Source organism: Streptomyces sp. NPDC030991 (genome assembly GCF_055571235.1).
Genome location: NZ_JBVIFR010000002.1, coordinates 465,486 through 522,678 on the forward strand (window position 1 = coordinate 465,486; position 57,193 = coordinate 522,678).

The following is a 57,193-nucleotide window of genomic DNA, read 5'->3' on the forward strand; positions in this document are numbered from 1 at the left end:
CCAACGCCAAGTAGGTGGTCGATGACGTTGCGCGTGACCTCGACTCCTCCCAAGCGGCGTTCGAGGAGCGCTTGCTCGATGACGAAGCTGAAGGCTGTGTTCGGCCGCTGAGTGAGGAGTTGCTGACGGTCCAGGCGAGCGGCGACCTCGCGTTCCAACTGCTCTTCGGTGACAGGCGGGAGCCTGCGGTCGAACACCGCCCTGATGTATCCCTCCGGCTGCAACAGCCCCGGAATCCCCCGGCACTCATACGCGTACAGCGTGATCGCCTCTTCCTCGATCCCCGCCCATTGCAGGAACCAGGACGCCAGCCCTGCCTTCCTCCGCAAGCTCTTCGCCGCTGCCGCGAGGACCTTGCCAGCGACCGGCCCCAGCACTTCGGCTGTCCGGTCCGGAAGGTTCTCCGGAGGGAACCGCTTGCCCTGCTCGATCTTCGCCACGTACGCCGCCGAGTAGCGCACGCGCGGCGCGAACTCCTCCTGGGTGAGGCCGTCAGCCTCCCGCAGCGCCTTCAAAACGGCCCCGAACGTCTTGAGGCTGTCCGACAATTCGGGTTCGCCGCTCGCCGCCGTACCGCCGCCGTCCTGATCCGCCATCATCGCCGCCCCGCTTCCGTGCCCCTGCGCCCCGCGCCCCGCGTCGCCCAACCTGCCCATGGTTACGGGGAGTTATCCGCCCAGTCCAGGGCGTGAACCAGTACAGATGGATCTGTATGGGTGGCGTTCCTGTCAGCGAGCCGGGCACGGCCGGAAGGCTGGCTCCATGACGACATCGCAGGTCCAACCACCCCTGGCCATCCGCGAGTTCACGCACACCTACCCCACCACCCACCTCGGCGCGAGCCTCGCCCGCAAGGCCGCCATGGCCCGGCTCGACGACTGGGGCGTCCCGCCCGGCAGCCCGCTCTCCGACACCGTCGCCCTCCTCGTCGCCGAGCTCTCGGCGAACGCAGCCCGCCACGGCCGCGTACCGGGACGCGACTTCGAGCTCCGCCTCCTCCACAAGTACGCGAACACGCACACGCACACGCACACGCACACAACCGAGGTCGTGCGCGTCGAGGTGTCCGATACCCACCCGCAACGCCCCGACCCCACGACGGTCACCATGGCCGCCGCGAACGCCGACGGCGGCCGGGGACTCGCTCTCGTGGCCGCCATCGCCGACGGCTGGGGCGTCGAGGACCGCACCGGCCCCGGCAAGACCGTATGGGCGCAGACCAGTCAGGCCGACCACCCGGACCCGAGCGGACCGGGCCGCCCCTGACACCGGCATCCGGCATCATTCGCCGACGCTCGGCCGAAACCGATCGGCTCAGAGCAACACGCGCTTGCCCGCAAGGAATCCCGCCAGCTCAGGCACCGGCAGGATCCGCACGCCCGTGCCGCCCTGATCCAGAGCGTCCCGATAGGCGCACAGATCCCGCGGGTCGGACGTGACCACGACCGCCTCCGGGTGACGTGCAGCGACGACGACCGCGAGCGCGTCTACCGCGTCGGGGCGCTTCTCGTCCGGCAGACCGGCCAGCGCGAGCAGCTGCCCGGCGCGCTTGGCGTCATCGGTGACATGTCCGCCCTGGCACACGCCGCACGGCGGCGGCTCCGCGCTCCGGGCTCCGAAGACCACGCACTCCGGGATCAGCCGGGTCAGCGGCGTCCACCTCCCGGGCCGCCATGCCTGCGCAAGGACGGGCAGCGGGATCACCGGCGGGTGGCCAGGGCCGAGCAACGCACGGTGCAGGAGGTGGGCCGGGCGGTCCTGCCGGTCGACGGCGATGAGCATTCCCGCGTCGTAGACGAACACCGGATGGTTCACGCGGCGTGATCCTCCGACGCCGCCAACGCCTGGGCCATGCCGGCCCGTGCGGCCGCGACGTCCTCATCCGTGATGTCCACGGTCGCGCCGGACGGCACGGGAGCGGTGTCCGTGGCTGCGATCGCGGCGTCTATGCCCGCGAACCGGCGCACCACGACCTCGTCTTCCGCCATCTGCCGCCGCACCGCGGCCGTGACGTACGCCGAGACATCGAGGCCCAGCGCCTCGGAGGACTTCTTGACCGCCGCATGCAGCACGGGGTCCATGCTGATACTGAAACGCGTCTTCGTAGCCATACCTCAAATCGTAACACGCCGTGTTACGCAGTTCTCGCGCATCGCACGGCCCGCTATCAGTACCACCCCCTACGATTGTTCGCACAGCTCAGTTCCTGATCGAGCTGAAGGATCCGCAGGGTGAGGAGCCACAGACAGACCATGGCGTTCATGAGCAGGAACACCCCTCGCCCCGAGGACCGGCCCCTCCTCCGCGAGCTGATCGACATCCCGGAGCGGGTGTCGACGTCCGACTTCGTACTGAAGCTCGGTGAAGCCGTCACGCCCAAGGGCGCCGAGGCGGCCCTGCGGGACTACGTCGTCACCGACCGCCTGCGCGGCAACTTCGACGAGGCCCTTGACCTGATCAAGTCCGCCCTCGACAGCCACTCCTCCAAGGCTGCCTACCTCCACGGCTCGTTCGGTTCCGGTAAGTCGCACTTCATGGCGGTGCTCTACGCCCTGCTCTCCGGCCACCAGGCCGCCCGCGCCAAGAAAGACCTGGACCCCGTCCGTGGCAAGCACCCCTGGCTGGACGCGGGAGATCGCAAGTTCCTTCTCGTCCCGTACCACATGCTCGGCGCCAAGTCCCTTGAGCAGCGCATTCTCGGCAAGTACGTGGAGCACGTACGCAAGGTGCACCCCGGCTGCGATCTGCCGCAGGTCTACCTGACCGACGGCCTCTTCGAGGACTTCGCCGCCCATCGCCGTGGCAGCGGCGACGACCGTGTGATCGCGCAGCTCGCCGAGGCCGACAGCGGCGAAGGCGACGAGTGGGGCGAGGCATTCGCCTGGACCACCGAACTGCTCGACCAGGCCGTCGCTGCGCAGGAGGAGCACGAGAACACCAAGGGCTTCGACCTGGACAACCCGACCACCCCGCAGGAGCTGCGGGCCCGGCTCGTCCAGGACCTGACCAAGACCCTCTTCCCGTCCTTCGCCCGCAACGCCTCGGAGAACGCCGACGGTTTCGTCTCCCTGGACAAGGGCCTCGGCATCATCGCCGCGCACGCCAAGTCCCTCGGCTACGACGGCCTCGTCCTCTTCATGGACGAGCTCATCCTGTGGCTGGCCACCCTCATCCACGACCAGAAGGCGCTCGGCCGCGAGGCGGGCAAGGTCACCAACTTCGTGGAGGGCGCCGACGAGCGCCGCGCCATCCCCATCGTCTCGTTCATCGCCCGCCAGCGTGACCTGCGCGAGCTGGTCGGCGAGGAGATGTCCGGCGCCGCCGAGGCCGCCGTGCAGGACACACTGAAGCTCAACGGCGGCCGATACGACTCGATCGTCCTTGAGGACCGCAACCTGCCGACGATCGCAAAGGCCCGTCTGCTGAGTGCCGTCGACGACGAGGCCGAGGCGAAGGTCGCGGCGGCCTTCGACGAGGCCAAGAAGCTCGGCCCGGACGTCTGGCAGACCCTGCTCGGCCACAAGGACTCCACCACCGGCTCGGACGAGGACGCCTTCCGGCGTACGTATCCCTTCCCTCCGGCGTTCATGGACACCTTGGTGCACATTTCCGGGGCGCTGCAGCGCTCACGCACCGGCCTGAAGCTGATGAGCCAGCTCCTGGTCGACCACCGGGACGACTGGCGACTCGGCCAGCTCGTACCGCTCGGCGATCTGTACCCGGCGATCGTCGGCGGCGGCGACAAGGCGTTCAGCGGAGAGACCAGCGTCCACTTCGAGGCGGCGGACAAGCTGTACCGCGAGAAGCTGCGCCCGTACCTGCTGAAGACCAACCAGGTGACCGAGGACGACGTGGAGACGTACAGGCGCCGTCCGGAGACGATCGACGACCCGCAGCTGAAGGCCCGTTGCCGGGACTTCACCGGTGACAGCCGACTGATCCAGACGCTGCTCCTGTCCGCGCTCGCGCCGAGCGTCCCCGCCCTGTCCGACCTGACTCTGGCCCGGCTCAACGCGCTCAACCACGGGTCCATCACCACCCGGATCGCCGGAACCGAGATCGGCCGCCTGGAGCAGAAGGCGAAGGAATGGGCGGCGACCTTCCCTGAGATCAAGGTCGCCGGCACCGGCCCCGGCGCGGTCGTCCGCCTCGAACTGACCGGTGTCGACCTCGACGCGGTGCTCGCCAACGCCCAGGTCCACAACAACCTGGGCAACCGCCGGACCAAGATGCGCACCCTGCTCAAGGAGGCGATCGGCGTCACCGACGGGACCGGCGGGTTCGACCCGTACGACACACTTGACCTGGTGTGGAAGGGCACCGAGCGGCAGGTCGAGGTGGTCTTCGGGAACGTCGCCGATGTCGACTCGCTGTCGGATGCGGCGCTGCGGCCCAATCAGGAAGACGCCTGGCGACTCGTCGTCGACTTCCCTTACGACGAGGGCGAGTTCGGGCCGATGGACGACCTCCAGCGGCTGCGTACGCTGCGGGAGAAGACGGGCGGCGACTCGCGCACCCTGGCCTGGCTGCCCACTCATCTCACCGACGCCACCCGCGGCGACTTCGAGCGTCTCGTCGTCATCGACAAGGCACTGTCCGACGAGGCCCGCTTCGACTCCGAGTTCGCGCGCAGTCTGAACGCCGACGACAAAGCCCGCGCCAAGGGGATGCTGCAGTCGCAGCGGGAGGTCCTCACCGAGCGGGTCCTGGGCGCGCTGAAGCAAGCGTACGGACTCTCGCAAAAGCAGGAAGGCGTCGTCGACCTCAGCTTCAGTAACCATCTGGAGGCCCAGCAGCAGGTGGCAGACCTGCTGCCGCCGATCGGCGCGCAGATGGACGACGCCGCACGTCAGCTAGCCCGGAAGCTGCTCGCCCACCAGTTTCCCGCTCACCCCGAGCTGGATCCGGAAGGCACCGGGAAGCCGCTGCGGGCCGCCGAAATCAAGACCGTCTTCGAGTACGTGCGCAGGGCCGCCGAGGACCGTGACGGGCAGGTGGAGGTCGAGGCGAAGGACCGCAAGGTCATGGCGCGGATCGCGGGCGGCCTGGGGCTCGGCGTGATGCAGGAGGCGTTCTACCGGCAGTCCACCGCCTGGCTCGACCACTTCAACGCGCAGGCCCGCCGGGCCGGGGTCGCCGAGCCGACCCTGGTCAAGCTCGCCGACTGGAGCGACCAGCCCGACCCGCGCGGCCTGCCCGACCCGCTGCGTCGGCTGCTCGCCGCCGCGTACGCGGAAATGTCCGACCGCGTGTGGGTGCGCGGCGGGGTCGCGGTCGAGCCCGCACCGCTGCCGAGCGATCTGAAGCGGGACTACGCGCTGCGGGAGCAGCCGCTGCCCACCGAGGAGGACTGGGCGGAGGCCCGGAAGCGGTACGAGACGGTGTTCGGCACGCCCGCCCCGCAATTGCGGCGCGGGCGGATCGTGAACCAGTTCGCCGGGGAGATCCGCAGGGCTGCGAACGCGTTCGCCACCGACGCGGGGCGACTCGTCACGGAGCTGGAGAAGCACCGGCGGTTCCTGCACCTGGACGATTCTTCACCCCGCCTCGTGCTCGCCCGGCGGGCGAAGGAGCTGGTGGAATCGGTGGGGGCGGAGGGCCTCGGCGCCAAGGCTGTGGTGGACCGGCTGGCGGGCTTCGACCTCGGCGCCTTCACCGCACACCGGTACGGCATGTCGCTGACCAGTGCCAAGGCCGTGGCCGACGCGCTGCAGAACACCAGCTGGGGTGAGCAGCTGGAGCTGGCCGACACGCTCGGCCGGGACGGTGCAGCGATCCTGGAGCGAGTGCGCGACGCCGCAGCCGGCGACCCCGGCGACTACCCCGACCTGCCGGCCGTACTGAAGAAGGGCAGCCGGGAGGTGATGACGCTGCTGCGGTCCCGGCAGAGTCCGCCGGTGGCGCCGCAGCAGCCCGCCGACTCGACGCCCAGCTCCGACACGGTGCCCCTGGACGGCGGCTCCGCCCATCCGCAGGTGCTGCCGACGCCGCCGCCCGCACCGCGTGATCCGGCGCGCCCGGTGGCTCGCTCCGGTGGCGGCCGGACGACGGCCGCCCGGGCGGCTGCGGAGCTGCAGGCCGAGATCGCGGCACTCGCCGCGGCACACCCCCACGCCACCGTCGAGGTCACCTGGAAGGTCGTCGACTGATGTCCGGTCCAGAAGCCACGATGTCCGCCTCGACACGCCCCGGTCCCGTCGTCGACGCCGCCTGGAAGGTCGCCCACTGATGTCCGGCACGATCACCACCGCGCCCGCCGCCGGGCCGGGGCCCACAGCTGCTGGTCCCGCCCGGCTGTCCGTGAGCACAGTCCGTCAGTTCGTCGCCGCGCGCAGCAAGCTCTTGGACGGCGCTGTCCGCGTCATGCTGCTGCGGGCCGCCCCGCAGTGGGACGGGGCTGCCCAGCAGCCGACGGTCGGCGGGACGCAGGTGCGGGTGACTGTCGCGCCGTCCGTCCTCGCGGTGCACGAGCAGATCCTGGACCACCTGGAGGCGCAGGTCCCGCCGGAGCCGCGCGTCCTGGTCGTCCTCACCGACCGGGAGAACACCGAGCTCGACCCCGGTCTGCTCGCCCGCGTCTACAGCCGCCGCATCAGGTCCGTCGACAACTGGGAGGTCGTACAGGAGGCGTTCGGCGCGAACGGCCTCGACACCCGCCTGCGCAGCGAGACCTGGGCGGCCGAGGCGCTCCTGGACGCGGCCGGCACCCGGGGCTGGCGCTCGATCGGCAGAGGCGTGCTCTCCCGCGACGAGGCCCTCACCCGACTGACCCGGCGGCGACTGCGCCTCGACGACGGCAACGGCGACACACCGGCGGGACGCGTCCTCCCGGGAGAGACGGACCGGGTCGACCCCGTCGCCCTGTTCCGGTGGACCCTCACCCCCGACGGCCCGGACCTCCTGCGCGAGCTGCGCGGACCGGAGAAGTCCGGCCTCGTCCATTTCCTCGCCGCACCCGAGCAGGGTGGCTCCACGGGCAGGGTGATCACCGCCCTGGTCGATGCCGAGCACGGCCCCGACGCGGCTGCGTACGCGCTGGTCTGCGCCACTCTGTGGGGACACGCGGAGGCCGACCACGATCTGTACCGCGCACGCGGCCGGGCCGAACGGTGGCTCGGCGAGCAGCCGCCCGCCCAGGGCGACGAACTCGACCGTCTCCTGGCCTCCTTCGCCCGCAGCGGTGAGGCGTACGTACGCGATCTCATCAACCGGGGTGAGCACCGTCTCGCCGACCCGGTCCTGGCCCGGGCCGCACAGCTGGTCGCCCAGTTCGGGGCGCAGGCAGCCGCCACCGCCAGTCCGCTCCTGCCCGCCGGGCTCGACGCCCGGTTCACCGCGGCCGGTCACGCGCTGGCCAGTGGCTCCACCGAGGCAATCACGGACACCGTCACCACCCTCCGCGCGCACGCCCTTGCCACCGTCGACGGCGAGACCCGGGCCCGGACCGAGCGTGCCCGGATGGCCGTACGGCTGCAGAGGTGGCTGGCCGGGAACCCGTCGGACAAGATCGAGTCGGTGTCCGACGGGACGGACCGCCAGATCCGCGAACTCGGCTGGGTCGACCGTGCCCTGGAACACTTGGAGGCGGGCGGCGACCCCGACGCCGTACTCGCCGCCGCGTACAACCGGATCGGCGACCAGGTGCGGCGGACCCGTCGCGCGCTCGACCACACCTTCAGCGAACTGCTCGCAGTATGGACGGCGGACGGCAGCTCCCCCCGTTCGTTGCTCACCGTCGAGTCCCTCCTGACGCGAGTCGTCGCGCCGGTCGTCGCGGAGCCGGGGCGCCGGGTCCTGCTGCTGCTCCTGGACGGGATGAGCGCAGCCATAGCGGCCGAGCTGGGGCAGGAACTGCGCCAGCAGTGGGCCGAGTTCGACCCGCTTCCCGGGGCTCACGGTGCACCGGTGCGGCGTGCCGTGGCCGCAGCGCTGCCCACACTCACCGCTGTCTCGCGCACTTCGCTCTTCACCGGAACCCTGATGAAGGGCGACCAGAACGACGAGAAGCGGCTGTTCCCTCAGCACTCCTGCTGGCAGGGCGCCCCGGCGGCCGTCTTCCACAAGGACGACCTGCGCGGCCCCGACACCGGCTCGCCTTTCTCCGCCGCCCTCGGTGACGCTCTCGCCGACGAGCGCATGCATGTCGCCGTCGTCCTCAACACTGTTGACGACCGACTTGCCAAGGAACAGAAGCTCGGGGACGGCGCCTGGCAGGCCAAGGAGGTCAGCGGTCTCGAACCGCTGTTGCGGGCCGCGCGTGCGAATGGCATGACCGTGCTCCTGACCTCCGACCACGGCCATGTCATCGAACGGCGGGGCAGCAAGCTCGACGCGCCCGCAGGCACCGTCGGTTCGGCCCGTCACCGCGACCCCGGCGGCCCAATCGCACCCTCCGAGATCGCACTGGCCGGGCCGCGGGTGGTCTGGCCGGAGCCCGGCTCCCGCATCGTCGCTCTGCGCGACCACGACGCCCGGTACACCGCCCTCAAGGCCGGTTACCACGGCGGCGTGACCCTCGCCGAATTCACCGTCCCGCTGCTCGCCCTGCTGCCCTTCGGGGCCGAACCACCGTCAGGATGGCGGGAGTTGGGCGATCCGGCTCCGCTGTGGTGGTCGGACGAGACGGGCATCGAGACGGAATCCGGTGCCGAGGCCGTCACCTCGTCCGGCACCGCTGCCTCCGTCGCCACGCCGTCGCGTCGTCCGGGCGCCAAGCAGTCCAAGAAAGCCGCCCCGCCCGCGGCAGAGGGCGTCATTGGTCTCTTCGGCGAGGAGGAACTCGCCCCTCTCGCGCCCCTCGCGTCTCAGAAGCCCGCCGACCCCGCACCGGAGACCGAAGCCCCATCCACCCAGGCCCAGCCGCCTGCCGTCGCACTCGTGGAACGTCTCGTCGCCACCGAGCTGTACGCGGCGCAGCTGGACCTGCTCGCCCGGAAGCCGCGTGAACCGTCCGTCCTCCCCAAGGCGCTGGTCGCCCTCGTCGAGGCGGGCACCCTGCCCATGACCGCCCTGGCCGAACGCACGGGCCAGCCCGCCGGCCGCGCCCCCGGCTTCGCCGCGACCCTGGCCCAGCTCCTCAACTACGACGGCGCCCAGATCCTGGAGATCCTCCCCGACAACCGCACCCTGCGCCTGCACCGGGCCCAGCTGATCGAACAGTTCGGACTGCGCACCCTGTGAGCAGTCCGAGCCGGACCCGTCCGCCGGCATTCCGGCGCTCCGGCGACCTCCCTGATGGGAGACTGTCCGGGTGAACGCGTCTCGATCCTCAGCCCCTCGTGCCGGTGCACCCGTCGGCGCCGTACGCCGCCGCGCCGTCGTGGACGCGCTGCGGCGCGGCGCCGTCCCCGAGAGCGGACTCGACCTGCTCGCCACCGGCCTGGGCCGCTTCGAGCAGGCGATCGACGAGGAACTGGACGCCGTCACCGATGGCGGCTCGGTGTTCAAAGCGGTGCGCGGTGAGTACGGCTCCGGCAAGACCTTCTTCACCCGCTGGCTCGGCGAGCGCGCCAAGCGGCGCACCTTCGCCGTGGCCGAGGTACAGGTGTCGGAGACCGAGACCCCGCTGCACAAGTTGGAGACGGTCTACCGGCGGCTCACCGAACGCCTGACGACCGCGAGCTTCCCGCCCAGCGCCCTGCGGCCCGTCGCCGATGCTTGGTTCTACGCCCTTGAGGAGGACGCGCTCGCCGACGGCGCGGTTGAGAGCGAACTGCCGCAGGCAGTGGACCGGCTACTCACCGCCCGCCTGGCCGAGGTGTCCCGTCAGGCCCCCGCTTTCGCCACCGCCCTGCGCGGGTACAAGCAGTCCCTGGACGCCGGCGACGAGGCGACCGCCGCCGCGGTGATGGCCTGGCTCGGCGGCCAGCCGCACGTCGCAGCTGCCGCACGTCGCAGCGCAGGAGTCCGCGGTGACCTCGACCACTTCGGCGCCTTCGGCTTCCTGCAAGGCCTGTTGACCATGCTCAAGGACGCAGGGCACGCCGGGCTCGTCCTCGTCCTGGACGAAGTGGAGACGCTGCAGCGAGTCCGCTCCGACGCCCGTGACAAGGCCCTCAACGCCCTGCGCCAACTCATCGACGAGGTTCATGCCGGCCGCTTCCCCGGTCTCTACCTTGTCATCACCGGCACGCCCGCCTTCTACGACGGACAGCAGGGCGTCCAGCGTCTCCCCCCGCTCGCCCAGCGCCTGGCCACCGACTTCACCACCGACCCGCGCTTCGACAACCCGCGTGCCGTGCAGATCCGGCTTCCCGGATTCACCGAGAAGTCCCTGACCGGTCTGGGCACCACCATCCGCGACCTGTACGCGGACGGCGTCTCCTCCCCCGACTCCGCCGAGCGGATCCAGCGGCTCGCCGACGACGCGTACCTCGCGGATCTGGCAAGGGCCGTGGGCGGGGCGCTGGGTGGGAAGGTCGGAGTGGCACCGCGCCTGTACCTGAAGAAGCTGGTCGGGGACGTACTCGACCGGATCGATCAGTTCGACGACTTCGATCCGCGTACGCACTACAAACTGACCCTCAGCAGCGGTGATCTCACTGCCACCGAACGCAACCTCGCCGCGCCCCCGGCGGCCGCATCGGCCGACGACCTCGATCTCGACCTCTGATCTGTCGCCTTACCCTCACGTTCCCGGAAGACCAAGCGCAGGGAGCCACCCACGTGCAGGACCAGCCGCCCGGCCCCGGCCCGGTCGAACGCCTCGATCCGGTCGTCCTGCACCACATCGTCAACACTCTCGGATGGCCTGATCTGCGCCCCCTGCAGAAGGCCGCCGTGGAACCACTGATGGACGGCGAGGACGCGATCCTGCTCGCGCCGACCGCGGGCGGGAAGACGGAAGCCGCCACCTTCCCCGTCCTGTCCGCCATGCGGGAGCAGCACTGGACTGGCACCTCCGTCCTGTACCTGGCCCCACTCAAAGCCCTCCTCAACAACCTCGTCCACCGCGTCGACACCTACGCCCAGTGGCTCGGTCGCCGCGCCGCGCTCTGGCACGGCGACACCCCGGAGTCCGTACGCCGCCGTATCCGCACCGAGTCGCCCGACTTTCTGCTCACCACACCCGAGTCACTCGAAGCGATGTTGATCAGCGTCAAGACCGACCACACACACATGCTCGGCCGGGTCCGTGCCGTGATCATCGACGAGGTACACGCTTTCGCGGGTGACGACCGGGGCTGGCACCTGCTTGCCGTGCTCGAACGGCTGGAGCGGCTGGCCGGTCATCGGATCCAGCGGATCGGGCTCTCCGCCACCGTCGGCAACCCGGACACGCTGCTCACGTGGCTGCAGGGTGCGTGCCCCGCCGAACGCCCGGGACGGGTCGTCGCGCCCGGCATCACCCTGCCCGACACAGCCGGGGACCTCTCACTGCCAAGGCCCGCGGGAGACGTCGAACTCGACTACGTCGGCTCGCTCGCCAACGCCGCGAAGGTGGTCTCCGCCCTGCACCGCGGCGAGAAGCGCCTGGTCTTCTGCGACTCCCGCAAGCAGGTCGAGGAACTCGGTGCGGCGCTCCGGGCCCGCGACGTCACGGTGTTCCTCTCGCACGCCTCACTCTCCACCGATGAACGGGCCCGCTCCGAGCAGGCGTTCGCCGAGGCGCGCGACTGCGTCATCGTGTCCACCTCCACCCTGGAACTGGGCATCGACGTCGGAGACCTCGACCGAGTCATCCAGATCGACTCCCCCGGCACCGTCGCCTCGTTTCTGCAAAGGATCGGCCGCACCGGCCGCCGCGCCGGCACCTCCCGCAACTGTCTCTTCCTCGCCACCAGGACCGAGTCGTTGCTGCAGGCCGCCGGGCTGCTCACCCTCTGGGCCCGGGGCTGGGTCGAGCCTGTCACCCCGCCACCGTCGCCCCGCCACCTCGTCGCCCAGCAGCTGCTCGCGCTCACCCTGCAGGAGCACCGCATCGGCGACCGGCTCTGGCCGGACCGGTGGAACGGCCTCGCGCCCTTCGACCGGTCGGCCGCCCCGCTCCTGAAGTACCTGGTCGACGAGGGCTTCCTGGACAGCGACGGCGGCATGCTCTTTATCGGCTCCGAGGCCGAGAAGCACTTCGGCCGCCGCCACTTCATGGAACTCACCGCTTCCTTCACCGCGCCACCCGAGTTCACCGTCCTCGCCGGGCGCACCGAGATCGGCACCACCGACCCCGCCGTGCTCACCGAGGAACGCCCCGGCCCGCGCCGTCTTCTGCTTGCCGGGCGCAGCTGGCAGGTCACGTTCATCGACTGGGCCCGCCGTCGTGCCTTCGTCGAACCCGTCGAGGACGGCGGTGTGGCCAAATGGCAGGGCAGCGAGGCACGCGGTCTGTCGTTCACCCTCACCCGCGCCATGCGCGATGTCCTCCTCGGCACCGACCCCGACGTCCGGCTCACCCGCCGCGCCACCGCTGCCCTCACCGAGCTGCGCACCGATCGCGCCCCTCACGAGGTCCACCCGGCCGGCACTCTCGTGGTCCGTGACGCCGATGCCACACGATGGTGGACCTGGGCCGGCTACCGCGCCAATGCGACCCTTGCCGCCTCCCTCGGCAACCTCGCCGATCCCGTCCAGCGCCCCTCCGACACCCATCTCCGACTGCGCCAGGACCTCTCCCCCGCCGACTGGAAATCGGCCCGCGCCGAACTCCCGAGCGCCCTCACTCTGCCCACCGTCGACCCGCGCGCCGTCCGCGGCCTGAAGTTCTCGGCCGCCCTTCCGCCGCGCGTGGCCACCGCCACACTGGCCGAACGTCTCGCGGACTTCGACGGGGCACTGACCACGGCGCGAGAGCCGGTACGGCTCGAATGGGGGATGTGAACTCCGCTCCTGGCAGTGCGAGTTCCACTGGCGCCCCAGGTCTCTTCGCCTCTACTCCAGGCATCGCTGTCATCTCTGCCACGCCCGCCGGGCCTGGCCGGGTGAGGGCCGCGAGAACTTCTCCTGAGCAAAGCCCGAACTGACTGCATCCTCGACGACCACCACCAGATGTGCGACGGTCCGGAAGATCCGTTCCGCATGGGCGAGTTCGAGCATGGGATCGGCTGCTCCTCCCGGGCGGTGACGGCCAGCAGGCCTTCGAATGCGTCCCAGTCGTCATAGCCAGACAGAAGCTCGGGCCAGCGCCTCCTCGCCGAGTTTGCGGACCTCTGCCACCGAGCCTGCCTCGCATGCGCGCGCCGGATCGGCCGCGTCAGGGCCGAGGATCTGGTTCTACATCTGCGGTGCGGGAGCCGACGCCCATTCAGCCACCCGTGCGCACAGACGGCCCCGCCTGCAAGCCTGTCAGAACGATCGTGCCTCTGGGCACTGCCTACCTCTCATCACCCCGGAGACCTGAGAGTTGACCACCCTGGCGATACACGGCTTCGCCGAACAGTTCGGTGTGTACGTCGGCGCCGACGACCTCCGCGCCGAACTTGCCTTCTCTGTGTTCGGCATTCCGTTCCTGGTGTGCACCTACCAGCCGACGCGCAAGGGCCCGCTAACGGAGCATTGAGCAGGTCAGATCAGTCACGCCAGCATGACCTTGGCAAACAGGCACCGTTCAGGCATGGGCGATGCACTCCCCGACGGCTGGACACTTCAGTCACAGCTTCGGAACCCCGAGGTCGGCAAAGAGCTGCCTTGTGTCCGGGTCCACGGAGTACAGCACGGTGCCACGAATCGAGCGAGTCATCAGAACGCCGTAGGCATTGCGAATCCGCTCCAGCAAATCCTTGTCGGAGGTAAGCCGACGAGCCTTGCTGCGCACATGCGCGCGATCCACGCCCCACCCGTCCCCGGCCCAGGTGAGATCAGCCCCCATGATGACCCCGCCCCACTCGTATTCGAGGCCCTGTGCTGTGTGGACACAACCTATCTGACCGAAGCCGCCGGGATCCGTGGCCCAGAATCGGCGCTTCGGCACTCCGGGGGTGCGGTGGCTGTCCCCGGCATTCCATGGCCGGGCCCAACCCTTCTCCGGAGCAACGTCCGGTGCCGTACCTGTGTCGTCGGTCCAGTCCCAGCACATACCTGCGCTCATCCGGGCGCTCAAGTCGGCATCCAGCTTGGACTGCAGGAAAACTTCCATACGGGCGGCGCTGTCCGTGTAGTACAGCTCAAAGGGTTCCGGATCTTCGTCGCCATCGGCGCACCATGGCACAGGGTCACCATCGAGGAAACGTTTCACCCATGCGTCATAGGTGGAACTCCCCACGGCTCTATATGCCCTGTCGAGCTTGATCGGGACGACCTCTGCCCGCAACGCGTAAATCGCATCAATTAGTTCCTGCTCCGACCAGATCTCCTCAGCAAACAGACGTTGGTCGCCGTCGACGAAGAAGACAGGAACCCTGGCCCGGTTCACGATCACCGAGACGGAGGACTCACCGGGTCTCATGGCGAAAGAACCAGTCTGCGGGCGCTCCGTGAGCCGGTGCGCTTCGTCGCACAGCAACAGGTCGAGCTCGTCGGCTGCAACATCGTCAGCGACCTTGTTCAGTGTCGGAAATGCCCTTCCCTTGCCCCTGGCGCCACGCTTGAAGTTCTCCCGGGACGCGATACCCCCCGAAACGAACTTCGTACCGTACCCCTCGTCGAGCGCCTGCCCCAGGAGAGTCAGCGCAATGAGGGACTTCCCGGTGCCTGCTCGGCCACTGACCACGAACACCTTCTTCGCGCCAGGCGACGGCGAACGGAGGGCGTCCATAACCTTATTGACGGCTTCAAGCTGCTTCTCAACCAGGCTGAACCGCGTGTGGCCGTTGACGATCGCCCCGACTTCGGACGTCAGGAGCGCAGTGGAGCGGCGCCGGTCGAGCAGCGCTTGGGCCGCCGAAGCGTCCGCAACGGGCATCAAGAGGCCCTGCAGGAATGCTCGGAGGTCCGCGGGCTGTCGAGCAGTGAACGTAGGAATGCCCGGCGCCGGCTTGACTCTGCCTATCCACTGCGACTCGGGATCCTTGAGGTTGTGCAGATACACGGCGCCGGCAAGGTGCACGTAGCGGTCGTCGAACATGCTGTGGTGGAGCCGCAGCGAGTTCAGGTTTTCCTTCACTTGCATCGCAGGGTGCTTCTTGTGTCGACCAAAGTCAGGCATATAGACGCAACCGAGGGCGCACACATCACAGAGAGTCCCCGCGGCGAGCCGGCACGAGATGCAGAGACCGTCCGTCGCCTGGAACGGAGCGGGACGCAGGACCGTGCGCCATTGCTTCAACTCGATCGCGACGTAGCTGTACCGACCGTCGGGGTGCGTGCCGGCGAGGACTACATCGATGGGGTTCATCTTCTCGTGGACCCGATACTCCACGAAGACGTAGACCTGCCCGAGCCCGAGGTTCGTCAAGGCCGAAGCGACCTCATAGACGCTTTCCCGCCACGATTCAACATCCCCAGCCGAGGGCTGCTTACCTCTGGGATGAGCAAGTTCGTAACACTTGGTGATCTCAGGGACAACACGATCCGGGTTCCGCACCATCTCCTCGGCCGGCCAAAATGCCTCCAGATCCGACCACTTGCCCCCGCGTGCCATGACCGCCTACCCATCCCCGTTCTCGGCTTCTCGATCCAATGGTCACCGTACCTTGGCATGCGCCTGGCGGTATCGAAGGGGCGTGCGAACACTTCAGCAGTCGAAAGCACCGCCAAACGATGGCCTGTCACTCGGCATCGGCCGACGAAGAGCCAACGTGGTGGAGCTCAGGGCGAACCTGGCCGACGGCAAGCACCCCACATCAGCAGGTCCGCTCGCGCCCATAGTCCCCAACAGCCGCAGGCGCAAAGCGCATAGCGAACCCAGTGGCTGCGCACTGTTTCGCTCCGCTAGAGTGCGGCTGCGCTGCGGGCCTTCCCGGAGAGCACTCACAAGTTCATCTGGCCCACGACCAGCCATGAGCCGTAGTGGTCGCTGTCACCCATCACGTGCGGCGAGCCAGCGGATGCCCGGTAGGACGTCCCTACCATTCCGGCTCACAGCTGTGGAGTGGTTTCGCATGAACCCTGTCGAGTGCAAGTCCACGCGTCGTATCTGGTTCCGCAAGGTTCTGATCGACATCTCCGCCGGAGTCATCTCCAGTCTTGTGCTGGCGACGCTGGCGGCGGTAGCGCACCTGCTGTTCTGAAGCAGGCTGGTGGCGGGCCCGGAGAGCCCGCCACCTAAATGACTCTTGCCCCAGGCCAGAACAGAGGCGCTTCCTCATCCGGCCGACGTTCCCTGTTCGAGCGGCCGTGACCGGTCCATCCGTTCCCTACCGTCCTAAAGGGCATTGCGAAAGGCCGTGTTCGGTCAGTTCAGAGCCCGTGAAGACGGTTGTCTGGTCATGAGGCGGAGGCGAGGTTGTGCATGTGGGTGACGGCCCGGGCGGCGTTATTGGCCTCGTCGCCGGGCAGCAAGGCCCGTCGGGGTGTTCTCGGCGCGGAGTGACCATCCCGCAGTTGAGGTAGGCGCCGCCACCCAGCACGGTCATGCCCCGGCAGTGCGCGGTCATGCCGGAGGCCCGCCAGGCATGTGTCCGCGGTAGTGCCCGGCACCGGCCGGGCGGCGGCGATCACCAGGCGGGGGGCCGCATCCACGACGACCCGCACGTTCGCCGGGAACCGGTGGTTGCACGAGGGTGATCCAGCGTGCCGGTCCCGCACCCGGATCAGGGTGCCCGTTCACGAGCCAAAGCCGGTCCCTCGCGTCGACTGACCGGGGCACCAGCTCCAGCGCGAGCAGCGGGCCCAACTTCGAGCTGGCGCATGGTCAGGTTTGTGCGGTAGTTCACAGCCGCCACCAGCACCCGTTGGGGCAGTGGCAGGCTCCACGGCCGGCCCCGCAAAGTCCCGTTGACGCCCCGGTTCCGGCGCCGCCCGAGCGTCTCGGAACAGGCACGTAGCTGCTCACGATCCGCCCAGACGGCAACCGGACCGAATTCGCATCGGCCACGATGAAGTCAGTTCCGCTGATAGGCGCCGAACTGCCGGGAATCTCGAGTCCCCATCAGCTGGGACAAAGGGTGACGTCGAACTCCGCCCACTCAATGTGACGCGCTTTCAGAACGAGCGTCACACGAGCGTCAAGAACCGGAGAGGCGTGCAGCCCGGGCTCGCGCCATCATCGTCCGCTCTCAAGGAAACCGCAGTTCAGGCGCGTACAGTCGATCAGTCTCGCGCTTCACCATGGGAAGGGCGGAAACAGGTGAAACATACGGTGGCTGGCGCAAAACCGCAGGTCAGGCCCCCTTACCCACCGGCTCCAAAATCGCCACGCACTCCACATGATGCGTCATCGGAAACAGATCGAACGCCCGCAGCGACCGCACCCGGTACCCGCCCTCCTTGAAGTACGCGATGTCCCGGGCGAGCGCGGCCGGGTCGCAGGCCACGTACGCGATGCGGCGGGCGCCCAGTGTCGTGAGGTGGGCGACCGTCTTCTTGCCGGCCCCCGCGCGCGGCGGGTCCAGGACGATGAGGTCGGCCTCGGTGATGCCGGTGCGGGGCAGGGTCACGTCGACCTTGCCCTGTTCGATGCGGACCCGGTCGAAGGCCGCGAGGTTGTGCCGGGCGTCCTCGACCGCGCGCTTGCCGGACTCGATGCCGAGCACCGCGCCCTTTTCGCCGACGCGGTCCGCGAGGGCGCCGGCGAAGAGGCCGACGCCGCAGTAGAGGTCGAGCGCCGTGTCGCCCTTGCGCGGGAGCAGGCCCTGCATCACCGCGAGCATCAGCGTCTGCGCCGCCTGCGGGTGGACCTGCCAGAAGCCGCCGCTGCCGACCCGGTACGTACGGTCGTCGGCGCGCTCGCGCACGAAGGCGCGGCCGTGCACGCGGTGCACGCCGCCGTCCTTCTCGCCGACCCGCATCACCGAGACCGGCTTGTCCAGTTCGACGAGGGGCAGCCGGGCGCCGGGCTTGGGCTCCAGGATCACCATGCGGTCCTGGGAACCGGTCGCCGCGATCGCGTCGACCGAATCCATGCCGGTCCAGTCGCGCTGCTCGATGCCCAGCTCGGAGACGCCCTCGGCCGCGATCATGCAGTGCTCGATCGGCTCGACCTCGTGCGAGCGGTGCCGGCGCAGACCCGCGTGGCCGTCTTCGGTCACCGCGTACTGGACGCGCGTACGCCAGGAGGGGACCTCGCCCGCGGGCAGCTTGTCGCCCTCGGCGGGGAGGACCGTGCCGTCCCAGCCGGCCTCCTCGGGCGTCAGGCCCGCGAGCCGCTGCAACTGCTCGGCGATGACCTCGCCCTTCAGGCGGCGCTGCGCGCCCGGCTTCGCGTGCTGCCAGTCGCAGCCGCCGCAGCGGCCGGGGCCGGAGTAGGGGCAGGGCGCCTCGACGCGGTCCTTCGACGCGTCCAGCACCTTCACCGCGTCGGCCCGCAGGAAGCGGTCGCCCTCGTCGCCGTCCGTCACCCGGGCCACGACCCGCTCGCCGGGCAGCGTGTGCCGGACGAAGAGGACCTGGCCCTCGGACGTGCGCGCGATGCAGTGGCCGCCGTGCGCGACGGGCCCGATCTCGACCTCGTACTCCTCCCCCACCAGTGACGTCTTCTCTTCTGCCTGCATGGCGGGGGCTCCAGTACCTCAAGGGGAAACGGCCGCAAACGGAAGCGGCCGGACAACAGCCCACCAGTCTACGTGGCTGTCACCCGGCCGCTCACCACGAGCCGATCCCGCAAGGGCTACTTGCCGCTCGGCTCCTTCGGGCGCTTCTCCACCGGGCCCCGGCGGACCGCACCCGGGGCGTTCCACTCGGAGCGCCTGCGGGCCCGCTTCTTGGCGACCTCGGAGGACTCGAGCTGGTAGGGCACGGAGGTCACCATGATGCCGGGTGTGAAGAGCAGGCGGCCCTTCAGGCGCAGCGCGCTCTGGTTGTGCAGCAGTTGTTCGTACCAGTGGCCGACCACGTACTCGGGGATGATCACGCTGACGGCGTCGCGCGGCGACTCGCGGCGCAGGCTCTTGACGTACTCGATGACCGGCCGGGTGATCTCGCGGTAGGGCGAGTCGAGGATCTTGAGCGGTACGTCGATGCCGCGCCGCTCCCACTCCTCACGCAGCGCCTTCGTCTCGGCCGGGTCGACGTTGACGCTCAGCGCTTCGAGCGTGTCCGAGCGCATCAGCCGGGCGTAGGCCAGGGCCCGCAGGGTGGGGCGGTGGGTCTTGGAGACGAGGACGATGGAGTGGATGCGGGACGGGCGGACGCTGTCGTCGGACGGCGTCTCCGGCGCGGCGATCTCCTCGGCGACCCGGTCGTAGTGCTTACGGATCGCGGTCATCGTCGCGTAGAAGATGCACATGCCGAGGAGGGCCACCCAGGCACCGTGCGTGAACTTCGTGACGAGGACGACCACGAGGACCAGGCCGGTGAAGAAGGCGCCGAAGGTGTTGATCGCGCGGGAGCGGATCATGTGGCGCCGCTTGTCGGGGTTCTTCTCCGAGCGCAGGTGGCGGTTCCAGTGCCGGACCATGCCGGTCTGGCTGAGCGTGAAGGAGACGAAGACGCCGACGATGTAGAGCTGGATGAGGCGGGTGGAGTCGGCGCCGTAGATGACGACGAGCAGCATGGCCGCGCCGGCGAGGAGCACGATGCCGTTGGAGAACGCGAGGCGGTCGCCGCGGGTGTGCAGCTGGCGCGGCAGGTAGCGGTCCTGCGCGAGGATCGAGCCGAGCAGCGGGAAGCCGTTGTACGCGGTGTTGGCGGCGAGGAATAGGACCAGCGCCGTGGCCGCCGCCAGGATGACGAAGAGGAAGCTGCCTTTGCCGAAGACGGCCTCGGCGACCTGGGAGATCACCGGGTTCTGGACGTAGCCGGAGCCGACCGCCGCGCCGTTGTGGATCAGGTCCGTCGCCGGGTGCTCGGCCATCCGCACCTTGGTCACCATGGCGAGCGCGATGATGCCGCAGAACATGGTCACGGCGAGCGCGCCCATCAGCGCGAGCGTGGACGCCGCGTTCTTCGACTTGGGCTTGCGGAACGCCGGTACGCCGTTGGAGATCGCCTCGACGCCGGTGAGCGCCGCACAGCCGGAGGAGAAGGCGCGCAGGAGCAGGAAGACGAGCGCGAAGCCCGCGAGCCCCTGGTGCTCGGCCTTGATGTGGAAGTCGGAGGTGGGGGCCTTCATGGAGTCGTCGAGGACGAGGCCGCGGAAGGCGCCCCAGGCGATCATGATGAAGACGCCGGCGACGAAGACGTACGTCGGGATGGCGAAGAGCTTCCCGGACTCCTTGACGCCGCGCAGGTTCATCACCGTCAGCAGGACGATGACGGCGCAGGCGCAGAGCACCTTGTGCTCGACCACGAAGGGGATCGCGGAGCCGAGGTTCTCGATGCCGGAGGCGATGGAGACGGCGACGGTCAGGACGTAGTCGACGAGGAGGGCGCTGGCGACGGTGAGCCCGGCCTTCGGGCCGAGGTTGGTGGTGGCCACCTCGTAGTCGCCGCCGCCGCTCGGGTAGGCGTGCACGTTCTGCCGGTAGGAGGCGACGACCGTGAACATCAGCACGACGACCGCGACCGCGATCCAGGGGCTGAAGTGGTAGGCCGACACGCCCGCGATGGAGAGGACCAGCAGGACCTCGCCCGGCGCGTACGCCACGGAGGACAGCGGGTCGGAGGCGAAAACGGGGAGTGCGATGCGCTTCGGCAGGAGCGTTTCTCCGAGCCGGTCACTGCGCAGTGCGCGCCCGATCAAGATCCGTTTGGGCACGTCGGTCAGTTTGGACACGCAGAGGATCGTAAGCGTTCGAAAGGGGGGCCGCCCACCCACCACCCCGAATCGGCGAACGCCCCGCCGAAAGGAGGGGAAGCGGTGGTGATCCAGGAGCCGACGCGGAGGCGGAGTTCGAGCCCATTGCCGATACGGTGGTGCCGAGCGCGGGCCTGGAGAACCGGCACCGTGCCCGTGATCGAGCCGCACCGGCTGGACCGAGCCGCGAGAGAGAGCCATGAGCAGGACGTTTACGCAGGTCAGTTGGCCTATGAGGAGTGCGGGGTAGTCCGTGCATATCGTGATCATGGGCTGCGGCCGAGTAGGGTCCCAACTCGCCCAGACCCTGGAGCAGCAGGGCCACACGGTCGCCGTGGTCGACCAGGACCCGACGGCTTTCCGGCGGCTGGGCTCCGGTTTCGGCGGCCGGCGCGTCACCGGGGTCGGCTTCGACCAGGACACCCTGCGCGAGGCCGGCATCGAGGAGGCGGGCGCCTTCGCCGCCGTCTCCAGTGGTGACAACTCGAACATCATCGCCGCCCGCGTGGCCCGCGAGATGTTCGGGATCGAGAACGTGGCGGCGCGTATCTACGACCCCCGCCGCGCCGAGGTCTACCAGCGGCTCGGTATCCCGACGGTCGCCACGGTCCGCTGGACCGCCGACCAGATGCTGCGGCGGCTGCTGCCGTCCGGCGCCGAGCCGCTGTGGCGCGACCCCACCGGCGGGGTCCAGCTCGCCGAGGTGCACGCGTCGGAGTCCTGGGTGGGCCACAAGATCAGCCGTCTCCAGGAGGAGACGAGGGTGCGCGTGGCGTTCCTCACCCGGCTCGGCGAGGCGATCCTGCCGACGTCGCAGACGGTGCTCCAGGAAGGCGATCTCGTGCACGTGATGATGCGCACGGACGAGGTCGAGAAGGTCGAGGCGGCGTTCGCCGAAGGCCCCGAGGAAGGCGGTCAGTGATGAGGGTCGCCATTGCCGGAGCCGGAGCGGTCGGCCGTTCGATCGCGGCGGAGCTCCTGGAGAACGGTCACGAGGTCCTCCTCGTCGACAAGGCGCCGACGGCCATCTCGGTCGAGCGCGTCCCGCAGGCGGAGTGGCTGCTGGCCGACGCCTGCGAGATCACGTCCCTGGACGAGGCGGCGCTGCAGCGCTGCAACGTGGTCATCGCGGCCACCGGTGACGACAAGGTCAACCTCGTCGTCTCCCTCCTCGCGAAGACCGAGTACGGGGTCCCGCGGGTCGTCGCCCGCGTCAACAATCCGAAGAACGAGTGGCTGTTCAACGAGTCGTGGGGCGTCGACGTCGCCGTCTCCACTCCGCGTCTCATGTCGGCCCTGGTCGAGGAGGCGGTGAGCGTCGGCGATCTGGTCCGCCTCCTCCGCTTCAGCCACGGCGACGCGAACCTGGTCGAGCTGACGCTCCCGCCCGAGTCGGCGCTTGCCGGCACGCGCGTCGGCGACGTGCAGTGGCCGCAGGACACGTCCCTGGTCACGATCATCCGCGGCACCCGCGTGCTGGCCCCCAGCCTGGAGGACTCCCTGGAGGCGGGCGACGAGCTGCTGTTCGTCGCGGCCCAGGCGCGTGAGGAGCAGCTGGAGGACCTGCTGTCGGTCCGCCGCGAGGACGCGTAGAGGTAGAAAAAAGGTCCCCCCGAGCCTCTGGGCTCGGGGGGACCTTTTCTGCCTCTAGGGGCGCGGGGAACTGCGCGACCGGCCCCCTACGACGCGCGCCCGCCGGACGTCCTCACACCTCACGGCGATGCCGCGCACCGTCGGAAGAAGCCGCCTTCTCGGCAGCCTCGGCCGCTTCCATCTCGGCGAACACATCGATCGGCGCGGGCGCCTTCGCCAGGAACACCCAGGTCAGCCATACCGCCAGCAGGAACGGCGGGATCTTCAGCGCGATGAGCACCCAGCCGAACTGCGTGTCGGCGGAGTCGGTGTCCGCCCAGAAGTACATCGGGAACAGGATCGCGCACTTGGCGAGCAGAATGAGGCCCCAGGCCCAACTCGCCTTGCTGTACGCCTTCTTGCGTCCCGGGTTACGCGTCCGCCACGACAGATTCTCCTTGAACACCGGGCCGAGGATGAGCCCGATCAGGGGAACTCCGCACAGCGTGGTGATGATGTAGGCGAGCGCGAGGCCCAGCGTGTAGAGCATGCCCGGCAGATAGAACGCCTTGGCGCTGCCGGTCATCATCGCGAAGACGACGCCGAACGCGACACCGAAGACGCCGCTGAAGGCGTGCTTGACGGTGTCCTTCATGACCAGCCGCACCACGACCAGGACCAGGGAGACCGCGAGGGCCGCGATGGCCGACAGGTGCAGGTCCTTGTTGATCGTGAAGATGGTCACGAAGAGGAGGCCGGGCACGACGGTCTCCACCATGCCCCGCACGCCGCCGAAGGCCTCGAAGAGCGCGGCCTCGGTCACCGCCTTCGAAGCGGCGGCGTCCTGGTCGACTCCGGGTTCGCGGTCGGTCGGCTTGTCGAGGGACGTCACCGGCTACTCCCGTCCGAGGGGTCTGAGTTCGTACTTCGGGTTGAAGAGCACCCTACGGCCCCGGCTCATCGAGATCCGCCCCGATGCGATCAACTTCCGGCCGGGTTCGATTCCCACGATCGAGCGCCGGCCGAGCCACACCACGTCGAGGGCGGCGGAACCGTCGAACAACTCCGCCTCCAGGGCCGGAACTCCGGCGCGTGGTCGCAAGGTTACCGTGCGCAACGTACCAGTCACCGACACTATCTGCCGGTCGTGGCAGTCACCGATCCGTGTACAGCCCGTGGTCTCCGCATCCTCGCGCAGCTCCTCCGACTCCAGGTCCTCCTGGGAGGTGGACAGTCGGTCGAGCATGCGCCGGAAGCGGCCCGCCGGCTTCTCTGACGCCCTGTCGGAACGAGGAACAGCACTCATACAGGAAGCGTACCCGGGGCCGCTGTCACGGTCGTACTCGCTGGTGTACCCCGTTTTCCGGGCTCCTACTTCTCGAACCGGTATCCCATCCCGGGTTCGGTGATGAAATGCCGCGGGTGCGAGGGGTCGGTCTCCAGCTTGCGGCGCAGCTGTGCCATGTAGACCCGCAGGTAGTTGGTCTCCGTCCCGTACGAAGGCCCCCACACCTCCTGGAGCAGCTGTTTCTGGCTGACCAGGCGTCCGGTGTTGCGCACGAGCACTTCGAGCAGGTGCCACTCGGTGGGGGTGAGCCGCACGTCGCGGCCGTCCCTGTGGACCTTCTTCGCGGCCATGTCGACGGTGAAGTCGTCGGTCTCGACGATCCCCTCGTCGCCGGTGCCGCCGGTGGGCTCGGCGCGCCGCACGGCCGCCCGCAGCCGCGCGAGGAGTTCGTCCATGCCGAAGGGCTTCGTGACGTAGTCGTCGGCGCCCGCGTCGAGCGCCTCGACCTTCTCGTCGGAGGAGTGCCGGGCGGACAGGACGAGGATGGGCACCCGGGTCCAGCCGCGCAGCCCCTTGATCACCTCGACGCCGTCCATGTCGGGCAGGCCGAGGTCCAGGACGACCACGTCGGGGTGGCGGGCGGCGGCGAGCTGGAGCGCCCCGGCGCCGTCGGACGCGGCGTCCACCTCGTACTTGCGCGCTTTCAGGTTGATGACGAGGGCGCGAACGATCTGCGGTTCGTCCTCGACCACGAGCACCCTGGTCATGCGTGCCTGCCTCTCTGCGGTACTGCGGTGTCGGCTGGTGCTGATGCTGGTACTGCTGTCGGTGCCGGCCCGGCGGAGGGCGCGGGGCCCGCCGCGCGCAGGGTGAGCACCATCGTGAGGCCGCCCCCGGGAGTGTCCTCCGCTCCGAGTGTGCCGCCCATCGCCTCGACGAAGCCGCGCGCCACGGCGAGCCCGAGCCCCACGCCCGCGCCGCGCGGAGCGTCCCCGTAGCGCTGGAACGGGGCGAAGATGCGCTCCTTGGCCTCGTCCGGTACGCCGGGCCCGCGGTCCGCGACGCGCAGTTCGACCCGCTCGCCGAGGGTGCTGGCGGAGACCAGGACGGGTTCGTCGGGCGGACTGTACTTGACGGCGTTCTCGACGATGTTCGCGACGGCCCGCTCCAGGAGCCCCTTGTCGACGCTGACCATCGGCAGTGACTCCGGGATGTCGAGGTCGACGCTGAGCTCCGGGTCGGGTACGCCGACGAGCGCCATCGGCACCACCTCGTCGAGGTCGCTCTCCCGGATGAGCGGGGTGACGGTGCCGGTCTGGAGGCGGGACATGTCGAGCAGGTTCCCCACGAGGTGGTCGAGCCGGTCGGCGCCCGCCTCGATGCCGGCGAGCAGCTCCGCCTGGTCCTCGGGCGACCAGTCGACGTCCTCGGAGCGCAGCGAGGAGACGGCGGCCTTGATGCCGGCGAGCGGGGTGCGCAGGTCGTGGCTGACCGCGGCGAGCAGGGCGGTGCGGATGCGGTTGCCCTCGGCGAGCGTGCGGGCCTGCTCGGCCTCGGACTGGAGCCTTCGGCGGTCCACGACGACGGCGGCCTGCGCGGCGAACGCGGCGAGGACCCGGCGGTCCTCCGCGGGCAGGACGCGCCCGGACAGGGCCAGCGCCATGTGGTCGCCCACGGGCACGTCGACGTCGGCGTCCTCGGGGCGGCCGTCGGGCCGCGGCCCGACGCTGCCCGCGCAGGTCCACGGCGCGGTGTCGCTCTCCCGTTCGAGCAGCGCCACGGACTCCATCGCGAAAGTCTCCCGTACGCGTTCGAGCAGCGCTTCCAGGCTCGTGTCGCCGCGCAGCACGCTGCCCGCGAGGAAGGAGAGGATCTCGGACTCGGCGCGTAGCCGGGCGGCCTGGTGGGTGCGGCGGGCGGCGAGGTCGACGACCGAGGCGACCGAGACGGCGACGCTCCCGAAGATCACGATGGCGACGATGTTCTTCGGGTCGGCGACCGTGAACAGGTGCAGGGGCGGTGTGAAGAAGTAGTTCAGGAGCAGCGAGCCGAAGGCCGCCGCCGCGAGCGCCGGGAGCACTCCGCCGACCAGCGCCGCCGCCACGGTCAACGACAGGAACAGCAGCATGTCGTTGGCGAGGCCGAGGTCGGAGTCGACGTGGGTGAGCAGGAGCGCGAGCAGCGCCGGACCGCCGACGCCGACGAGCCAGCCGCCCAGGATGCGGGAGCGGCCGAGCCGGGCCCCGCGCGCGACGGGCAGGCCGCGCCCCTTGGCGGCCTCCTCGTGCGTGACGATGTGGACGTCGAGGTCGGGCCCGGACTCCCGGGCGACGGTGGCGCCGACGCCGGGCCCGAAGATGTACTGCCAGGTCTTGCGGCGCGAGGAGCCGAGGACGATCTGGGTGGCGTTGACGCCGCGGGCGAACTCCAGGAGCGCCGAGGGGACGTCGTCGCCGATCACGTGGTGGAACGTGCCGCCGAGGTCTTCGACGAGGGTGCGCTGGACGGCCAGTTCCTTGGGCGAGGCGGCGGTCAGCCCGTCGCTGCGGGCGATGTAGACGGCCAGTACCTCGCCACCCGCGCCCTTCTCCGCGAGCCGTGCCGCGCGTCTGATCAGCGTACGGCCCTCGGGACCGCCGGTGAGGCCGACGACGATGCGCTCGCGGGCCTGCCAGGTGGAGCGGATGTTGTGCTCGCCACGGTACTGCTGGAGGTACTCGTCGGCCCGGTCGGCGACCCACAGGAGGGCCAGTTCGCGCAGGGCGGTGAGGTTGCCGGGGCGGAAGTAGTTGGACAGGGCCGCGTCGACCTTGTCCGATGTGTAGATGTTGCCGTGGGCCATGCGGCGGCGCAGCGCCTGGGGCGACATGTCGACCAGCTCGATCTGGTCCGCGCGGCGTACGACCTCGTCGGGCACCGTCTCCCGCTGGCGTACGCCGGTGATCGCCTCGACGACGTCGCCCAGGGATTCGAGGTGCTGGATGTTGACGGTCGAGACGACGTCGACGCCCGCGGCGAGCAGTTCCTCGACGTCCTGCCAGCGTTTGGCGTTGCGCGAGCCCGGCACGTTGGTGTGCGCCAGTTCGTCGACGAGGGCGACGGCCGGGGCCCGGCCGAGGACCGCGTCGACGTCCATCTCCTGGAAGACGGAGCCGCGGTACTCGATCTCCTTGCGCGGGACCTGCTCCAGGCCGTGCAGCATCACCTCGGTCCGTGGCCGCTTGTGGTGCTCGACGAACGCGACGACGCAGTCGGTGCCCCGCCCGGTGCGGCGGTGCGCCTCGGACAGCATCGCGTACGTCTTGCCGACGCCCGGTGCGGAACCGAGGTAGATCCGAAGCTTGCCGCGTCCCATGGCCACGACTTTACGGTCAGGGGGCCCGGCGAAAGGGACGGATGCCTGGTGGGCGGGTGTCTTTGACAGAACCCTGATGCGCGGCGCGTGGTTCAGGGGTGCTGGACGCTCTCGCCGTCGCCGAGTTCCAGCACCCGGTCGGGCCGTGGTCGGGTCCGGGCGCCCGTCAGCTCGGGTTCTCGGCGTGGGTGAGGGTCTCCCAGGCGACGAACAGGTTGTCGGAGCCGGCCGGGCGCTGCTGCTCGGTCAGCTTCTGGGTGTTGCTCATGGCGGTGCCGAGACGGGTGTGCAGGGCGTTGTAGCCGACCTCGGTGACCGGGCCGAGCCCGCGGTCGACGCTGCCGCCGCACAGCCAGCTCGGCGGCGCCTCACCGAGCTCGTACTTGGCGTGGAAGCCCAGCGCCTGGCGCAGCCGCTCGCCGACGTCGGTGCCGTACAGGTCCTGGCCCTGGATGTGGCTGGTCTCGGCGATGTGCGAGATGGCGGAGATGCCGTACCCGGTGTGGGTGAAGTCGCGGCAGGTCTCCTGCGTCAGCCCCGTCACGAAGGTCGACTGGCCCTGCCAGTAGCTGACGATCTTCGCCTTGGTGTCCAGGTTCTGGCTCGGCACGGTCTTGGGCAGGGCGCCGTCCGAGGAGAGGTAGACGTAGGCGGCCGCACGCGTCCGGAACTTCGCCATCGCCTTGTCGTACGACGCCTTGTCCTCCAGGTACACGGAGATGCCGACAGCGGCCTCCATCATCGACAGCTCCCAGTTGCCGTTGGAGTTGGAGCCGTTGATGACCTTCGGCAGGTACACGTCGCGCAGCATGGTCCTGAAGCGGCTCTCGTCGGCCCAGCCGCCGGTGTACGTGTACTTGATGATCTCGGCGGCCCTCGGCCAGGAGGAGCCGGCCCAGCCGGTCTGGAGCGGACCGTTGCTGTTCGTGTGCTCCTTGATGACACTCGACCAGGCGTCCATGAGCGCGATCGACTTCTTCGCGTACCGCTCGTCGCGCGTGATGTACCAGGCGAGAGCGTCGGTGTACGCGGCTATCGCGTCCTCGCGCTCGTCCGTGCAGCCGTAGTTGGGGTTGGAGTACGAGCCGCACTCGACGGTGGCGCGGGGCTTGGGCGTGCGGTTCAGATCGGCGTACCTGCTCGCGATCATCTGGTCGAAGGCGCCCTTCCAGGGCTGCGCTCCGGCGTCGACCTTGGCCTTGGTGAAGTCCAGCTGCCCCTTGGAGACGGTGACTCCGGGGTGGGCGAACGCGGCGGGCGCCGCGGCGGCGCGCTCGGCGCCGGGCCAGGCGACGACGCCGGCGACCAGCGCCGTGACAGCGGTGACGAGGGTGGCGAGCAGGGCGGGACGCGATCTTCTGTGACGAGCCTGCATGGTGGGGGCCATCCGTTCTCGTATGTGAACGTGAGGCGCTGATGTGAACCACAGCGCTGGCCGGTGACCCTAGGTACGGACCAGGCTTCCGTCAAGTACTGAAGTAAGAACGGGAGAAGGGCAGTTGGGCTGGAGAACGACCGTGGGCGCGGGCCCGGCGCATCGGCCGCGCGCACGGCAAAGGCCGGGGCCGCGCATCCTCGCGGGATGCGCGGCCCCGGCCTGCGTACGAACCGAGCCGGTCAGCGGACCTCGGTGATCTCCGGGCCACGGGCCAGCTGGCCCATGCCGCCGGAGAAGCGCGAGCCCTCCGCGGAGTCCTGGCCCGGGCCCTCGGCGACCATCTGCGCGTCGTCCGGGAGCTTCAGGACGATCGGGTCGCGCGGCGCCATCGGACCGTCACCGCGGACCACGACCGTGTCCCGGAAGATCTGCTCCAGCAGGCCGGCCGCCTGCGGCTGCACCGCGCCCTGGCCCGAGATCACACCGCGCAGGAACCAGCGCGGGCCGTCCACGCCGATGAACCGCACCACCTGGAAACCGCCCGTGCCGTCCGGCAGCTGCACCGGCACCTGGGCCCGCAGCTCCCAGCCGAGCGGACCCTCGACCTCGTCGATCACGCCACCCTGCTGGGTGATGCCGGAGGCGATCTCCTCGCGGACCTCGCCCCAGATGCCCTCCTTCTTGGGGGCGGCGAAGGCCTGGAGCTGGACCGCGCTGTCCTGGAGGACGACCGTGGCCGCGACGATCGCGTCACCCGCGACCTCGACCCGCAGCTCCATGCCGTCCACCCCGGGGACGAAGAGCCCACCCAGGTCGACGCGGCCCTCGCCCGGCTCACGGACCTCGGTGGAGTCCCAGGGGCCGTCAGGGCGCGGCTCGGGCTCGAGGCGGACGCGCTCCGACTTCCCGTCGGCGTCCGTGCCGGCACCGTCGACCTGCTCGGCCTCGCCCGCCGCGTCCACTGCGTCGTCAGCGGAGCTGTTCTTCTTGCGACGTCCGAACACGTCACTGTCCTTCCCGGTCGGATACGACCGAAGCGTATCGATTCCCACCCTTTTGACCGTCCGCGCCCACGGAGGCATGACCCCCCGTGGACCCGAAGCCCCCCTCGGCCCGCGCGGAGTCGGGAAGCTGTGCCACCTCGTGGAAGCGCACTCTCTCGACCTGCTGGACGACCAGTTGGGCAATCCGGTCGAAACGCTCGAACCGCACGCTCTCGCGCGGGTCGAGATTCACCACGATCACCTTGATCTCCCCACGGTACCCGGCATCCACCGTCCCTGGGGCATTCACCAGAGCGACACCGCAGCGCGCTGCGAGACCGGATCGCGGGTGCACGAAGGCCGCGTACCCCTCGGGCAGCGCGACAGACACCCCGGTGGGCAGCACGACGCGCTCTCCCGGGGCGAGCTCGCACGCCTCGGTGGTCCGCAGATCGGCGCCCGCGTCGCCCGGGTGCTCGTACGCGGGCAGCGGTACATCGGGGGCGACGCGCCGGATGAGCACGTCCAACGGCTGGTTCACGGGTTCACCTCGAAGGCACGGGCACGCCGGAGCTGGTCCGGGTCGCTCATGGCCGCCTGGATCTCCTGCGGGCGGCCGTTGTCGATGAAGTGGTCGACCTTGACCTCGATGAAGAGGGCGTCGGCCCGGACCGCGACGGGCCCCTCGGGGCCGCCGATCCGGCCGGTGGCGGTCGAGTAGATCTTGCGCCCTGCGACGGCGGTGACCTCGGCGGACAGATGCAGCACGGTGTCCACGGGAACGGGACGCACGAAGTCCGTCTCCAGGCGGCCGGTCACGGCGATCACCCGCAGCAGCCAGTTCAGCGAACCGAGCGTCTCGTCGAGCGCGGTGGCGAGGATGCCGCCGTGGGCGAGGCCGGGCGCGCCCTGGTGGGCGGAGCGCACGGTGAACTCGGCGGTCACGCTCACGCCGTCACCGGCCCGCGCCTCCAGGTGCAGTCCGTGCGGCTGCTCGCCGCCGCAGCCGAAACAGTGTCCGTAGTGCGCGCCGAGAAGCTCTCCTGGGGCGGGAGCGTCGGGGTGCCGCACCGGCGCTATGGCGTCGGCCGGGGGCGTCAGAGCTGCTGTAGTACCACTCACAGGCGCAGACCTTACCCGCGCGCCCTGCGGCTTCACGCATCGTGCCAAGCTTGGCTCCATGGAGCTCTCGACGACGCCTTATGAAGAACGCCTCACCGCACCCCGTTCGTGGTGGCTCGTCACCTTCCTGGTGGGGGTCGCCTGCGGCCTCACCCTGATGCCCTTCGGCACGCTCCCGCTGCTCGGCGGGTTCGTCGGCGGACTGCTCGTGGGGGCCGTGATCACCAGCCAGTACGGCTCGATCAGGATTCGCGTCGTGGCCGGCTCGCTGGTCGCGGGCGACGCGAGGATCCCGCTGTCGGCCCTGGGCGCCGTGGAGATCCTGGACGCGGAGGAGGCGCGCGCCTGGCGCACGTACAAGGCGGACCCGCGCGCCTTCATGCTCCTGCGCAGCTATGTACCTACGGCCGTCCGCGCGGAGATCACCGACCCGACGGACCCCACGCCCTACGTCTACTTGTCGACGCGGGAACCCGAAACCTTGGCCAAGGCCCTGGGGGCCTGACTCACTCCTCGATCTCCAGGGCGCCCTCGGGCGTGGCCAGCGGCGGCAGCTCCGGCAGCGCGTCCCACGGCACCTGGAAGCGCCGCAGGTCCTTGCGCACCCGCTCGGCCAGCTTCCTGGTGTCCCTGCGGTTCATGGCGGCCCCGACCGCGGCGCCCACCAGGAACGGCATGAGCGTCGGGAGGTTGCGCACCATGCGCTTCATGATCTGCTGGCGCAGCTCGCGCTTCATCTGGCCGCCCAGGGCCGCGTCCATGGTCGACGGCTTCGAGACGTTGATCCCGCGCTCCTGCGACCACGAGGTCAGATAGACGCTGCTGCGGTCCTTCAGGCCGCCCGGGGGCCGGACGCCGTAGACCTCGTGCAGCTCGGCGATCAGCTTCAGCTCGATCGCCGCCACACCGGTGATCTCCGCGGCCAGCTCGGTCGGCATGGCCGGCGGCACGGGGAGCATCGCGGCCGCGCCGACTCCGGCGCCCACCGTGGAGGTGGCGGCCGCCGCACCGGCGACCAGCTTGTCGGCGAGCCGCTCGGGCTCCAGGCCCGGGAACTGTCTGCGGAGGGTCGCGAGGTCCCGCACGGGGACGCGCGGCGCGCTCTCGATGATTCGGTCGGCGAGGTAGCCGATGGCGGCTCTGGCGGCGCCTCCGCCCTTGATCATCCCTGTTCTCGCGATGGTTCCGCTCTTGCGGACGCTGTCCTTCACGACGGTCACGCGGCGCCTGTTCGTACGCGCCCGCGTGCCCGCCTCGACCGCGTCGGCGCCGTGCAGATCCACGACGCCGGCCGCCGTCGGGTCGCCCGTCACTTCGCGCTCGTGCGCCGCTTCGAGCGAGGCGTCTTCACTGGTGGAAGAGCCTCGCCCGTCGTCGTCACGCACGGCCTCTGACGGGCCTGATGCCGTGTCCCGCCACGCTCGGACACGGCGCTTCCAGGGCGGGGTCGAGCCACTCATGCCCGACCCGGCCTCAGTCGCAGTCGCGGCAGATCGGCTGGCCGTTCTTCTCCCGCGCGAGCTGGCTGCGGTGGTGTACCAGGAAGCAGCTCATGCAGGTGAATTCGTCCTGCTGCTTGGGCAGGACACGGACGGCCAGCTCCTCGTTCGAGAGGTCGGCGCCCGGGAGTTCCAGGCCCTCGGCCGCTTCGAACTCGTCCACGTCGACGTTGGACGCGGACTTGTCGTTCCTCCGGGACTTCAGCTCTTCGATGCTGTCCTCGTTGAGGTCGTCATCGGTCTTGCGTGGGGTGTCGTAATCCGTTGCCATGTCGCGCTCTCCCCCTCTGGGTGTATGCGGTGTCTCAGCGCACGTAACGCATGAGAGGCCGGACTTGTGCCCGACCTGAGGCGGAGATTTTGCCTCACATCAAGGTCTGTTACTCAATCGACACCCAACCGGACCCCTGGGGAGTGATCAGCTTGGGTGGCGAACGGGACCGTACACGGTCCGAATTCGCACCGCACGGGCGCCACCCCGTGTACTTCCCGTGATCAAGGTGCCCGAAAACTCGGATTTTCCGGCTTTCAGGCGGCTTTTACGATCACGGAGAGTAGATGACCGGAATATCGCCCTTGTGATCGATCACACACGGACGTCCGGGGCGCAGGTACTGAAAATTCCGCTAAAAGCGAACTCCTCCAGCGCGTCGGCGGAAGCATGTCAGATCCGTCCGCGTATCGCACCTTGAACCTGCCTAGATCGGCAGGGTGACTCGCATCACGAGCCCACCCCCTTCGCGGGGCACGGCGGTGATCCGGCCGCCGTGGGCGCGCGCCACCGACCGAGCGATGGACAGGCCGAGACCCACGCCCTTGTCGCTGCCGGTGCGCTCGGTGCGCAGCCGCCGGAACGGCTCGAAGAGGTTGTCGATCTCGTACGCGGGGACCACGGGCCCCGTGTTGGCGACCAGCAGCACGGCCTGGCCGTGCTGTGCCTCGGTGTCGACCTCGACCCAGCCGCCCTCCGACACGTTGTACCGGATCGCGTTCTGTACGAGGTTCAGCGCGATGCGCTCCAGGAGGACGCCGTTGCCCTGGACGACCGCCTCCTTGCGCTCGCCGCGGATCTCCACACCCTTGTCGTCGGCCTCGGATCTGGCCTGATCGAGCGCCTGCGAAGCGACCTCGGCGAGGTCCACGGGCTTGCGCTCCACGATCTGGTTGTCGCTGCGTGCGAGCAGCAGCAGGCCCTCCACGAGCTGCTCGCTGCGCTCGTTCGTGGCGAGCAGCGTCTTGCCCAGCTGCTGCAGCTCCACCGGGGCGGCGGGGTCCGAGAGGTGGACCTCCAACAGCGTGCGGTTGATGGCGAGCGGGGTGCGCAGCTCGTGCGAGGCGTTGCCGACGAAGCGCTGCTGCGCCGTGAAGGCCCGCTCCAGGCGGTCGAGCATCTCGTCGAAGGTGTCCGACAGCTCCTTGAGCTCGTCGTCCGGGCCGTCCAGCTCGATACGGCGCGACAGGTCCGTGCCGGCCACCCGGCGTGCGGTGCGGGTGATGCGGCCGAGCGGGGACAGGACGCGGCCCGCCATCGCGTAGCCGAAGGCGAAGGCGATGATCGCGAGGCCGAGCAGCGCCATCAGGGAACGGCTCAGCAGGACGTCGAGGGCGTGCTGGCGCTGCTGGTTGACGCAGTCGTTCAGCGCGTCGTTCAGCTGGCCGTCCGTCGGGTCGGCGGGGATGGCGCAGACGGAGCTGACGAGGTTGTGATTGATGATCTTGAACGGCAGGTCGCTGCCCACGTTGAGCGCCTGCGCCGCGAGCATGTAGATGATCGACAGCAGCAGGATGCCCGCGATGAGGAACATGCCGCCGTACAGCAGCGTGAGCCGTATGCGGATGGTGGGGCGCAGCCAGGGGTAGGGCGGCTCGACCTTCGTGCCCGGCTTCCAGGTCGGCTTCGGTGGCGCGGTGGGGGGCGCTGGTGCGGCGGCCATGGAGGGATCAGATCCGGTAGCCGGAGCCGGGCACCGTGACGATGACCGCGGGCTCGCCGAGCTTGCGGCGCAGGGTCATCACCGTGACACGCACGACGTTGGTGAACGGGTCCGTGTTCTCGTCCCAGGCCTTCTCCAGGAGCTGCTCCGCGGAGACCACGGCGCCCTCGCTGCGCAGCAGCACCTCCAGGACGGCGAACTCCTTGGGGGCGAGCTGGATCTCCTTGCCGTCGCGGAACACCTCCCGCCGGTTCGGGTCGAGCTTGATCCCGGCGCGCTCCAGGACGGGCGGCAGGGGCACGCTCGTCCGGCGTCCGAGAGCCCGCACACGGGCCGTCAGCTCGCTGAACGCGAAGGGCTTGGGGAGGTAGTCGTCGGCGCCCAGCTCCAGCCCCTCCACGCGGTCGCTGACGTCGCCGGAGGCGGTCAGCATCAGGATGCGGGTGGGCATGCCCAGCTCGACGATCTTGCGGGCGACGTCGTCGCCGTGCACGAGCGGGAGGTCACGGTCGAGAACGACCACGTCGTAGTCGTTGACGCCGATGCGCTCCAGGGCGGCCGCACCGTCGTACACGACGTCGACGGCCATGGCCTCCCGGCGCAGTCCGGTGGCCACCGCATCGGCGAGCAATTGCTCGTCCTCGACGACGAGTACGCGCACGTCGCTGTCCTTCCTCTGGCCGCCCGCGCGCGCAGGTTCGAGCGCGCGCGAGCAGGTCCGTCCATGGGGTGTGAGCCTCCATCCTGCCCCTTTCGGCCATAAACCGGCTGTAAGGCGGCGGGGCGGAGGGGGAATGCCGGTTTTTCTCCGGGGGTTGAGGTTTCCGTGGAAGGGAGCGCGGGGAGGACGGGTTTACACCCGCGATCACGCTTTGTATGTGGCGTGCCACGAGCCGCTTGCCGCAGGGCGACTCGAGACGTGATCGCCCCTTCCACAGGGCACACCCCCGTGCCACCGACCCACGACCCAGGACGAGGGGGCGCAACCATGGACGCATTCACCGTAGGACTGCTGCAGCGCATAAAGGCGGCCGAATCCGACCTGACGCTGGCGCGCGAGACCGGCGACGACTTCCTTGCCGAGGTCGAGCAGGGTGAGTTGGACGACCTTCACCGTCTCGCCGCCGAGCACGGCGTCGAGATCCACGCCGCTAGCGTCTGACAGGCACGTTCGACAGACAGATCCAGCAGCACAAGGAAGGGCCCCGGCGCCTGGTTCGATCCAGGCGGGCGCCGGGGCCCTTCGCTGTGTGCGGGCAGGGGTGGGAGACCTGGTCAGTCGTGCCAGGCGCCCAGCTCTTCCAGCCAGTTCTGCAGGGGCTCGAAGAGGCCGGGCGGCGCGGCGATCGTCAGCTCGGGCGACACCGGCTCGCCGGGGCGGCCGCCGGTCAGGGCGCCCGCCTCGCGCGCGATGAGCTCACCGGCCGCGAAGTCCCAGGGGTTCAGGCCGCGCTCGTAGTACGCGTCCAGGCGGCCCAGCGCCACGTCGCAGAGGTCGATCGCGGCCGAGCCGCCGCGCCGGATGTCCCGCACCCGGGGCACCAACTCCCGTACGACGTCGGCCTGGTGGGCCCGGCGCGCCTCCAGGTAACCGAAGCCGGTGCCGACCAGGGCCTGCGCGAAGGGGGGCGCCACGCGCGCGTGGGCGGGCCGGTCGTTCACCTGCGCGCCCTCGCCGAGGACGGCGCGGTAGGTCTCGCCGCGCATCGGCGCCGCGACGACGCCGACGATCGTCTCGCCGTCCTTGCGGGCCGCGATGGAGACGGACCAGTCGGGGCGCCCGTAGAGGTAGTTGACGGTTCCGTCGATGGGGTCGATCACCCACTGGATGCCGCTGGAGCCCTCGCTGGAGGCGCCTTCCTCACCCAGCACGCCGTCGTCGGGGCGGCGCTCGGCCAGGAAGTCCGTGATGAGCTTCTCCGAGGCGATGTCCATCTCGGTGACCACGTCGACGGCGCTGGTCTTGGTGGCGGCGACGCCGAGGTCGGCGGGGCGGCCGTCGCGCAGGAAGACACCGGCGCGGGCGGCCGCTTCCAGGGCGACGTCGAGAAGTTCTGCCTTGAGGGCCTTGAGTGCCTTGGGGTCGGTCACGTGGGCGTCCTTACGCGTACGGGCTGTCGGCGCCCGCGGCGGCGGGCTTGGGGGCGCGGGCCGGGCAGCAGCCCACCGGGCACAGGTCGTGGCTTGCGCCGAGCGCGCCCAGGGCGCAAGGCGTGACGTTCCTGCCGCTCTCCGCGGCGGCCCGCTCCAGGATCAGCTCCCGTACGGCGGCGGCGAAGCGCGGGTCCGCGCCGACCGTGGCGGAGCGGCGCACCGGAAGTCCGAGCTCCGCGGCCTTGGCCGTGGCCTCGGTGTCGAGGTCGTACAGGACCTCCATGTGGTCCGAGACGAACCCGATGGGCGCCATGACGACGGCCGGCACCCCGGCGCCGTGCCGCTCCTCCAGATGGTCGCAGATGTCGGGCTCCAGCCACGGGATGTGCGGGGCGCCGGAGCGCGACTGGTAGACGAGCTGCCAGGGGTGGTCGACGCCGGTCTCCTCGCGCACGGCGTCGGCGATCAGCCGTGCGACGTCCAGGTGCTGCTGCACGTACGCGCCACCGTCGCCGTGGTCCTCCACGGGCCCGGAGGTGTCGGCCGCCGCGGTCGGGATGGAGTGCGTGCTGAACGCGATGTGGGCGCCGTCCCGTACATCCTCGGGGAGGTCGGCGAGGGACTTCAGGACGCCGTCGACCATGGGCCGGACGAAGCCGGGGTGGTTGAAGTAGTGCCGCAGCTTGTCGGTCCGCGGCGGCTCCAGACCTTCCGCCTCCAGGGCGGCCAGCGACTCCGCGAGGTTCTCGCGGTACTGGCGGCAGCCCGAGTACGAGGCGTACGCGCTGGTGGCGAGCACGAGGATGCGGCGGTGCCCGTCGGTCACCATCTCGCGCAGGGTGTCGGTCAGGTACGGCGCCCAGTTCCTGTTGCCCCAGTAGACCGGCAGGTCGAGACCGTGCTCGGCGAAGTCCTTGCGCAAGGAGTCCAGCAGTGCCCGGTTCTGGTCGTTGATGGGGCTGACCCCACCGAACAGGAAGTAGTGCTGACCCACTTCCTTGAGCCGCTCCTTGGGGATGCCGCGGCCGCGCGTCACGTTCTCCAGGAACGGGACGACGTCGTCGGGGCCCTCGGGGCCGCCGAACGAGAGCAGCAGCAAAGCGTCGTAGGGGCGGGCATCAAGGCTGGCAGCGAGCGCGTCTGGCATGTCTTCGATCCTGCCACCCGCCACTGACAGGCGGAAAACTGCCATGCCGCCCGACCCCTGACACGCGTAAGCTGTATCAGTCGCAGTCCCGCATCACCCCTTACGCCCAGCCCTTCATGCCGGAGTCCCCTTGCCCAGCCCCTACCGCGCCATATTCGCCCTGCCCGGCACCAAGAGCTTCTCGCTGGCCGGGTTCCTGGGCCGGATGCCCCTGTCGATGATGGGCATCGGGATCGTCACGATGGTCTCGCAGCTGACCGGCCGCTACGGGCTGGCGGGCGCCCTCACGGCGACGGTGGCCCTGTCCGCGGCGGCGATCGGGCCGCAGATCTCCCGCATGGTCGACCGGTACGGGCAGCGACGCGTGCTGCGCCCGGCCACGCTGGTCTCGCTCGTCGCGGTCGCCGGGATGCTGCTGTGCGCGAAGTACGAGACGCCGGACTGGACGCTGTTCCTGTGCGCCGCGTTCATCGGCTGCGTACCCAGCGTGGGTTCGATGATCCGCGCGCGGTGGGCGGTGCTCTACCGGGACACCCCGCGCCAGCTGCACACGGCGTACTCCTTCGAGTCCGTGATCGACGAGGTGTGCTTCATCTTCGGGCCGATCATCTCGATCGGTCTGTCCACGGCCTGGTTCCCGGAGGCCGGGCCCCTCCTCGCGGGCTGCTTCCTCGCCGTGGGCGTCTTCTGGCTGACCGGGCAGCGGGCCACCGAACCGGCGCCGCACCCCAGGGAGCAGGACGGCCGCGGATCGGCGCTCCGCGCGCGTGGGTTGCAGGTTCTGGTGGGCACGTTCGTGGCGACGGGCGCGATCTTCGGGGCGGTCGACGTGGTGACGGTGGCCTTCGCGGAGGACCAGGGGCACAAGTCCCTGGCCAGTGTGGTGCTCGCCGTGTACGCGGCCGGGTCCTGCGTGGCGGGCGCCGTCTTCGGCCTGCTGCACTTCGAGGGGGCGCCCGCGCGCAGGTGGCTGGTGGGGGTCGTCGCGATGGCCGTGAGTATGATCCCCCTCCAACTGGTCGGGAACCTGGCGTTTCTGGCCGTGGCGCTCTTCGTTGCGGGCCTGTCCATCGCACCGACGATGATCACGACGATGGCCCTCGTCGAGCAGCACGTACCACGCGCGAAACTGACCGAGGGCATGACCTGGGTGAGCACCGGACTCGCGGTCGGTGTCGCGCTCGGCTCCTCCGCGGCCGGCTGGGTGATCGACGCCGCCGGTGCGAAGGCCGGGTACGGGGTGCCGGGAGTCGCCGGCGCCGTCGCGGTCGTGGTCGCGTTCCTCGGCTACCGCCGGCTGCAGCAGCCGGTTCCGCGGCGGGGAGGAACGATCGATGAGCACGGCGCAGAGGGGCAGCGGCGCGAAGAGCGGCGCAGCGTGGCGTAACTGGGCGGGGAACGTCACCGCACGTCCCGTACGAGAGGTGGCGCCCGCCTCCGTGGAGGAGCTGTCCGCGGCCGTCCGCAGGGCGGCACAGGACGGCCTGAAGGTGAAGGCGGTCGGCACCGGCCACTCCTTCACGGCGGCCGCCGCCACCGACGGCGTGCTGATACGCCCTCACCTGTTGACCGGTATCCGCCACATGGACCGGGCCAACGGGACGGTCACGGTCGAGGCGGGCACCCCGCTCAAGCGGCTCAACGTGGCCCTGGCCCGCGAGGGCCTGTCGCTCACGAACATGGGCGACATCATGGAGCAGACCGTCTCCGGTGCCACCAGCACCGGCACCCACGGCACGGGCCGCGACTCCGCCTCCATCGCCGCGCAGATCAAGGGACTTGAGCTGGTGACGGCGAGCGGCGAGCTCGTCACCTGCTCCGAGAAGGAGAACCCGGAGATCTTCGCGGCCGCCCGCGTCGGCCTGGGCGCACTCGGCGTCATCACGGCCCTCACCTTCGCCGTGGAGCCGGTCTTCCTGCTCACCGCGCGGGAGGAGCCGATGACCTTCGACAAGGTCACCGCCGACTTCGACGAGCTGTATGCCGAGAACGAGCACTTCGAGTTCTACTGGTTCCCGCACACCGGCAACTGCAACACCAAGCGCAACAACCGCAGCGCCGGCCCCGAGGCCCCGGTGTCACGGATCAGTGGCTTCGTCGAGGACGAGCTGCTCTCCAACAGCCTCTTCCAGGTGGTCAATTCACTCGGCCGCGCGGTGCCCGCCACGATCCCGGCGATCGCCAGGATCTCCAGCAAGGCGCTGTCCGCACGGACGTACACGGACATCCCCTACAAGGTCTTCACCTCTCCGCGCCGGGTCCGCTTCGTGGAGATGGAGTACGCGGTTCCGCGCGCGGCTCTGGTGGAGACGCTGCGCGAGCTGAAGTCCATGGTGGACCGCTCGAACCTGCGCGTCAGCTTCCCCGTGGAGGTCCGCACGGCGCCCGCCGACGACATCACGCTGTCCACGGCGTCGGGCCGCGACAGCGCCTACATCGCGGTCCACATGTACAAGGGCACCCCGTACCAGCGGTACTTCACGGCCGCCGAGCGGATCTTCACCGCCCACGAGGGGCGCCCGCACTGGGGCAAGATGCACACGCGCGACGCGGAGTACTTCGCGGCGGCCTACCCGCGTTTCGGCGAGTTCACGGCGCTGCGTGACCGCCTGGACCCGGACCGCCTCTTCGGCAACGCCTATCTGCGGCGGGTCCTCGGCGACTGAGCCACGCCCCGCCGCTCCGGCGCTACTCGGCCGGGCTCTGCCGGGCCGAGTCGGTGCCCGACCCGGTCTCCGCGCCCGAGCCCGTGCTCTGCGACGGGGTCGGGGTGGGCGTCGGGGTCGGCGTGGCCCTGCCGTCGCCGGAGTCCGAGCCGCTGTCCGAACCGGTGTCCGAGCCGTTGTCCTGCCCCGGGTCGGAGCCGGTGTCCGACCCCGTGTCCGCGCCGCTGCTGTTGCTCGGCGTCGGGGTGGGCGTCGTGTTCCCGTCCGTGGGCGAGTCGTCGCCATTGTGCTGCGAGCCGTCGCCGGAGCCGGTGCTGCTGTCGTCCGAGGGCTGCGGGGTGGTGGGGGCGGGGTCGCTGTCGCCGGAGGACCGCCGGCCGCTGAAGGCGTCCCTGAACGTGGTGCTGCCGCTGTCACCGCTGAAGCTGTAGCCGGCCACGATCTCGTACGTCGTGATGCCGCCCATGGTGACGCCGAAGACGACGGCGGCGGCGACCAGCGGCCGCTTCCACCTCTTGACGCAGGACCGGTGCACGGTCCCTTCGGTGAAGTCCTCGCCTGCCCCGGGCGTGATGTCGGGCGGCAGCGACTGGTGCGGCAGCTGCGTCGCGGGCCGCAACGCGCGCGTGGCCTCGTCGATGGCGCTGCCCTTGAGGAGCTGCGTCTTCTCCGGATCGACCGTGCCGAGCACCCGGGTTTTCGCGGATTCGTCGGGCAGCAGGTCGGCGACGGCGCCGGTGTCGAGCAACTGGGTCATGTCGTGGTCGGCCGAGCTCTGCGGCAGCACCGTCGTCGCCTCGGCGTCCGCGGCCGGCGGCGTCCCCCAGGTCGTGGTCGTCGGCAGCACGCCCGTGGCGGGTCGCGCGGCGGCCGGGCGGGCGCCGGTGGCCATGCCCTTCGTGGCGTCCATGGCGTCGTCCGACCGGAAGGTGCGCGGTACGGGGTGTCCCTCCGCCGTGACGGGCACCCGGCGCCCCTTGGGCTTCGTCTGCACCGCGACGTCACGTATCTGCTCACCGGTGCGACTGAAGAAGTGCTGGAAGACGGTGCCGCCGCAGGTGGCGAGGGCACTGACCACCCCCGCGCCCAGGATCGTGCCGTAGACGCCGAAACTGGAGGCGAGTTTCGCGGCCACGACGGCGGCGACCGCGCTGCCCGCCACCTGAGGCACGCTCAGATCCACGCGCTTCTTCCCCTTGGGCTCGCTCCGTTCGTTCTCGGAGTGCTCGTCCTGGGAGTTGTCCGGCTTCACGCCCATCTCCGGCCCTTACCTGCCTTTCTCGCCTTGTCGGCATATCAGCCTTTTTGGCACCGAAGCTCCCGAGGCTACGTGAACTTCCTGCGCCGTACGAGAAAGGGACGTAGAGCCGAAGTCAGTAGTTCCGCTTCTGGAGATTCCGTGAAGCACGCCACGCGCATCCCTCGCGAACCGGACACACGTCCGGGACCCTCCGCATTCAACTCCCGCCCACCACGACAACTTCGGCGGCGAGCCGATCCACGCGAGTGGCCCGAATGGAGTACTGTTGCGAGCCCTGGGTCCGGTCTCCCGCCAAGGTGTCCGGGGCCCTCCAGGACCGCCGAGAGGGGGCTCGTTGCTCAGGGTGACGGCTTCGGTCACTTAGCGTTGCGAACAGGTAACCGTGCCATAACGGCGCTCTCGGGTCGTTGCCCGACACGCCGGGCAACTCGGCAAGGTTGTGGCAGGCTGCACCCGGGCAGGCCACACTCGACTAGCGGAAGCAGCGACGCACGTGACGTCGGCAGGCACCACCCGGGAGGTCCCCATGCCCGAACTGCGTGTCGTGGCCGTCTCTAACGACGGCACACGGCTGGTGCTGAAGGCTGCGGACAGCACGGAGTACACGCTTCCGATCGACGAGCGCCTCCGGGCCGCCGTGCGCGGCGATCGTCCGCGCCTCGGCCAGATCGAGATCGAGGTGGAGAGCCACCTCCGCCCGCGCGACATTCAGGCGCGTATACGGGCAGGCGCCTCCGCCGAGGAGGTCGCCCAGTTCGCGGGCATCCCCGTCGACCGTGTACGCCGCTTCGAGGGCCCCGTGCTCGCGGAGCGCGCCTTCATGGCCGAGCGGGCCAGGAAGACCCCCGTGCGCCGTCCCGGCGAGAACACCGGTCCCCAGCTCGGCGAGGCGGTGCAGGAGCGGCTCCTGCTGCGCGGTGCCGACAAGGAAACCGTCCAGTGGGACTCCTGGCGCCGCGACGACGGCACCTGGGAAGTCCTGCTCGTCTACCGGGTCGCGGGCGAACCGCACTCGGCGAGCTGGACGTACGACCCGCCCCGCAGGCTCGTCCAGGCCGTGGACGACGAGGCGCGCTCGCTGATCGGCGAGTCCGACGACATCGGTGCGCCCGAGCCCACGTTCCCGTTCGTGCCGCGCATCGCACGCCTGCCCAGGGACCGTCCGCTGGACCGCGCCCTCGACCGGCAGTTGGAGCGTCCGACGCCGCCGCCGGAGCCGCCCACCGAGGAGAACCTGCCGGCGATCGCCTCCTCCTCGGAGCGCGACTCGCTGACCAGCCTCCTGGAGGCCGTGCCCAGCTACCGCGGCGACATCGTGGTGCCCGACCGTCCGACGACGGCTCCCGAGCCGCCGCAGGAGGAGCCCGAGGCGCCCGAGGTCGGCGAGCTGGAGGAGCCGGCCGCGCCCGCCGCGTCGGCCGGCGCCGGCTCCGCCTACGCGGACGTGCTGATGCCGCGCAGCGTCGCGGGCCACCGGGACCGGCTCACCGGCACCACCGACCGCCAGGCCGAGGCCGATGGGGTGCGCCCCGGGCGACGGGCAGCGGTGCCGAGCTGGGACGAGATCGTCTTCGGCACACGTCGCAAGAAGCAGGACTAGTCACCGTCCCTGCACAGGGGCCCGCGCCGATCGGTCGGCGCGGGCCCCTGTGCGTGCGGGCCGGGCTACTGCGGGTCCGGTCCCGTCGCCACCGGGCGGGACTCGTCCGCCGACCACTCCGACCAGGAACCGACGTACAGCTGCGCGTCGATGCCCGCCACCGCGAGCGCCAGGACCTCATGGGCGCCGGAGACGCCCGAGCCGCAGTAGACGCCGACCTGACCGGGCTCGCCGGTCGCGCCGAGGGCGCTGAAGCGGGCGGTGAGTTCGGCGGCGGGGCGGAAGCGGCCGTCCGCGGTGACGTTCTCCGTGGTCGGCGCCGACACGGCGCCCGGGATGTGGCCGCCGACGCGGTCGATGGGCTCCACGTCGCCCCGGTAGCGCTCGGCGGCACGGGCGTCCAGGAGAAGGCCGGAACGCGCGAGAGCGGCCGCGTCGGCCGCGTCGAGAAGGCCGGTGGCACCCGGTGCAGGGACGAACGTGCCGGGCTCCGGCGACGGGACCTCGGTCTCCAAGGGGCCGTCCCAGGCGGCGAGGCCGCCGTCGAGGACCCGCACGGACGGGTGACCTGTCCAGCGCAGCAGCCACCAGGCGCGGGCCGCTGCCCAGCCCTGCCCGCCGTCGTACACCACGACATCACGGTCGGTCGAGACGCCCGCCGCGCGCATCACCGCGCCGAGGTCGGCCAGCTCGGGCAGCGGGTGCCTGCCGCCACCCGAACCCGCGTGACCGGCGAGTTCCGCATCGAGGTCGATGAAGACCGCGCCGGGGATGTGGCCCGCGGCGTACTCGGCGCGGCCGTCGAACGCGGGCTCCCCCGCGGTCTTCGCGGTACTGAGCTGCCAGCGGATGTCGAGCAACACGGGCGGGTTCTCCCCCGCCAGCTCGCTCACGAGTTCAGATGCGGTGATGATGGCATTCATGAGGGCCATCCTTGCTCATGGTCTGGCCCGAGCGCCCTGGTTCGGATAGCGTGCTCGATCGACTACCGAGCGTCATCCGGCGTTATCCGGTCGGACACGGCCGGGTCGTGGCGCGGAAACGACTCAGAAACACCGTTTCGGGCATTCTCTGTGCGGAGCCCGACGGATTCGGCGCGGCCAGGGAGCGCCGCGCGGCACGGAGTGCCACCATCAGCACGGGCGTGATGCGACACGTGGGATCCCGATCACGGGCCTTGAGGGTTCGTTCCGAGGAGAGAGTGACGATGACCGAGGCAGCAGCCAGCCGCGCGCCGGGGACACCCTGCTGGGTGAGTCTGATGGTGCACGACATGGCCGCGACCCAGGAGTTCTACGGGGCACTGTTCGGCTGGGAGTTCCGGCCGGGGCCGCAACAGCTCGGCCCGTACGCGCGGGCGCTCCTCGACGGCAAGGAGGTGGCCGGAATCGGCCGGCTGCCGACCGGCCGTCAGCTGCCGATCGCCTGGACGCCCTACTTGGCCTCGGACGATGTGGACACGACGGCCTCGGCCGTGCGGCAGTGCGGCGGCACGGTGGGCGTCGGACCGCTGGACGCGGGCGAGGCGGGCCGCATGGCGATCGGCTCCGACCCGTCGGGCGCGGTCTTCGGCATCTGGCAGGCGGCGGCGCACCTGGGCATGGCGGTGACCGGCGTACCGGGCGCGGTGGCGTGGAACGAGCTGGTCACGCGGGAGACGTCGAGCGTCACCAAGTTCTACCAGTCGGTCTTCGGCTACACCGAGGAGGCGGTCGTCTCCGCCGACTTCGACTGCGTGACGCTGCTCCTCGACGGCCGTCCCGTCGCCTCGGTGCAGGGCGTCGGGCACGCGCTGCCGCGCGACCGGGGGCCACACTGGATGACGTACTTCGAGGTCACGGACGTGGACGAGGCGGTGGAGCGGGTCGCCGACCTGGGCGGTCACGCCATCGCGGCTGCGCGAGAGGGCACGCTGGGCCGGGTGGCGACGGTGGCGGATCCCGAGGGGGCGCAGTTCGCCCTGGTGGCCTCCGCGGGGTGAGCCTCGCGGCTACGCGACCGGGAGCACATCGGGTGACAGCGCCGCCGCGTGTGCCGTCGCGCTCGTCATCCGCCTGCGGTGATGCCGCCTGCACAGCACCTCGTAGCCGATCTCGTCCTCGGCGTGGTTGACGTCGCCGACGACGACCTGGGCGCCCTCGACGACCATCTCGCCGTTGATGGTGCGGGCGTTGTGCGTGGCGCGCGCGCCGCACCAGCACAACGCCTCGACCTGGAGGACCTCGACACGGTCGGCGATCTCGACCAGGCGCTGCGAGCCGGGGAACAGCTTGGAGCGGAAGTCGGTGGTGATACCGAAGGCGAAGACGTCGAGGTCGAGGTCGTCGACGACACGCGCGAGCTGGTCGATCTGCCCGGGCGCGAGGAACTGCGCCTCGTCCGCGATCACGTAGTCCACCCTGCCGCCTTGAGAGAGGCGGTCGACGACGTACGCGTACACGTCCAGGTCGTCGGCAACCTCCACGGCGTCGGTGACCAGGCCCAGGCGTGAGGAGAGCTTGCCGGCACCGGCCCGGTCGTCGCGGGTGAAGATCATCCCCTGCAGTCCGCGGGCCGAGCGGTTGTGCTCGATCTGCAGAGCCAGCGTGCTCTTTCCGCAGTCCATGGTTCCGGAGAAGAACACCAGCTCGGGCATGGGAGGTCGAGCACCTTTCGCATCAGGGGGGTGAGGAGGGGCGGACCCTCAGGAGCGTACTTCCAGGAGCGGTACGAGCTGCTCCGCCGGGGTCATGGAGCCGTGGTTGCCGACCATCCGTGACTCCTTCGGCTCGGTCCGCGAGGCGATGATGAGCACGTCGTCACGGGCGGCGGCGACGACGTCACCGATCCGGTCGTAGACCCGCTCGTCGATGCGGGGGCCGAACCAGCCCGCGGCGATCGCCTCGTCGCGGCCCGCGATCCAGAACTGCTCGCCGAGGACCTCGCGCCACACGGCCAGCACGTCGCCCTGCGCGCCGGGCACGGCGTACACATGGCGCGCGCGGCCCTCGCCGCCCAACAGGGCGACGCCCGCGCGCAGTTCCCAGTCCTCGTCGAAGTCGATACGGGACTGCTCGTCGAAGGGGATGTCGAGCATGCCGTGGTCGGCGGTCACGTACAGGGCGCTGCGCGGCGGGAGTTGCTCGGCGAGGCGCTGGGCGAGCCGGTCGACGTACATGAGCTGGCTGCGCCACGGGTCGGAGTCGACACCGAAGCGGTGTCCCTTGCCGTCGACCTCGCTGTAGTACGTGTACACCAACGACCGGTCGCCCGCGGCCAGCTGCGCGGCGGCCAGGTCCATGCGGTCCTCGCCGGAGAGGCGGCCGTGGAAGGTGCCACCGCTGAGCGCGATCTTGGTGAGGGGCGTCGACTGGAAGGCGGGAGCGGAGACCTGGGCGGTGTGGACTCCGGCCTCGTGGGCCCGCTGGAAGACCGTCGGGTACGGCTGCCATGCCTTCGGGTTCGTCCAGGGGTTCCAGCGGAGCTGGTTCATCAGCTCGCCGGTGGCCGGGTTGCGCACGGTGTAACCGGGCAGGCCGTGGGCGCCGGGCGGCAGGCCGGTGCCGACCGAGGCGAGGGAGGTCGCGGTGGTGGCCGGGTAGCCCGCGGTGATCGGGCGGCCGGTGCCGCCGCGCGAGGACGCCATGAGCGAGCTGAGGAAGGGAGCCTCGCCCGGATGGGCCGCGAGCTGCTCCCAGCCGAGGCCGTCGATGAGGAAGACGCAGGCGCGGTCCACGGGAGCGAGCTCGGGGATCGCGGCACCGCAGCCGGGAACGCCCAGGTGGGCGCCGAGGGTGGGCAGCAGATCGGCGAGCGATCCGGTGCCGTACGCCGGGACGGGAGCGGAGTGGACGGGCAGCGGCTCTACGTCGTCCCAGGCGGCCTGCGTCATCGGCGTCCCGCGTCCGCGGTGGCCTCGGAGAGCGCCTGGGCGAAGGCGAGGGCCTGACGCACGGTCTCGGGTCCGTCACCCGCTTCGCTGACGCGCAGGCTCAGGTCGTCCGCGGTCGAACTGCCCGTGTAGCCGTGGTCCGCCTCGCAGTTGGGGTCGCCGCAGGCGGCGGGCTCCAGGTCGATGCGGGAGACGGCGCCCCAGCCGATGGTGAGCACGACCTCACGCGGCAGCGTGCCCGGAACGTACTTCTCCGGATTGGCGACGACACGGCTGAGCACGACCGAGGAGATCCGGTCGAGCTTCACGGACTCCGTGGACGTGGTCGCGTACGGCGTCGGGGAGGTGGTGTCGGCCGCCTGTTCGTCGGTGTGGCTGACGATGAAGCGGGTGTCGGTCAGGACCAGGACGGTGACATGACGCCGGACCTCGTTCGCGTCGAACGTGGTCTCCTGGTGCACGAGGTACGACGCGATGGGTTCGCCGCCGACCGCGGCCTCCACCGCCTCGGCCACGAGGGCCGGGTAGTAGCCGCTGCGCTCGATCGCCGCTCGCAGCCCTTGGGTCGTCGTACTGGTCTTGGCCATGGGGTCCATCCTAAGGCCGGGAAGAGGCTGCCGTTGCGCCTGTGGATAACCCTCTGTGAGGGCCTTTCGCGGGGGTGGGCTCAGTACGCGACGGGCAGGGTGCGCGGACCGAGATCGTCGCGGGCGGGCGGCGGCGCGAGCCGGACGGAGGCGCCGAGGACGGAGAGTCCGTGCTGGGCGACAACGACCGGTTCGAGGGCGACGCCGACCACCTCGGGGTGGTCGTCGACGAGGCGGGACACGCGCTGGAGCAGCTCCTCCAGGGCGGGGGTGTCCACGGGGGCGGCGCCGCGCCAGCCGAACAGGATCGGCGCCGTCTTGATGGAGCGGATGACCGCGCGGGCGTCCTGGTCGGTGACCGGGACCAGGCGGTGCGCGGTGTCGCCGAGCAGCTCGGACGGGGCTCCGGCGAGGCCGAAGGAGAGCACCGCTCCGGCGGCCGGGTCGAGAACGGCCCGCACGACGGTGTCCACGCCGCGCGGTGCCATCGACTGCACGACGGGTCGCAGTTCGGCGGGTCTGCCCAGCTGTTCGGTCAGCTCTTCGTAGGCGCGCCGCAGGTCCGTCTCGTCGGCGAGGTCCAGACGTACGCCGCCGAGGTCGGCCCGGTGACGCAGGTGCGGGGCGGTCGTCTTGAGGGCGACGGGGTAGCCGAGGGTGCGTGCGGCGTCGGCGGCGCTGTCGGCGCCGGGGGCGGGCAGCGTCTGCCGTACGGCGATGCCGTATCGGGCGAGCAGTTCGCGGGCGTCGTCCGGGGCCAGCTCCACACCGCGCGGGTCGTCCTCCTTGGCGAGCAGCTCGGCGATGAGCGCGGCGGCAGCGGACTCGTCGATGTCGTCGTACTCGGGCACCTTGCCGGGTTCGGCGGCGTCGTGTCGCCACTGGGCGTACTTCACGACCTCGGAGAGGGCGCGGACAGCGCGCTCGGCGGCCGGGTAGGCGGGGATGAGGCGTGGGGTGCCGCCGGGCGCCTCGGGCGTCGTGGGGGTCTGCCGGGCCGGCTGGGCGCCGGGGGTGCCCGGTGCGTTGGGTCCTGTGCTGGTGGCCGCGGAGAGGGCTTCGGCGAGGCCGCCCAGCTCGACGTGGACGACGAGCACGGGTTTGGTGGGCGCGGCCGCGGCGGCCGCGCTCAGGGCGTCGGCCAGCTCCGCGTCCTCGGTCGGGCCCTCCCCCACCGCCGGCATCGCGGTGACGACGACGGCGTCGGTCTTGTCGTCGGCCAGCGCCTCTTCGAGTGCGGTGCGGAAGTCCGCCGCGGACGCCGCTGTGGTCAGGTCCCGTGGCGGCTTGGGGCGCAGCCCCTCGGAGAGGCACACGTCGTAGGTGAGCAGGCCGAGCGACTCGGAGTTGCCGAGGATGGCGACGCGCGGGCCGGCCGGGAGGGGCTGGCGGGCCAGCAGGAGGCCGGTGTCCACGAGTTCGGTGATCGTGTCGACCCGGATGACACCGGCCTGTCGCAGCAGCGCGGAGACCGTGGCGTACGGGAGACGTGTGGCGCGGACGGCGTGTCCGGTGGGCGCGATCCCGCTGTGCCGGGCGCCTTGGACGACCACGAGGGGCTTGGCCTCCGCGGTGCGGCGGGCGAGTCGGGTGAACTTGCGCGGGTTGCCGATGGATTCGAGGTACATGAGGGCGACGTCCGTGTCCGGATCGTCGTACCAGTACTGAAGGACGTCGTTCCCGGAGACGTCGGCGCGGTTGCCCGCGGAGACGAACGTCGAGATGCCGGTGGCGCCGGTGACTCCCCCGCCCCTGCGGTGCAGGCGCGCCAGGAGGGCGATGCCGATGGCGCCCGACTGGGCGAACAGGCCGATGCGGCCGGGGCGTGGCATCTCCGGGGCGAGCGAGGCGTTGAGCCGTACGTCCGGGGCGGTGTTGACGACCCCGAAGGCGTTCGGGCCGATGAGGCGCATCCCGTACGAGCGGGCCTGTCGGACCAGCTCTCGCTGGCGTTCGCGGCCCTCGGCGCCGCTCTCGGCGTATCCGGCGGAGACCACGATCAGTCCTTGGACGCCGCGTTCGCCGCACTCGGCGACGACGTCGGGCACGTGGGGCGCGGGTACGGCGACGACGGCCAGGTCGACGCGTTCGGCCGGGTCGATGTCGCGTACGCAGCGGTGTGCGGGGACGCCGTCGACCTCGGCCAGATCCTCGGGGAACGCCTTGTTCACCGCATACAGGCGGCCCGTGTAACCCGCGTCCTTGAGGTTGTCGAGAACGCTGCGGCCCACTCCTCCGGGCGTCCGGCCCACGCCGATCACGGCGACGGAGCCGGGGGCCAGGAGCCGCTGCACGGAGCGGGCCTCGGCGCGCTGCTCACGGGCGCGCTGTACCGCGAGGGACGCCTCGGTGGGCTCCAGGCCGAACTCCAGGTGGACCACGCCGTCCTCGAAGCTGCGCTTCTGGGTGTATCCGGCATCCGTGAACACCTTGATCATCTTGGTGTTGGCGGGCAGCACCTCGGCCGCGAAGCGGCGAATGCCGCGCTCGCGCGCGACGGCGGCGATGTGCTCCAGAAGCGCGGAGGCCACGCCGCGCCCCTGGTGGGCGTCCTGGACGAGGAAGGCGACCTCGGCCTCGTCGGCGGGCGCGGAGGCGGGCCGTCCTTGCGGGTCGATGCGGTCGTAGCGGACGGTCGCGATGAACTCGCCGCCCACCGTGGCGGCGAGTCCGACGCGGTCCACGTAGTCGTGATGGGTGAAGCGGTGGACGTCTTTGGCGGACAGGCGCGGGTAGGGCGCGAAGAAGCGGTAGTACTTCGACTCGTCCGACACCTGCTCGTAGAAGCTGGTCAGGCGCTCGGCGTCCTCGGTGGTGATCGGCCTGATCCGGGCGGTGCCGCCGTCGCGCAGCACCACGTCGGCCTCCCAGTGGGCGGGGTAGGCGTGCCGGTCCGACGGGGTCTCCATGCCGCAAGAGTAGAGCCGGGCGCCGACAGTCGTACGGGTCGCGTCACGCGCGCGTGGCAGGCAGGCTGAGGAAGCCGAACGGCGGCGTGCTCGCGGGTCCAGGTCCGCGTCGAGTGCTGCCCGACGGTGTGTGAGAATGGTCTAGACAACCGTGAGACATCTGAAGGGCAGCATCACATGGCTGAGCGCCGCGTCAACGTCGGCTGGGCCGAGGGCCTCCACGCCCGCCCCGCCTCCATCTTCGTCCGCGCGGCCACGGCGGCCGGCGTCCCCGTGACGATCGCCAAGGCCGATGGCAACCCCGTCAACGCCGGCTCCATGCTCGCGGTGCTCGGCCTGGGTGCGCAGGGCGGCGAGGAGATCGTCCTGGCCTCCGACGCCGAGGGTGCGGACGCCGCGCTCGACCGTCTGGCGAAGCTGGTCTCCGAGGGGCTCGACGAGCTTCCCGAGACCGTCTGATTCTTCGGGCCCTTCCATTCGGCCCGGCGGAGCCGCGCGTTTCCCTCAGGGGCGCGCGGCTCCGCCATTTTTGCATTCGGGTCACATCACCCCGAATTTACGCGCGCAGGGAAATACGGTTCGGAATCGGGGCAGGAGAAAATACCCCGCGTCCCATTCGGCGAATACCGCGCTTCTTTGTATACGGCCCCTCTGTTAATGCCGGAGCGCCGCCGTGTTTACTACGTGTTGCGAAGTCCTCACACGCTCTCCCGGGCGCGGGACGCGCGGCCGGTGGGCCGCCGCGGCGCGCTCGGCGTGCAGGGCGGTCAATGCGCGGGCCCGCTCGGCGTCACCGCGGGCCACCGCGTCCACGATGGCGCCGTGCTCGGCCCAGGACTCGGCGGGCTGGGCCGGGGTCTCCACGGCGTACATCCAGGCGATCTTGTGCCGCAACTGGGTGAGCAGGGCGATCAGGCCGGGGCTGCCCGAGGCCTGCGCGAGGGTCTCGTGGAACCAGCCGCCCAGGGAGCGCAGGTCCTCGTTCTGGCCGCGCCTTGAGCGCTCCTGACCCAGCCTGACCAGGCCCCGCAGGACCTTGAGGTGAGCCTCTGTACGGCGCTGTGCGGCGCGCGCGGCGCTCAGCGGTTCGAGGAGCATCCGGATCTCCAGGAGGTCGGCGGCCTCCTGGGCGGTGGGCTCGGCCACGCACGCGCCCGCGTGCCGCCGCGTGACGACGAAGCCCTCGGCCTCCAGGGTGCGCAGCGCTTCGCGGACCGGCACGCGCGAGACCCCGTAGCGGCGCGCGAGCAGTTCCTCGGTGAGCCTGCTGCCGCGCTCGTAGACACCCGCGACGATGTCGTCGCGAATCGCCGTGCATACCGAGTGTGCGGGAATGCGCATGACCCGACCTCCGCCTTAATCCCCGCGAAACGCGGTCGATCGACGCTTGTGCGAGCGCGAATGTCTCCCCTGGACGCGCCTGCCCGGTGACTCTATTCCACCGTCTCCGAATTTCCGAAGCCGGGCCGGAATCCATGGATATTTTTTGGACAGGAACGCCTTGCGCACGCGAAAGCCCCGGCTCGATGAGCCGGGGCTTTCGCGCGGCGCCGCGGAGGCGCCGTACGTGGGTCAGACGTTCACGCCGTGCGAGCGCAGGTACGCGATGGGGTCCATGTCCGAGCCGTAGTCGGGGGACGTGCGGGCCTCGAAGTGCAGATGCGGTCCCGTGACGTTGCCGGTGGCGCCGGAGAGGCCTATCTGCTGGTCGGGGGTGACGGCCTGGCCGACGGAGACGCCGATGGACGACAGGTGACCGTACTGGGTGTACGTGCCGTCGTTCATCTTGATCACGATGTTGTTCCCGTAGGCGCCGCCCCAGCCTGCCTCGACGACGGTGCCGGAGCCGACGGCGTGCACGGAGGTGCCGCTGGCCGCGTGGAAGTCGATACCGGTGTGGCTGCCGGAGGACCACAGGCCGCTGCTCGCCTGGTAGCCGGTGGAGACGTACGAGCCGCTGATCGGCGCCACGAAGCTGTTGAGGCGCTTGCGCTCGGCCTCGCGGGCGGCGCGCTCCTTGGCCTCGCGCTCCTTGGCGGCCTTCGCCTCGGCCTCGCGCTTGGCCTCCTCGGCCCGCTTCTTGGCCTCGGCCTCGGCCTTCGCCTTGGCGGCGGCCTGGTCGGCGGCCTTCTTCTGCGCGGAGGCCTGCGCGTCGATCTGGTCGGCCAGGGAGTCGCCGATGGCGATGGCCTGCGTCAGGCCGTTCTGCTCGGCGGCCGCGGTGTCGGCGGCGATGGCGGGGGCGGCGAGGCCGCCGATGACACCGGTCGTGGTGAGCGCCGCGACGCCCGCGGCCCGAGCGGTGGTACGCGTGAGCCGGCTCGGTCGACGGTGCTTCCCGGTGGCACGGGTGAACGCCATGAAGTGGCTGGTCCTTTCCTTCCCTCTCGCCTACCGGGTTAGCTGACGGGTTCGGAGCAGGAAGGTCTCCTACGGGCCCCCTCCCCTGCCTTCACGGCCGGGAAGAGCGTCCGATTCACCCCAGGGACTGCGATGGGTCCCCGGCTCCCCTGGCTCGCGCCGTGGGGGACTCGGCGATGACTGTCCGGTGTCGCGGGCGCGAGCGTGTCTGGCGGACAGCCGGACCGACGCTAAGCGGGACATCTTTTAATCAACAAACGGATCCCGGCTTTTGTAGCGCATGCCACAGACCAGACAGGCAACCTCCGCCCTAATTCGGACATAAGCGATACGTGGCCGATCGTGGCGGGACGTGAGCGACACCACGAAGCCCCGGTGGCCGCGGTGGCCATCGGGGCTTCGTGCGGTGTACGGGGCCGGGGTCAGCCCGTGACGACGGTCACCTCGCCGATACCGAGGGCCTTGACGGGCTCCACGATCTGCGCAGCGTCGCCCACCAGGACCGTCACCAGCCGGTCCGCCGGGAAGGCGTTCACGACGGCCGCGGTGGCCTCCACGGTGCCCGTCTCGACGAGCTGTCGGTACAGCCGGGCCTGGAAGTCGTCCGGCAGGTGCTGCTCGACCTGGTCGGCGAGGGTGCCCGCGACGGCCGCGGCGGTCTCGTACTTGAGCGGGGCCACGCCCACCAGGTTCTGCACCGCGGTGTCCCGTTCGGCGTCCGTGAGGCCCTCGGCGGCCAGCGTGCGCAGCACCTTCCACAGGTCGTCGAGCGCGGGCCCGGTGTTCGGGGTGTCCACGGAGCCACTGATGGCGAGCATCGCGGCGCCCGTGCCGTCGGGCGCGGAGCGCAGCACCTGGGCGAAGGAGCGCACACCGTAGGTGTAGCCCTTCTCCTCGCGCAGGACGCGGTCCAGTCGCGAGGTGAGCGTCCCGCCGAGGCAGTACGTGCCGAGGATCTGCGCGGCCCACACCCGGTCGTGCCGGTCGGACCCGATCCGGCCGATCAGCAGCTGCGTCTGCACCGCTCCAGGGCGGTCCACGACGATGACACGGCCGGTGTCGTCGGCGGTGACCGGCGGGATCGGGCGCGGCTGCGCGGTGTCGCCGGTCCACGCGCCGAGCGTGTCGGCGAGCAGCGCGTCGAGGTCGGTGTCGGTCAGGTCGCCCACGACGACGACCGTGCCGGTGGCGGGGCGTACGTGCTTCTCGTAGAAGGCGCGTACGGCCGCGGCGTCGATGGCGGTGACGGTCTCCTCGGTGCCCTGCCGGGGGCGCGACATGCGCGAGTCGGCCGGGAAGAGCTGCTTGGAGAGCTCCTTGGCGGCGCGCCGGGCCGGGTTGGCGCTCTCGTGCGGGATCTCGTCCAGGCGGTTGCGGACGAGGCGCTCGATCTCGCTGTCCGCGAAGGCGGGCGCCCGCAGGGCGTCGGCCAGCAGGGCGAGCCCCTTGGGGAGCCGGGAGACGGGCACTTCGAGGGAGACACGGACGCCGGGGTGGTCGGCGTGCGCGTCCAACGTGGCGCCGCAGCGCTCCAGTTCGGCCGCGAACTCCTCCGCGGAGTGCTTGTCGGTGCCCTCGTTGAAGGCACGCGCCATGATCGTGGCGACGCCGTCGAGGCCCGCGGGCTCGGCTTCCAGCGGCGCGTCGAGGTTGACCTCCACCGCGACGACCTGCTGGCCGGGCCGGTGACAGCGCAGCACGGTCAGGCCGTTGGCGAGCTCACCGCGCTCGGGGGCGGGGAAGGCCCACGGCTTGGCCGTGCCCGCCTGGGGCCTGGGGTGGAATTCCATGGTCGCGAGCTGCTCGGTCACCGGCCCGCCTCCTCGTCGCTCGGGTCGCTCTCGGCGGTCTCGTCGGTCTCGTCATGGGGTTCGGCGGGCGCCGTCGGCTCGTACACGAGAACCGAGCGGTTGTCGGGGCGCAGGCGGGCCTTGGCGACCTCCTGAACCTCGTCGGGGGTGACCGCGAGGACGCGCTGGACGGCCGTGAGGGCGAGCTGCGGGTCCCCGAAGAGCACGGCGTAACGGCACAGTTCGTCGGCACGGCCCGCCACGGTGCTGAGCCGGTCCAGCCACTCGCGCTCCAACTGGGCCTGGGCGCGCTCCATCTCCTCGGCGGTGGGGCCCTCCTCGGCGAACCGGGCGAGCTCCTCGTCGACGGCGGCCTCGATGACCGGCACCTCGACGTCCCCGGAGGTCTTCACGTCGAGCCAGCCCAGGGAGGGCGCTCCGGCCAGGCGCAGCAGCCCGAACCCGGCGGCCACCGCGGTGCGGTCACGGCGTACGAGACGGTTGTAGAGCCGCGACGACTCGCCGCCGCCGAGGACCGTCAGGGCGAGGTCCGCGGCGTCGCACGCGCGCGTGCCGTCCTCGGGGAGCCGGTAGGCCGCCATGAGGGCGCGCGCCGGGACCTCCTCCTCGACGACCTCGCGGAGCTGCCCGCCGATCACGTCGGGCAGGGAGCCGTCGCGCGGTGCGGGCTTGCCGTCGTGGGAGGCGATCGAACCGAAGTACTTCTCGACCCAGGCGAGCGTCTCCTCGGGGTCGATGTCACCCACGATGGAGAGCACGGCGTTGTTGGGCGCGTAGTAGGTGCGGAAGAAGCTCCGCGCGTCCTCGAGGGTGGCCGCGTCCAGGTCGGCCATGGAGCCGATGGGCGTGTGGTGGTACGGGTGGCCCTCCGGGTACATGAGCGCGGTCAGCTTCTCGAACGCGGTGCCGTAGGGGACGTTGTCGTAGCGCTGACGGCGCTCGTTCTTGACGACGTCCCGCTGGTTCTCCATCGACTCCTCGTCGAGGGCCGCCAGGAGCGAGCCCATGCGGTCGGCCTCCAGCCACAGAGCGAGCTCCAGCTGGTGGGCGGGCATGGTCTCGAAGTAGTTCGTACGCTCGAAGCTCGTCGTGCCGTTGAGCGAGCCGCCGGCGCCCTGCACGAGCTCGAAGTGGCCGTTGCCGTGGACCTGCTTCGAACCCTGGAACATCAGGTGCTCGAAAAGGTGAGCCAGGCCCGTACGGCCCTTGACCTCGTGGCGCGAGCCGACGTCGTACCAGAGGCAGACCGCCGCGACCGGGGTCAGGTGATCCTCGGAAAGCACTACACGCAGGCCGTTGGCCAGCCGGTGCTCGGTCGCTGTCAGGCCGCCGGAGCCGGCCTCGGCGGTGGCCGTGTGACCCATGGGCATGTACGTCCCTTCGATCGCGGGGGGATACGGAGAACATCGGAAATACTGAGAATGCTGAGAAACGCTGAGTACGCGGACAACACTGTGGCCACGGAACCGCGCCAGTCCTGCCACTGTATGCAAGCGTGCGGGCGCCTGGCGAAGTTCCCGCCCGGGCTACGCCGTGAGCGAGCACGGCGACCCTCCGGCGGGCCGCCGACCACCCGGTTCGGACGGGTCGCGATCAGCGTTGTCAGTGGGGCGGTCCACAATGGTCCGCGACAGTTCCCGTAGATGTTGGTGAAGGAGCCGCAGCAGCGATGGCCCGCCGCAGCACGAAGACCCCGCCGCCCGACGATTTCGAGGAGAGGATCCTCGACATCGACGTGGTCGACGAAATGCAGGGCTCCTACCTGGAGTACGCGTACTCGGTCATCTACTCTCGCGCCCTGCCCGACGCACGCGACGGGATGAAGCCCGTCCACCGTCGGATCGTCTACCAGATGAACGAGATGGGGCTGCGCCCCGACCGTGGGTATGTGAAGTGTGCCCGCGTCGTCGGCGAGGTCATGGGTAAGTTGCACCCCCATGGCGACGCGTCGATCTACGACGCCCTGGTGCGCCTGGCCCAGCCGTTCTCGATGCGCGTACCACTGGTCGACGGGCACGGGAACTTCGGTTCACTGGGCAACGACGACCGTCCGGCCGCCATGAGGTACACCGAGTGCCGCATGGATCCGGCGGCCAGCCTGATGACGGAGTCCATCGAAGAGAACACGGTCGACTTCTCGCCGAACTACGACGGGCAGGAGCAGGAGCCCATCGTCCTTCCGGCGGCTTACCCGAACCTGCTGGTGAACGGCGCGTCGGGGATCGCGGTCGGCATGGCGACCAACATGGCGCCGCACAACCTGGGCGAAGTGATCGCCGCGGCGCGGCACTTGATCCGCCACCCGGGCGCCGACCTGGAAACGCTCATGAAGTTCGTGCCGGGGCCCGACCTGCCCACGGGCGGCCGGATCGTCGGCCTGTCCGGCATCAAGGACGCCTACGAGAGCGGCCGCGGCACCTTCAAGATCCGTGCGACGGTCTCCGTGGACCACGTGACAGCGCGCCGCAAGGGCCTCGTCGTCACCGAACTGCCCTTCGCCGTGGGACCCGAGAAGGTCATCGCGAAGATCAAGGAGCTCGTCGGGTCGAAGAAGCTCCAGGGCATCGCCGACGTCAAGGACCTCACGGACCGCGCGCACGGCCTGCGCCTGGTCATCGAGATCAAGAACGGCTTCGTCCCCGAGGCCGTCCTGGAGCAGCTCTACAAGCTGACGCCGATGGAGGAGTCCTTCGGTATCAACAATGTGGCCCTCGTGGACGGCCAGCCGCTCACGCTCGGCCTCAAGGAGCTGCTCGAGGTCTATCTGGACCACCGCTTCGAGGTGGTGCGCCGCCGCAGCGAGTTCCGCCGCACGAAGAAGAAGGACCGGCTGCACCTGGTCGAGGGCCTCCTTGTCGCGCTGCTCGACATCGACGAGGTCATCCGCCTCATCCGCTCCAGCGAGAACAGCGCACAGGCCAAGGAGCGGCTCATCGAGCGCTTCTCGCTGAGCGAGATCCAGACGCAGTACATCCTGGACACGCCGCTGCGCCGCCTCACCAAGTTCGACCGCATCGAGCTGGAGTCGGAGCGTGACAAGCTCAACGGCGA

48 protein-coding genes, 1 pseudogene and 1 riboswitch (2 of these 50 only partly in view) are annotated in these 57,193 nt (G+C 70.4%); of the genes and pseudogenes, 17 read left to right on the top strand and 32 right to left on the bottom strand.

All coding sequences use genetic code 11. From position 1 onward, the window contains the following. Positions 1–599, bottom strand: the 5' portion of a protein-coding gene (locus ACZ45E_RS05600) for a helix-turn-helix domain-containing protein (RefSeq protein WP_468216890.1). 256 nt of this gene lie to the left of the window's left edge; only the first 599 of its 855 coding nucleotides appear in the window; it begins with the start codon at positions 597–599; the stop codon falls past the left edge of the window. Between the two features lie 163 nt (positions 600–762). Between ACZ45E_RS05600 and ACZ45E_RS05605 the strand changes: the two genes are divergently transcribed. Beyond that, entirely contained in the window at positions 763–1,266 is a 504-nt protein-coding gene (locus ACZ45E_RS05605) for an ATP-binding protein (RefSeq protein WP_468216893.1), read from the top strand. 48 nt (positions 1,267–1,314) lie between these two features. Here the strand turns inward: ACZ45E_RS05605 and ACZ45E_RS05610 are convergent, their stop codons facing one another. Together ACZ45E_RS05610 and ACZ45E_RS05615 are read right to left on the bottom strand one after the other, a co-directional pair. Then, positions 1,315–1,815 carry a hypothetical protein gene (locus ACZ45E_RS05610; RefSeq protein ID WP_468216896.1) on the bottom strand — a complete coding sequence of 167 codons (501 nt, stop codon included), beginning with the start codon at positions 1,813–1,815 and terminating at the stop codon, positions 1,315–1,317. Beyond that, entirely contained in the window at positions 1,812–2,111 is a 300-nt protein-coding gene (locus tag ACZ45E_RS05615; RefSeq protein ID WP_468216898.1) for a hypothetical protein, read from the bottom strand. Before ACZ45E_RS05615 ends, ACZ45E_RS05610 begins: the two co-directional genes overlap by 4 nt. A 141-nt stretch (positions 2,112–2,252) precedes the next feature. Between ACZ45E_RS05615 and pglY the strand changes: the two genes are divergently transcribed. The 4 genes from pglY (at position 2,253) to ACZ45E_RS05635 (ending at position 12,813) form a co-directional block, all read left to right on the top strand. Beyond that, positions 2,253–6,149, top strand: a complete 3,897-nt coding sequence (gene pglY, locus ACZ45E_RS05620) for a BREX-2 system ATPase PglY (RefSeq protein WP_468217153.1) — start codon at positions 2,253–2,255, stop codon at positions 6,147–6,149. Positions 6,150–6,228: 79 nt separating this feature from the next. Continuing rightward, the gene (pglZ, locus tag ACZ45E_RS05625; RefSeq protein WP_468216900.1) at positions 6,229–9,180 is read left to right on the top strand and encodes a BREX-2 system phosphatase PglZ; all 2,952 of its coding nucleotides are present in this window, start codon (positions 6,229–6,231) and stop codon (positions 9,178–9,180) included. Positions 9,181–9,250: 70 nt separating this feature from the next. Next, a complete protein-coding gene (brxD, locus tag ACZ45E_RS05630; protein WP_468216903.1) occupies positions 9,251–10,612 on the top strand; it encodes a BREX system ATP-binding protein BrxD in 1,362 nt (453 codons plus the stop codon). Between the two features lie 53 nt (positions 10,613–10,665). After that, complete coding sequence (locus tag ACZ45E_RS05635; protein ID WP_468216905.1) at positions 10,666–12,813, top strand: DEAD/DEAH box helicase; 2,148 nt, start codon at positions 10,666–10,668, stop codon at positions 12,811–12,813. A 69-nt stretch (positions 12,814–12,882) separates the two neighbouring features. Here the strand turns inward: ACZ45E_RS05635 and ACZ45E_RS05640 are convergent, their stop codons facing one another. Next, positions 12,883–13,029, bottom strand: coding sequence for a hypothetical protein (locus ACZ45E_RS05640; protein WP_468216907.1), 147 nt, complete (start codon positions 13,027–13,029; stop codon positions 12,883–12,885). A gap of 307 nt (positions 13,030–13,336) precedes the next feature. On the opposite strand from ACZ45E_RS05640, the gene ACZ45E_RS05645 reads away from it, so the two are divergent. Continuing rightward, positions 13,337–13,492 carry a hypothetical protein gene (locus ACZ45E_RS05645; protein WP_468216908.1) on the top strand — a complete coding sequence of 52 codons (156 nt, stop codon included), beginning with the start codon at positions 13,337–13,339 and terminating at the stop codon, positions 13,490–13,492. 90 nt (positions 13,493–13,582) lie between these two features. On the opposite strand, the gene ACZ45E_RS05650 is transcribed toward ACZ45E_RS05645, so the two are convergent. Beyond that, the gene (locus tag ACZ45E_RS05650) at positions 13,583–15,511 is read right to left on the bottom strand and encodes a DNA/RNA helicase domain-containing protein (protein ID WP_468216910.1); all 1,929 of its coding nucleotides are present in this window, start codon (positions 15,509–15,511) and stop codon (positions 13,583–13,585) included. 460 nt (positions 15,512–15,971) lie between these two features. On the opposite strand from ACZ45E_RS05650, the gene ACZ45E_RS05655 reads away from it, so the two are divergent. Then, positions 15,972–16,100, top strand: a complete 129-nt coding sequence (locus ACZ45E_RS05655) for a DUF6408 family protein (protein WP_226599771.1) — start codon at positions 15,972–15,974, stop codon at positions 16,098–16,100. Positions 16,101–16,338: 238 nt separating this feature from the next. Here the strand turns inward: ACZ45E_RS05655 and ACZ45E_RS05660 are convergent. The 3 genes and pseudogenes from ACZ45E_RS05660 to ACZ45E_RS05670 form a co-directional block, all read right to left on the bottom strand. Continuing rightward, positions 16,339–16,823, bottom strand: a pseudogene (locus tag ACZ45E_RS05660) (IS5/IS1182 family transposase); the annotation flags it as partial. A 369-nt stretch (positions 16,824–17,192) separates the two neighbouring features. After that, on the bottom strand, positions 17,193–18,521 hold the full coding sequence (locus ACZ45E_RS05665; protein WP_468216912.1) for a class I SAM-dependent RNA methyltransferase: 1,329 nt from the start codon (positions 18,519–18,521) through the stop codon (positions 17,193–17,195). A 116-nt stretch (positions 18,522–18,637) separates the two neighbouring features. Beyond that, complete coding sequence (locus tag ACZ45E_RS05670; protein ID WP_468216914.1) at positions 18,638–20,683, bottom strand: APC family permease; 2,046 nt, start codon at positions 20,681–20,683, stop codon at positions 18,638–18,640. Between the two features lie 274 nt (positions 20,684–20,957). On the opposite strand from ACZ45E_RS05670, the gene ACZ45E_RS05675 reads away from it, so the two are divergent. Both ACZ45E_RS05675 and ACZ45E_RS05680 read left to right on the top strand, forming a co-directional pair. Continuing rightward, positions 20,958–21,626: a potassium channel family protein gene (locus tag ACZ45E_RS05675; RefSeq protein WP_468216917.1), complete on the top strand. Its 669-nt coding sequence runs from the start codon at positions 20,958–20,960 to the stop codon at positions 21,624–21,626. Next, entirely contained in the window at positions 21,626–22,297 is a 672-nt protein-coding gene (locus tag ACZ45E_RS05680) for a potassium channel family protein (RefSeq protein ID WP_468216919.1), read from the top strand. The genes ACZ45E_RS05675 and ACZ45E_RS05680 overlap by 1 nt, the downstream gene beginning before the upstream one ends. A 112-nt stretch (positions 22,298–22,409) precedes the next feature. Here the strand turns inward: ACZ45E_RS05680 and ACZ45E_RS05685 are convergent, their stop codons facing one another. The 8 genes from ACZ45E_RS05685 to ACZ45E_RS05720 form a co-directional block, all read right to left on the bottom strand. Continuing rightward, a complete protein-coding gene (locus ACZ45E_RS05685; protein ID WP_468216921.1) occupies positions 22,410–23,168 on the bottom strand; it encodes a DUF3159 domain-containing protein in 759 nt (252 codons plus the stop codon). A 3-nt stretch (positions 23,169–23,171) separates the two neighbouring features. Continuing rightward, positions 23,172–23,582 (bottom strand): OB-fold nucleic acid binding domain-containing protein, encoded by a 411-nt coding sequence (locus ACZ45E_RS05690; protein WP_468216924.1) that lies wholly within the window; start codon positions 23,580–23,582, stop codon positions 23,172–23,174. A gap of 65 nt (positions 23,583–23,647) precedes the next feature. Further along, positions 23,648–24,331 carry a response regulator gene (locus tag ACZ45E_RS05695; protein ID WP_468216926.1) on the bottom strand — a complete coding sequence of 228 codons (684 nt, stop codon included), beginning with the start codon at positions 24,329–24,331 and terminating at the stop codon, positions 23,648–23,650. Further along, the gene (locus ACZ45E_RS05700) at positions 24,328–26,919 is read right to left on the bottom strand and encodes an ATP-binding protein (RefSeq protein WP_468216929.1); all 2,592 of its coding nucleotides are present in this window, start codon (positions 26,917–26,919) and stop codon (positions 24,328–24,330) included. Before ACZ45E_RS05700 ends, ACZ45E_RS05695 begins: the two co-directional genes overlap by 4 nt. 166 nt (positions 26,920–27,085) lie before the next feature. After that, a complete protein-coding gene (locus ACZ45E_RS05705; protein WP_468216931.1) occupies positions 27,086–28,306 on the bottom strand; it encodes an alginate lyase family protein in 1,221 nt (406 codons plus the stop codon). 230 nt (positions 28,307–28,536) lie between these two features. Beyond that, on the bottom strand, positions 28,537–29,301 hold the full coding sequence (locus ACZ45E_RS05710; RefSeq protein WP_468216934.1) for a DUF3710 domain-containing protein: 765 nt from the start codon (positions 29,299–29,301) through the stop codon (positions 28,537–28,539). Between the two features lies 1 nt (position 29,302). Beyond that, positions 29,303–29,821, bottom strand: coding sequence for a dUTP diphosphatase (dut, locus tag ACZ45E_RS05715; protein ID WP_468216936.1), 519 nt, complete (start codon positions 29,819–29,821; stop codon positions 29,303–29,305). After that, positions 29,818–30,402, bottom strand: a complete 585-nt coding sequence (locus tag ACZ45E_RS05720) for a PaaI family thioesterase (RefSeq protein ID WP_468216939.1) — start codon at positions 30,400–30,402, stop codon at positions 29,818–29,820. Before ACZ45E_RS05720 ends, dut begins: the two co-directional genes overlap by 4 nt. 58 nt (positions 30,403–30,460) lie before the next feature. Between ACZ45E_RS05720 and ACZ45E_RS05725 the strand changes: the two genes are divergently transcribed. Further along, complete coding sequence (locus tag ACZ45E_RS05725) at positions 30,461–30,907, top strand: DUF3093 domain-containing protein (protein ID WP_468216940.1); 447 nt, start codon at positions 30,461–30,463, stop codon at positions 30,905–30,907. Position 30,908: 1 nt separating this feature from the next. Here ACZ45E_RS05725 and ACZ45E_RS05730 read toward each other — a convergent pair whose 3' ends face one another. The 4 genes from ACZ45E_RS05730 to ACZ45E_RS05745 form a co-directional block, all read right to left on the bottom strand. Next, on the bottom strand, positions 30,909–31,862 hold the full coding sequence (locus ACZ45E_RS05730; protein ID WP_468216942.1) for a hypothetical protein: 954 nt from the start codon (positions 31,860–31,862) through the stop codon (positions 30,909–30,911). A gap of 13 nt (positions 31,863–31,875) precedes the next feature. Beyond that, a complete protein-coding gene (locus tag ACZ45E_RS05735) occupies positions 31,876–32,172 on the bottom strand; it encodes a DUF4193 domain-containing protein (RefSeq protein ID WP_018535993.1) in 297 nt (98 codons plus the stop codon). Positions 32,173–32,599: 427 nt separating this feature from the next. Further along, on the bottom strand, positions 32,600–33,835 hold the full coding sequence (locus ACZ45E_RS05740; protein ID WP_468216944.1) for a sensor histidine kinase: 1,236 nt from the start codon (positions 33,833–33,835) through the stop codon (positions 32,600–32,602). A gap of 7 nt (positions 33,836–33,842) precedes the next feature. Then, the gene (locus ACZ45E_RS05745) at positions 33,843–34,496 is read right to left on the bottom strand and encodes a response regulator transcription factor (RefSeq protein WP_018535991.1); all 654 of its coding nucleotides are present in this window, start codon (positions 34,494–34,496) and stop codon (positions 33,843–33,845) included. A 327-nt stretch (positions 34,497–34,823) separates the two neighbouring features. Between ACZ45E_RS05745 and ACZ45E_RS05750 the strand changes: the two genes are divergently transcribed. Beyond that, the gene (locus ACZ45E_RS05750) at positions 34,824–34,997 is read left to right on the top strand and encodes a hypothetical protein (protein WP_468216947.1); all 174 of its coding nucleotides are present in this window, start codon (positions 34,824–34,826) and stop codon (positions 34,995–34,997) included. A 113-nt stretch (positions 34,998–35,110) separates the two neighbouring features. On the opposite strand, the gene ACZ45E_RS05755 is transcribed toward ACZ45E_RS05750, so the two are convergent. Then, the gene (locus ACZ45E_RS05755; RefSeq protein WP_468216949.1) at positions 35,111–35,926 is read right to left on the bottom strand and encodes an inositol monophosphatase family protein; all 816 of its coding nucleotides are present in this window, start codon (positions 35,924–35,926) and stop codon (positions 35,111–35,113) included. Between the two features lie 10 nt (positions 35,927–35,936). Next, positions 35,937–37,076, bottom strand: coding sequence for a ferrochelatase (locus ACZ45E_RS05760; RefSeq protein ID WP_468216952.1), 1,140 nt, complete (start codon positions 37,074–37,076; stop codon positions 35,937–35,939). Positions 37,077–37,206: 130 nt separating this feature from the next. On the opposite strand from ACZ45E_RS05760, the gene ACZ45E_RS05765 reads away from it, so the two are divergent. Both ACZ45E_RS05765 and ACZ45E_RS05770 read left to right on the top strand, forming a co-directional pair. Further along, on the top strand, positions 37,207–38,463 hold the full coding sequence (locus ACZ45E_RS05765) for an MFS transporter (RefSeq protein WP_468216955.1): 1,257 nt from the start codon (positions 37,207–37,209) through the stop codon (positions 38,461–38,463). Then, a complete protein-coding gene (locus ACZ45E_RS05770) occupies positions 38,411–39,742 on the top strand; it encodes a D-arabinono-1,4-lactone oxidase (protein WP_468216957.1) in 1,332 nt (443 codons plus the stop codon). The genes ACZ45E_RS05765 and ACZ45E_RS05770 overlap by 53 nt, the downstream gene beginning before the upstream one ends. Before the next feature lie 22 nt (positions 39,743–39,764). On the opposite strand, the gene ACZ45E_RS05775 is transcribed toward ACZ45E_RS05770, so the two are convergent. Next, complete coding sequence (locus tag ACZ45E_RS05775; protein WP_468216959.1) at positions 39,765–41,000, bottom strand: hypothetical protein; 1,236 nt, start codon at positions 40,998–41,000, stop codon at positions 39,765–39,767. Between the two features lie 529 nt (positions 41,001–41,529). Here ACZ45E_RS05775 and sepH point away from each other — a divergent pair. Continuing rightward, entirely contained in the window at positions 41,530–42,603 is a 1,074-nt protein-coding gene (sepH, locus tag ACZ45E_RS05780) for a septation protein SepH (RefSeq protein ID WP_468216962.1), read from the top strand. 65 nt (positions 42,604–42,668) lie between these two features. On the opposite strand, the gene ACZ45E_RS05785 is transcribed toward sepH, so the two are convergent. Then, a complete protein-coding gene (locus ACZ45E_RS05785; RefSeq protein ID WP_468216965.1) occupies positions 42,669–43,526 on the bottom strand; it encodes a sulfurtransferase in 858 nt (285 codons plus the stop codon). Positions 43,527–43,810: 284 nt separating this feature from the next. Between ACZ45E_RS05785 and ACZ45E_RS05790 the strand changes: the two genes are divergently transcribed. Then, positions 43,811–44,584 carry a VOC family protein gene (locus tag ACZ45E_RS05790; protein WP_468216968.1) on the top strand — a complete coding sequence of 258 codons (774 nt, stop codon included), beginning with the start codon at positions 43,811–43,813 and terminating at the stop codon, positions 44,582–44,584. A 9-nt stretch (positions 44,585–44,593) separates the two neighbouring features. Here ACZ45E_RS05790 and ACZ45E_RS05795 read toward each other — a convergent pair whose 3' ends face one another. From ACZ45E_RS05795 to ACZ45E_RS05810, 4 genes are all read right to left on the bottom strand, one after another. Continuing rightward, positions 44,594–45,238, bottom strand: a complete 645-nt coding sequence (locus ACZ45E_RS05795; protein ID WP_468216969.1) for a thymidine kinase — start codon at positions 45,236–45,238, stop codon at positions 44,594–44,596. Between the two features lie 48 nt (positions 45,239–45,286). Continuing rightward, positions 45,287–46,474: an alkaline phosphatase family protein gene (locus ACZ45E_RS05800; RefSeq protein ID WP_468216972.1), complete on the bottom strand. Its 1,188-nt coding sequence runs from the start codon at positions 46,472–46,474 to the stop codon at positions 45,287–45,289. After that, positions 46,471–47,061, bottom strand: a complete 591-nt coding sequence (locus ACZ45E_RS05805) for a DUF5998 family protein (RefSeq protein ID WP_468216974.1) — start codon at positions 47,059–47,061, stop codon at positions 46,471–46,473. Before ACZ45E_RS05805 ends, ACZ45E_RS05800 begins: the two co-directional genes overlap by 4 nt. Before the next feature lie 80 nt (positions 47,062–47,141). Beyond that, a complete protein-coding gene (locus ACZ45E_RS05810) occupies positions 47,142–49,970 on the bottom strand; it encodes a bifunctional acetate--CoA ligase family protein/GNAT family N-acetyltransferase (protein WP_468216977.1) in 2,829 nt (942 codons plus the stop codon). 177 nt (positions 49,971–50,147) lie between these two features. Here ACZ45E_RS05810 and ACZ45E_RS05815 point away from each other — a divergent pair, with 177 nt between their 5' ends. Further along, positions 50,148–50,429, top strand: coding sequence for an HPr family phosphocarrier protein (locus tag ACZ45E_RS05815; RefSeq protein WP_404214443.1), 282 nt, complete (start codon positions 50,148–50,150; stop codon positions 50,427–50,429). Between the two features lie 195 nt (positions 50,430–50,624). On the opposite strand, the gene ACZ45E_RS05820 is transcribed toward ACZ45E_RS05815, so the two are convergent. The 4 genes from ACZ45E_RS05820 to ACZ45E_RS05835 form a co-directional block, all read right to left on the bottom strand. Further along, positions 50,625–51,311, bottom strand: a complete 687-nt coding sequence (locus ACZ45E_RS05820) for a GntR family transcriptional regulator (protein ID WP_468216980.1) — start codon at positions 51,309–51,311, stop codon at positions 50,625–50,627. A gap of 231 nt (positions 51,312–51,542) precedes the next feature. Then, positions 51,543–52,331 carry a M23 family metallopeptidase gene (locus tag ACZ45E_RS05825; RefSeq protein ID WP_468216982.1) on the bottom strand — a complete coding sequence of 263 codons (789 nt, stop codon included), beginning with the start codon at positions 52,329–52,331 and terminating at the stop codon, positions 51,543–51,545. Between the two features lie 12 nt (positions 52,332–52,343). Continuing rightward, positions 52,344–52,517: riboswitch (cyclic di-AMP (ydaO/yuaA leader) on the bottom strand. A gap of 236 nt (positions 52,518–52,753) precedes the next feature. Continuing rightward, entirely contained in the window at positions 52,754–54,121 is a 1,368-nt protein-coding gene (locus ACZ45E_RS05830; protein WP_468217155.1) for a M16 family metallopeptidase, read from the bottom strand. A gap of 17 nt (positions 54,122–54,138) precedes the next feature. Further along, positions 54,139–55,512: a M16 family metallopeptidase gene (locus ACZ45E_RS05835; protein ID WP_468216985.1), complete on the bottom strand. Its 1,374-nt coding sequence runs from the start codon at positions 55,510–55,512 to the stop codon at positions 54,139–54,141. A gap of 299 nt (positions 55,513–55,811) precedes the next feature. Here ACZ45E_RS05835 and ACZ45E_RS05840 point away from each other — a divergent pair, with 299 nt between their 5' ends. After that, positions 55,812–57,193, top strand: the 5' portion of a protein-coding gene (locus tag ACZ45E_RS05840; protein WP_468216987.1) for a DNA gyrase/topoisomerase IV subunit A. 1,075 nt of this gene lie beyond the right edge of the window; only the first 1,382 of its 2,457 coding nucleotides appear in the window; it begins with the start codon at positions 55,812–55,814; the stop codon falls past the right edge of the window.

Bases quoted from the DNA above. Each gene is read 5' to 3' on its own strand.
- ACZ45E_RS05605 (WP_468216893.1), top strand. From the start codon at position 763: ATGACGACATCGCAGGTCCAACCACCCCTGGCCATCCGCGAGTTCACG.
- ACZ45E_RS05615 (WP_468216898.1), bottom strand. From the start codon at position 2,111: ATGGCTACGAAGACGCGTTTCAGTATCAGCATGGACCCCGTGCTGCAT.
- pglY (WP_468217153.1), top strand. From the start codon at position 2,253: ATGGCGTTCATGAGCAGGAACACCCCTCGCCCCGAGGACCGGCCCCTC.
- pglZ (WP_468216900.1), top strand. From the start codon at position 6,229: ATGTCCGGCACGATCACCACCGCGCCCGCCGCCGGGCCGGGGCCCACA.
- ACZ45E_RS05640 (WP_468216907.1), bottom strand. From the start codon at position 13,029: ATGCTCGAACTCGCCCATGCGGAACGGATCTTCCGGACCGTCGCACAT.
- ACZ45E_RS05650 (WP_468216910.1), bottom strand. From the start codon at position 15,511: ATGGCACGCGGGGGCAAGTGGTCGGATCTGGAGGCATTTTGGCCGGCC.
- ACZ45E_RS05655 (WP_226599771.1), top strand. From the start codon at position 15,972: ATGAACCCTGTCGAGTGCAAGTCCACGCGTCGTATCTGGTTCCGCAAG.
- ACZ45E_RS05665 (WP_468216912.1), bottom strand. From the start codon at position 18,521: ATGCAGGCAGAAGAGAAGACGTCACTGGTGGGGGAGGAGTACGAGGTC.
- ACZ45E_RS05680 (WP_468216919.1), top strand. From the start codon at position 21,626: ATGAGGGTCGCCATTGCCGGAGCCGGAGCGGTCGGCCGTTCGATCGCG.
- ACZ45E_RS05690 (WP_468216924.1), bottom strand. From the start codon at position 23,582: ATGAGTGCTGTTCCTCGTTCCGACAGGGCGTCAGAGAAGCCGGCGGGC.
- ACZ45E_RS05695 (WP_468216926.1), bottom strand. From the start codon at position 24,331: ATGACCAGGGTGCTCGTGGTCGAGGACGAACCGCAGATCGTTCGCGCC.
- ACZ45E_RS05700 (WP_468216929.1), bottom strand. From the start codon at position 26,919: ATGGGACGCGGCAAGCTTCGGATCTACCTCGGTTCCGCACCGGGCGTC.
- ACZ45E_RS05705 (WP_468216931.1), bottom strand. From the start codon at position 28,306: ATGGCCCCCACCATGCAGGCTCGTCACAGAAGATCGCGTCCCGCCCTG.
- ACZ45E_RS05725 (WP_468216940.1), top strand. From the start codon at position 30,461: ATGGAGCTCTCGACGACGCCTTATGAAGAACGCCTCACCGCACCCCGT.
- ACZ45E_RS05730 (WP_468216942.1), bottom strand. From the start codon at position 31,862: ATGAGTGGCTCGACCCCGCCCTGGAAGCGCCGTGTCCGAGCGTGGCGG.
- ACZ45E_RS05735 (WP_018535993.1), bottom strand. From the start codon at position 32,172: ATGGCAACGGATTACGACACCCCACGCAAGACCGATGACGACCTCAAC.
- ACZ45E_RS05740 (WP_468216944.1), bottom strand. From the start codon at position 33,835: ATGGCCGCCGCACCAGCGCCCCCCACCGCGCCACCGAAGCCGACCTGG.
- ACZ45E_RS05750 (WP_468216947.1), top strand. From the start codon at position 34,824: ATGGACGCATTCACCGTAGGACTGCTGCAGCGCATAAAGGCGGCCGAA.
- ACZ45E_RS05760 (WP_468216952.1), bottom strand. From the start codon at position 37,076: ATGCCAGACGCGCTCGCTGCCAGCCTTGATGCCCGCCCCTACGACGCT.
- ACZ45E_RS05770 (WP_468216957.1), top strand. From the start codon at position 38,411: ATGAGCACGGCGCAGAGGGGCAGCGGCGCGAAGAGCGGCGCAGCGTGG.
- ACZ45E_RS05775 (WP_468216959.1), bottom strand. From the start codon at position 41,000: ATGGGCGTGAAGCCGGACAACTCCCAGGACGAGCACTCCGAGAACGAA.
- sepH (WP_468216962.1), top strand. From the start codon at position 41,530: ATGCCCGAACTGCGTGTCGTGGCCGTCTCTAACGACGGCACACGGCTG.
- ACZ45E_RS05785 (WP_468216965.1), bottom strand. From the start codon at position 43,526: ATGAATGCCATCATCACCGCATCTGAACTCGTGAGCGAGCTGGCGGGG.
- ACZ45E_RS05790 (WP_468216968.1), top strand. From the start codon at position 43,811: ATGACCGAGGCAGCAGCCAGCCGCGCGCCGGGGACACCCTGCTGGGTG.
- ACZ45E_RS05795 (WP_468216969.1), bottom strand. From the start codon at position 45,238: ATGCCCGAGCTGGTGTTCTTCTCCGGAACCATGGACTGCGGAAAGAGC.
- ACZ45E_RS05800 (WP_468216972.1), bottom strand. From the start codon at position 46,474: ATGACGCAGGCCGCCTGGGACGACGTAGAGCCGCTGCCCGTCCACTCC.
- ACZ45E_RS05805 (WP_468216974.1), bottom strand. From the start codon at position 47,061: ATGGCCAAGACCAGTACGACGACCCAAGGGCTGCGAGCGGCGATCGAG.
- ACZ45E_RS05810 (WP_468216977.1), bottom strand. From the start codon at position 49,970: ATGGAGACCCCGTCGGACCGGCACGCCTACCCCGCCCACTGGGAGGCC.
- ACZ45E_RS05815 (WP_404214443.1), top strand. From the start codon at position 50,148: ATGGCTGAGCGCCGCGTCAACGTCGGCTGGGCCGAGGGCCTCCACGCC.
- ACZ45E_RS05820 (WP_468216980.1), bottom strand. From the start codon at position 51,311: ATGCGCATTCCCGCACACTCGGTATGCACGGCGATTCGCGACGACATC.
- ACZ45E_RS05825 (WP_468216982.1), bottom strand. From the start codon at position 52,331: ATGGCGTTCACCCGTGCCACCGGGAAGCACCGTCGACCGAGCCGGCTC.
- ACZ45E_RS05830 (WP_468217155.1), bottom strand. From the start codon at position 54,121: ATGGAATTCCACCCCAGGCCCCAGGCGGGCACGGCCAAGCCGTGGGCC.
- ACZ45E_RS05835 (WP_468216985.1), bottom strand. From the start codon at position 55,512: ATGCCCATGGGTCACACGGCCACCGCCGAGGCCGGCTCCGGCGGCCTG.